This window comes from Pseudomonas sp. BAY1663 (genome assembly GCF_000582595.1).
GTDB classification, from domain to species: Bacteria; Pseudomonadota; Gammaproteobacteria; order Pseudomonadales; family Pseudomonadaceae; genus Stutzerimonas; species Stutzerimonas stutzeri_AF.
This window is the reverse complement of the sequence record NZ_AZSV01000027.1, coordinates 1-50,422: the sequence shown is the minus strand read 5'-3', so window position 1 is coordinate 50,422 and position 50,422 is coordinate 1. Positions and strand designations below refer to the sequence as shown.

The window sequence follows — 50,422 nt, the reverse complement described above, 5'->3', positions numbered from 1 at the left end:
CGAGGCTCAAAAGCATCGCCCCGAGGTCGGGGCTCCCACAGAAGCAGCCGGTGCACACCGAACCGGTGGGAGGCGCGCCCCCGCGGCGATAGCAGGCCGCAGGACTGCCCGGGGCAAAAGCATCGCCCCGAGGTCGGGGCTCCCACAAGAACAGCAAGCCCACGCCGAACCGGTGGGAGGCGCGCCCTCGCGGCGATTGCAGGCCGCAAGGCCTGCCCGGAGCAGGGGGCTCAGTAAACCCAGATCTCGACGCGCCGGTTCTTCACCCGGCCGCTGCCCTGGTCATTCGAAGCGACTGGAAGTTCTGATCCCATTCCATTGATTTCCCTAAAGAAAGCGCCGCGCTTGCTCAGCTCGCGGCGCACCGTCATGGCGCGCAGTTTGGACAGCAGGGCGGCGCGCGTGGGGTCGCTCTTGGTGTCGCCGAAGCCGATCAAGGCCGCACTGCCGACGAGCTTGCCGTGGGCGCGCAGGTAATCCGCCACCCGGTCGAGATCGCGCTGGGCCTTGTTGTCCAGTTGCGCGGTGCCTTCCTCGAAACGGAAGTTGACCGTCAACCGCTGGGCCTCGCTGGCCAGACGCTGGTAGAACGCGGGCATGTCCGCCTGGGGCGCCTGCCTGACCACGTCGACGTGCTGCGCCACGTAGCCGGACTGCTCGACGATCTGCTGGCCGGCGCTGCTGTGGATGAACTCGATGTAGGCCTGGTCCATGGGGTCTGGCCGCTCGGGCGCGCATAGAGGAACAGGCGACGGGACAACGGGTAGTCCTCGGTGGCGACCAGCGCGTTGAGCGGCAGCATCGGCTGCGACTTGCCATCGGCGATGGCCAGTGCCTTGGCCTTGCCCAGCGAGGCCAGCCCGGTGAAACCGATGGCGCCGCGATTCAGCGTCACCGCGCGCGACAGGGCGTCGTTGGATTCGTAGCGCCTGGCGCTATCGGAGAGGGTCTTGCCCTGGCGCGCCAGGACCAGCTCGTTGAACGTGTCCCAGGTGCCCGAGCGGTTGTCGCGGGCATGCAGCTGAACCGCCAGGTCCGGCCCGCCCAGCTCGCGCCAGTTGCGAATCTCGCCGGCGAACAGCTCGGCCAGCTGGCCGGTGGTCAGCGATTGCACCGGGTTGTCCGGGTGGACCACGATGGCCAGGCCATCGATGGCGATCACCTGTTCCGCCTGGGCGCTGCGCATGTCGCCCAGTGCCACCAGCTCGGCGCGCTCGGCGGCCTTGATCGGGCGGGAAGCGGCGGCCAGGTCGCCATAGCCGTCCTTCAATCCGGCAAAACCGGTGCCGGTGCCGTGCGCGGCCACCGTGGCGTAGACGGGGCGACCTTCCGGGGTGCGGGCGCTGATGCGCTGCTCGTTTTCCACCTCGGTGGGCTGGGTGCGTACCTCCTGCAGGCCCTGGGCCTCGAACAGCCCGGCGATGAGCATCGGCGCGAGCTTGGCCCCCACGGTATTGGAGCCGTGAATGCGCAGCACCGGCGTGTCGTCGGCAGGTAGTGGGAGTGCGGCGAAGACCTGCGCGGGGATGCTGCAACCAGCCAAGCCGAGCAACAGCAGGCTCAGAACCCGGGCCCGGAACCTCTCTACGGTGATACGTGGCGACATCTCGCGACCTCCCTGTTGAAGGCCGCGAGATTAAGACGATTCGGTTACCGAAATATGACGGCGCGCCGTGCCCGTTGGTTATCGCGCCAGAATGCAAACTGGCGCAAGTTCGGCACGGGGATCAGGCCAGTTCGATCCACACCGGGCAATGATCGGACGGCTTCTCCATCGCACGGATATCGTAGTCGACGCCGCAATCGGTGACCCGTTCGTGCAGCGCCGCGGTGGTCAGGATGTAGTCGATGCGCAGGCCCCGGCGCGGTTCGTCCTCGAAGCCGCGGCTGCGGTAGTCGAACCAGCTGAAGCGGTCGACGACTTCCGGATTGAGGGTGCGAAAGCTGTCCTGCAGGCCCCAGCCCTTGAGCCTGCCGAGCCATTCGCGCTCTTCCGGCAGGAAGCTGCACTTGCCGGTGCGCAGCCAGCGCTTGGCGTTCGCCTCGCCGATGCCGATGTCGCAATCTTCCGGCGAGATGTTGAAATCGCCCATCACCGCCAGCGCCAGGTCCGGGCTGAACTGCTGTTCGAGCAGTGCCTGCAGGTCGGCGTAGAAACGGGTCTTGGCGGGGAACTTGACCGGGTGGGCGCGGCTTTCGCCTTGCGGGAAATAGCCGTTCATGACCGTCACCGGCTGGCCGTTGGCATCGGCGAAACGGCCCCAGATGAAACGCTTCTGCGACTCCTCGCCGTCGCTGGGGAAGCCCTTGTGGATTTCCAGCGGTGCCTGGCGCGAAAGCAGGGCGACGCCGTAGTGCCCCTTCTGGCCGTGGTAATGCACGTGGTAGCCGAGCGCCTCGATTTCCGCCTGGGGGAACTGCTCGTCGGCCACCTTGGTTTCCTGCAGGCCGATGATGTCCGGCTGGTGTTTTTCTATCAGCGCAGAAAGCTGATGAGGTCTTGCGCGCAAGCCATTGATGTTGAAGGAAACGATTTTCATAGGATATCCATGCGTGTTGCCTGGGGGCGACGCTTGCAGGTGACGGTCCACCCGGGGCGTCAACCACTGCGCCGGCCTGCGGCGCCGGGGGTGGGCGAAAGCCGTGATTCTAGTGACTCGCCGCCGTGCATACCAAGCGCGTTTCCGTAGCATGCTGGCTGCCGCCTGCTGCAGGGCCGCCATGCGGATGAAGAGGGCGCTCGTGGCGGGCTGGGCGGCCGGCTGCTAAGTTGCAATCATCCTTGCAAAAAACAGCCGAGAGCCGCCATGACGATACCTGCCGAGGTCCGTACGCTCGATAGCGGTTACGACCGCGAAACCCGCTCGTTGCTGTATCACGCCTATCGTCACGAACCCACCTTCGCCTACCTGTTCGAGGCGGATCGCCCTGGTTACGAACAGCGCGTGCGCGCGACCGTGCGCGAGCTGGTGAACCAGCATTTCCTGCAGCAGCAGCCGGCGCTCGGTCTGCTGCAGGAGGACCGGCTGATCGCGGTCGCGCTGATCGCGCCACCACAGCGGCGGCTGGACATCACCGAGAGCTGGGCCTGGCGCGCGCGCATGCTGCTGACCGCCGGGTTTCGCTGTACGCGGCGCTATCTGGACTATCACGATGCGGTGCTGGCCTGCTTGCCGGCCGGGGCCGTCCATCTGCTGCCGCTGCTGGGCGTGCATCCGCAGTTCCAGGGCCAGCACTACGGCGAGCAGTTGCTGGCGGCGGTGCACGACTGGTGTGCCGAGGACGAGAGCTCCGAGGGCCTGGTGATCGATACCGGCAACCCGCGTTACCTGAATTTCTACCAGCGCCAGGGCTACCAGGAGATCGGCCAGGTAGCGGTCGGGCCGGTGGTCGAGCATGTGTTCTTCCACCCGGCACCGCGGCGCTTGGAGGCGACGCGCTAGGCGCGCCGAATTTTATCGTGCCGGGCCAGTCTGAGTGGCCTGACACCCGACGATGCCAGCCCATGCCCGGACCACCGCACGAACACCCTGCCGACCGCCTCGCCGCTGCGTTCGGGCATGCCGGGTGGGGCATGCTAGCATTGCGCGCCATGTGCAAATCGAACCGACTCGGCCTGCTGGTAGCCGTACTTGTGATGTTGACCGGGATCGGTACCGGCGCCGCCGAGCTCGATGTGCGAATCGAGCCGGCGAACCGGGCGCTGCGGGAAAATATCGAAAACTACATCGGCGACCTGGGTGACCGCGACGCCCGCGAGTTGCTGCGCTACAGCCGGGTCGCGCAAAGCCAGGCGGAAAAGGCACTGCAGGCGCTGGGCTACTACCTCAGCCGGATTCGCAGCGACGTGAGCGAAGGCGAGGAGCCGACGCTGATCCTGCATGTGCGGACCGGCGAGCCGGTGCGCCTGCGCAACATCGAGGTGCGCCTGGACGGGCCGGCGGCGCAGTTCTCCGGCTTCCGGGTGGCCGAGCGCACCCTGCGCCAGGGCGACGTGCTCAACCATGGGCGCTACGAAGAAGTGAAGCAGCAGTTCCTCAACCAGGCCTCGCGCTATGGCTATTTCGATGGCCGCTTCACCCGCCAGCGGCTGGCGATCGACCCGCGCGAGAACACGGCTGACGTCGAACTGGTGTTCGACAGCGGCCCGCGCTACCGGCTGGGCGACGTGCGTTTCGAGGGCGACGCGCCGTTCGACGACGATCTGCTGATGCGCATGGTGCCGTTCAAGGCCGATACCCCCTATGACTCCGAGCTGATCGCCGAACTCAGCCAGGCGCTGCAGTCGAGCGGCTATTTCGAAGGTGTCCGGGTCGATGCCAATCCGACCACTGCCAGCGAGCAGCGCATTCCGGTGGCGGTCCGGCTGGCCACCCGCAAGCCGCGCACCTTCGGCCTGGGCCTGGGCTATTCCACCGACGTGGGGCCGCGCATCCGCCTGAACTGGACGCGCCACTGGGTCAACCCGCAGGGCCACAGCTACGGCGCCGAAACCGAGCTGTCGGCGCCACGGCAGAACGTCGGGCTCTGGTACGACATCCCGCTCGACCCGCCGCTGACCGACAAGCTGCGCTTCGTCGGCGGCTACCAGAACGAGGAAATCGCCGGCACCGACAGCCTGAGCCGCCTGCTCAAGGTCGGCCCGGAATGGCACAGCCAGTTGCCCAGCGGCTGGCAGCGGGTGCTGTCGCTGAAGTGGCAGCACGAGGAATACCGCCTCGGCGACGACTCGGGCCTGAGCACCCTGTTGATGCCCGGCGTCGCCTACAGCTACCTGCGCAGCGACAACCGCATCGACCCGAGCCAGGGCTACCGCCTGCAGTTCGAGGTGGCGGCGGCCAAGGACGGCGTGTTCTCGGACGCCGACCTGATTCATGCCAACGTGCTGCTGCGCGGGCTGACCACGCTCGGCCAGCGTCATCGCTTCCTCGGCCGCGTGCAGCTCGGCGGCAACTGGACCGACGAGTACGTCAACGTGCCGCCGTCGCTGCGCTACTTCGCCGGTGGCGACCAGAGCGTGCGCGGCTACGACTACCAGAGCCTGTCGCCGACCAATTCCGATGGCGACCGGATCGGCGGCCGCTACCAGTTCGCGGTCAGCGCCGAGTACCAGTATTCGATCGCCGAACGCTGGCGCATCGCGACCTTCGTCGACCAGGGCAATGCCTTCAATTCGCTGGAGTTCCCGACCCTCAAGAGCAGCGTCGGCGCCGGTGTGCGCTGGGTTTCGCCGGTGGGGCCGATTCGCGTCGACCTGGCGCACCCGCTCGATGGCGATGGCGGCGTGCGTCTGCACTTCTCGATGGGGCCTGAATTGTGAGGCGGGCATGGCGGGGCGTCGGCTGGACGCTGCTCGGCGCGCTCCTGCTGCTGATCGTCGCCCTGGGCGCGCTGCTCGGCACCACCGGCGGCAGCCGCTGGCTGCTGGCCCAGGTGCCGGGGCTGACAGTCGAGGCGTTCGACGGCACTCTCGGCCGGCGCTGGCAAGCCGAGCGGCTGTTGTGGGAGCAGGGCGGCAACCGGGTCGAAATCGAGCGTCCGCGGCTTGCCTGGTCGCCGGCCTGCCTGCTGAAGCGGACCCTGTGCATCGACGAACTGCTCGCCGGCGATATCGAACTGGTCTTCCCGCCCGCCGAGTCGGAGCCGGACGCCGAGCCCTTCAGCCTGCCGGACATCGACCTGCCGTTGGCGCTGCAGGTCGGCCGCATCGAGATCGGCCGCCTGCGGCTGAACGCTGCCGAACAACTGCGCAGCCTCGACCTGCAGGCGGACTGGCGCGCCGCCGGGCTGGACATCCAGCGCCTGACGCTGCGCCGCGCCGATCTCGATCTGGAAATGCGGGGGCGGCTGCAACCCCGGGGAGCCTGGCCGCTGGCGCTGCAGGGCCAGGCGGCGCTGCGCTCGCCGGACATGCAAGCCTGGGCGCTGATGATCGACCTCGAAGGCGACTTGCGCGAACAGGTCCGCCTCGCCGTACAGAGCCAGGGCTATCTCGAGGGTTCGCTCGATGGCCAGCTGCGCCCGCTCGACCCGCAGCTGCCGGCGACGCTGAAGCTCCGTGCCGACGGCTTCAAGGCCATGCCCGAGCTGCCCGATACCCTGCGCCTGGACGAACTGGAACTGGCCGCGAACGGGAACCTGGAGGACGGCTATCGTTTGCTCGGCACCGGCCTTCTGCCGGGCGAGGGCGGCAACGTGCGCCTGGCGCTGGAAGGGCTGCTCGAGGCGAACGGGGCGCGGCTCGACACCCTCGAACTGGATGCCGGCGAGCAACGCCGGGTGCGCCTGAGTGGCGATGTCGACTGGCAGCAAGGCCTGGTCGCCAATGCCGATCTGGCCTGGCGGGACTTCCCCTGGCGACGGCTCTACCCGCAGATCGACGAACCGCCGGTGGCGCTGCGCGAGCTGACGGCGCAGTTGCAGTACGACAACGGCAACTACCTCGGCCACTTCGACTCGGCCATGAGCGGGCCGGCGGGCGACTTCACCCTGGCCAGCCCGGTCAGCGGCAATCTCGAGGTGGTGCATCTGCCGCAGTTGCAGTTGCGCGCCGGGCAGGGCAGCGCCAGCGGCTCGCTCAGCGTCGGCTTCGCCGACGGCATCAGCTGGAATACCGACCTGACGCTCAGTGAACTCGATCCTTCCTACTGGCTTGCCGAGCTTCCCGGCAAGCTCGGCGGCTCGCTGAAAAGCCGTGGCGCCTTGCGCGAAACCCGGCTGCAGGCCGAGGCCGCCCTCGACATCGCCGGCCGCCTGCGCGGTCAGGCCACCAGCCTGCAGCTGCAGGCCAGCGGGGAGGACGGTCGCTGGGCGCTGCCCGGCATCGACCTGCGCATGGGCGACAACCGTATCCATGGCCAGGGCACCTGGGCGCAGACTCTGGATGGCCAGCTGCAACTGCAGCTCGGCCGCCTGGCCCAGCTGTGGCCGGACCTGCGCGGCCAGTTGAACGGGCAGGTCGGACTCGCCGGCACGCCTTCGGCGCCGCAGGGGCATGCCGAACTGAGCGGCCGCAACCTCGGCTATCAGGACAACCGGCTGCGCCGGCTCAGCCTCGACGCCCGGCTGGCCGAAGGCGAGCAGGCGCGCCTGACCTTGAGCGCCGAGCGGATCCGCGCCGGCGAAACCGATCTCGGCGCACTGCGGGTGGAAGCCGACGGTACCCGCGAGCGGCACCAGGCGAACCTGCAGCTGCAGGGGCCGCTGCTGAACCTGGCGCTGGCCTTCGACGGCGGCCTGCGCGACGGCGACTGGCGCGGCCGCCTGTTGCGCGGCAGCCTCAGCGCCGAGCAACAGGACTGGAACCTGCAACAGCCCGCGGCGCTCCGGCGCTTCGCCGATGGCCGGCTCGAGTTCGGCGCGCATTGCTGGATGTCCGGCCCCGCCAGCCTCTGTGCCGAGGACCAGCGGCTGCTGCCCGACCCGCGCATCCGCTATCGCCTGCGCGATTTCCCGTTGCAGACCTTGGCGGGTTATCTGCCCGATGATTTCGGCTGGCAGGGTGAGCTGAACGCGGACATCGAGCTGGACCTGCCGGCGCGAGGCCCCAGCGGCCGGATCAGCCTGGATGCCGGCCCCGGCGTGCTGCGCATGCGCGAAGGCGATGAATGGTACGAGTTCCCCTATGCGACCCTGGCCCTGGACAGCCGCCTGCTGCCCGAGCGCGTCGACAGCCAGTTGCGCTTCCAGGGCGGCGAGCTGGGCGAACTGGAGCTGCACGCACGCATCGATCCACGCCGCGAGATCAAGCCCCTCTCCGGCGAGTTCCGCCTGAATGGCCTGGACCTGGCCGTGGCGCGCCCGTTCGTGCCGATGGTCGAGCGTCTCAAGGGCGAACTGAACGGCAGCGGCCAGCTCTCCGGCAGCCTGCAGCACCCGCAGCTGAACGGCCAGCTGGCCCTCAGCGACGGCGAGGTTTCCGGCAGCGAATTGCCGACCACCTTCGAAGACCTGCAGGTGCGCCTGCTGATCGATGGAGAAAGCCTGCGCATCGACGGCGACTGGCGCGCGGGCGAGCAGGGCCGTGGCACGCTGGCCGGCACACTGGCTTGGGCCGAGGCGCTGGACCTGGACATGCGGGTCAGCGGCAATCGCCTGCCGGTGGTGGTCGAGCCCTATGCGGAGCTGGAAGTGGAGCCGGATCTGCGCATCGTCCTGAGCGGCCAGCAACTGGCCGTGAGCGGTCGGGTCGAGGTGCCCCGGGGCGCCATCACCGTGCGCGAACTGCCGCCCTCGACCGTGCGGATTTCGGAGGATGCGGTCATCGTCGGACGCGAGGCCGAGGAGCCGGCGACGCCGATGGCGGTGAAGATGGATATCGATGTCGAGGTCGGCCAGGATCGCCTGCGCTTTTCCGGCTTCGGCCTGACCGCCGATCTCGCCGGCTACCTGCACATCGGCGACAACCTGGACGCCCGCGGCGAACTGCAGCTCAAGAACGGCCGCTACCGTGCCTACGGCCAGCGCCTGACCATCCGCCGCGCCGAGTTGCTGTTCACCGGAGTGCTGAGCCAGCCGTTCCTGAACATCGAGGCGATCCGCCGTATCGATGCCGAGAACGTGGTGGCGGGGCTGCGCATCACCGGCAGCGCCGAGCAGCCGCGCGTCGATGTGTTCGCCGAGCCGGCCATGAGCCAGGAGCAGGCGCTTTCCTACCTGGTCCTCGGGCGGGCGCTGGGCGCCGATAGCGGCGACAGCAACCTGCTGGCGCAGGCGGCGCTCGGCCTGGGCCTGGCCGGCAGCTCGTCGATCACCGGCGGCCTGGCACAGCGCCTGGGCATCCAGGATTTCCAGCTGGATACCGAAGGCACCGGCGCCACCACCAGCGTGGTCGCCACCGGCCGCCTGAGCGAACGCCTGGCACTGCGCTACGGCGTCGGCGTGTTCGAGCCGTCCAACACCATCGGCCTGCGCTACCAGTTGACCCGGCGGATATTCCTCGAGGCCGCCAGTGGCCTGGCCAGTTCGCTGGACCTGTTCTACCGGCGCGATTTCTAGGGGCTTTTAGGGTCTGTTGACGTTTCATCGCGGCCGCGCCGGAGCCTGTTTTTGCGCGAGGCAAGGCACGAGGAGCGTAGTTTGGTCATTCCAAATCAGCGACGAGTAACGCCGCATCGCGCAAAAACAGGCCCGGCCCTTTGGGTTGCGCGGCAAATGGCGCCATGCGGCGTTGCGGGACTTGGCAAGGGAATGACCATTACCTGCGTCCCGCGCCTTGCCTGGCGCCATTTGACGCAGCAACGCGGCTCGCGATGAAACGTCAACAGCCCCTAACTCATCGTGGACCTGTAGGAGCCAGCTTGCTGGCGATCCGTGCGCAACGCCGATGATCGCCGGCAAGGACTCGGCGCCCCCGGCTCCTATGGAGTTGGTGTGTACATGCTGCCTTTTGGATGAGGGCTTCCAGGCGCGCCGCCCAGGTGCCTCCTCGGCGCGCTTTCGAGGTCATCGCACCGTTTCGAAGCGGGCACCGACTGGCGCGCGCACCAACTTGGACTACGCTCGCTTTCGTGTGGCAGCGGCTGGTGAAGCGGTGGCGCCGGGAATCCTGATCGTCCGGTCGATTTCCAGCGTCGCGCCGATCACCGAAACTGGCGCAATCGACCCGCGCGCCAGGGGGCGGGGCAGTGGTAGCATCCGCTCTCCGGATCTGTGCGGAATGCCGCTACAAGGCTCTAGCATGAGTCTTGCAGTGGTGGCTTTGAGGTTCATCGTCATTACCTTGACGATGGCTCGAAACTCGTCGTTACCAGGCCGTTGAAAAACCATCGTCACGAGCGTCATGTTTTTCAACGACCTCCATGGTGGCGCGACACTAACGCGAGCGTGACTCGCAATAAGAAAATAAGGTGCTCGAATGGAATTCCTGAACAACCTGGTCAACAGCATCAATGCCCTCGTCTGGGGCCCACCCATGCTGGTGCTGATCCTGGGGACCGGCCTGATCCTCATGATCATGCTCAAATTCATGCCACTGGCCCGCATCGGCACCGGCTTCGCCCTGATGTGGCGCGGCCGGGCCAAGGGGGATGCGGAAACCGGTGAAATCAGCCCGTTCCAGGCGCTGATGACGTCCCTGGCGGCGACCGTCGGTACCGGCAACATCGCCGGCGTCGCCACGGCGATCTTCCTCGGCGGCCCGGGGGCGCTGTTCTGGATGTGGTGTACCGCGCTGGTGGGCATGGCGACCAAGTACTGCGAAGTGGTACTGGCGGTGCACTACCGCGAGAAGGACGACCGCGGCGAGCACGTCGGCGGACCGATGTACGCGATCAAGAACGGCCTGGGCAAGAAGTGGATCTGGCTTGGCACCGCCTTCGCCATCTTCGGCGGTTTCGCCGGCTTCGGCATTGGCAACATGGTGCAGGTCAACAGCATGGCCCATGCACTGCAAACCACCTTTTCCGTGCCGCTGTGGCTGACCGGCCTGGGCACCATGGTGATCGTCGGCCTGGTGATCCTCGGCGGTATCCGCCGTATCGGCGTGGTCGCGGCGTCGCTGGTGCCGTTCATGTGCCTGGCCTACCTGATCGCTGCGGTGGTGGTGCTGGTGGTGAACGCCGAGGCGATTCCCGCCGCCTTCGGCCTGATCTTCACCCATGCCTTCACGCCGATTGCGGCCACCGGCGGCTTTGCCGGCGCGGCGGTGATGGCGGCGATCCGTTTCGGTGTGGCGCGCGGCATCTTCTCCAACGAGGCGGGCCTGGGTACCGCCGGTATCGCCCAGGCAGCCGGGACCACCACCAGCTCGGTGCGCTCGGGCATGATCGGCATGCTGGGTACGTTCATCGATACCATCATCGTCTGCTCGATGACCGGCCTGGCGATCATCTGCACCGGCGTCTGGACCAGCGGCGAGAGCGGCGCGGCACTGTCCGCGGCGGCCTTCGAGTCGGCCATGCCGGGCATCGGCGGGGCGATCCTGACCGTTGCGCTGGTGGTTTTCGCTTTCACCACCATCCTCGGCTGGAGCTACTTCGGTGAAAAGTGCTGGGAGTTTCTCGTCGGTACCAAGGCCATCTGGCCGTTCCGCCTGATCTGGGTCATCGCGGTGCCGTTCGGTGCCATCGCCCAGCTGGATTTCGCCTGGTTGCTGGCCGACACCCTCAACGGCCTGATGGCGATTCCCAACCTGATCTCGCTGCTGCTGCTGAGCCCGGTAGTGGTCAAGCTGACCAGGGAATACTTCGCACGCGGCTGACGTGCGTATCGGCAGCTACACTCGGACTGCCTTCCTGCAGGCCGTGGGGGCAAATGCCTCCACGGCCTTTTTACATCCATATCGAGGAGCGAAAACATGACTGAAGTGACTCTGCGCGGCGCCCCGATCCAGGTCGCCGGCGACTTTCCCCAGGCCGGCGACCAGGCCAGGGCGTTCCGCCTGGTCGGCACTGACCTTGCCGATGTGGAGCTGTCGGCCTTCGCCGGCAAGCGCAAGGTGCTGAACATCTTCCCGAGCGTCGATACGCCGATCTGCGCGACCTCTGTGCGCAAGTTCAATGCCCAGGCGAGCGGGCTGAGCAATACCGTCGTGCTGTGCATCTCCGCCGACCTGCCCTTCGCGCAGAAACGCTTCTGCGGCGCCGAAGGTCTGGAAAACGTCGTCAGCCTGTCCACCATGCGCGGTACACAATTCCTCGACGATTACGGCGTGGCGATCGCCAGTGGCCCGCTGGCGGGCGTCGCAGCCCGCGCGGTGGTCGTTCTCGACGAGCAGGATCGTGTGCTCTATAGCGAGCTGGTCGGCGAAATCGGTACCTAGCCGAACTACGAGGCGGCTATCGCTTCGCTGGCTTGATTCGCATAGGAAGTAGGCATTACGGCGAGCGCTCTTGAGGGCGCTCGCCGTTTCGTTTCTGACGGCGGGAAACCACCGGAAGGCTGCGCACCGCTTGTCGCTCTCAATTAGCACAACGCCGGCGCGGGCACTAGCTTCAGCCATGCCGCCCCCCACGCTGGACAGGGTGAGCAGAAGCCGGCAAGCGATGGCAAAAGATATTTTGTAAAAAAATTTTTTGGCCCCGTTGCTGTCATAAAGCTGATGCCCATTGAACGGATTCAGTTATGCCTACTTCACAGATCAAGAAAATTGGTGTTTCGGGGACGGGAATGATCGCTCACGGTTTCGTGAGGTTGATCAAGCAGCACTATCGGGACATGGAGATTTCCCGCGTGCTGACCCGCCGTCCGCTCACATCCCTCGCCGACTTTCCCCTGGCCGACGCACTCACCAACTCGCTCGATGAGCTCATCGACAATTCGGACCTGATCGTCGAGTGCAGCGGCGATGTCTTTCACGGTACCTCGGTCATCGAGCGCGCCTTCGAGGCCGGGTTGCCGGTGGTGACGGTCAATGCCGAACTGCAAGTGACCACGGGTTCCTACCTCGCGGGCAGGGGCTTCATCACCGAGGCCGAAGGCGACCAGCCGGGCTCTCTTGCGGCACTGCGCGAGGAGGCCTTGCAGATGGGCTTCCAGCCGCTGGTCTACGGCAACATGAAGGGTTACCTGAACCACGACCCATCGCTGGAAGACATGACCTACTGGGCCCAGCGCCAGGGTATCAGTGTCGACCAGACCACCTCGTTCACCGACGGCACCAAGGTGCAGATCGAGCAGGTGATCATCGGCAACGGGCTGGGCGCCACCATCACCCGGCAGGGCATGGAAGGCCTGGCCTCGACCAGCCTCGACGACAGCGCGAGCCTGCTGGCGATGATGGCCGAACGTGCAGGGCAGCCGATCGTCGACTACGTGATCCCCTCCGGCTATCCGGCCGGTGGCGTGTTCCTGGTGGGCCGGCACGACGAAAACCAGGCGCGTGCCATCGAATACTTCAAGCTCGGCCGCGGCCCGTTCTACACCCTGCTGCGGCCGTTCCACCTCTGCTCGCTGGAGGTCGGCAAGACGGTGCGGCGGGTCCTCGCCGGCGGTGGCGTGCTGCTCAACAACTCCACCGACCGACTCTGGCGTCGGTGCCATCGCCAAGCGCGCGATGAAGGCGGGCGAGCTGATCGAGCGGGGCATCGGTGGCTTCCAGTTCCGTGGCGAGGCGATCAAGCTCGCCCAGCACCCCGACCACGTGCCGATCGGCCTGCTGCGCAAGACGGCTCTAAAGCGCGCCGTGGAGCCCGGCCAGTTGATCACCTTCGACGACGTCGACATCCTCCCGAGCCGGGCGCTGGACATCGTCATGGCGCAGCGCAAGCGCTTGATCGAAGGCACGCCCGCTGCCTGGCAGACGCCTCCCAGCGCCATGGGGATGCTCGCCCTCGGCGGCTGAGCATCTTCCTGCCACACCAATCGCGCCGCGCCCGTCGCCACAACGACGGGGCGGCGACAACGCATTCGCCCGGCCAAAGCAGGAAGGCCGCTGTCGGACGACAGCGGCCCAACACCGATCGGACAGGGTTCCCGTTACGCTTGCGTGCTTTGCGTAGGACCGCTTGCGGGCTATCGGCGAAAGAGCTCGCCGGCAAGCCGGCTCCTGCGCACTTGGATGCTCAGGTCTTGCGCATCGACCAGTAGCGCGGCTTGAACAGATCGCGCTCGCCGAGCAGCGTCACCCCGATGGCGAACCCCACCAGCACCAGGCCGATGTACAGGCACAGCTCCAGCAGCCCCTGCGGCTTGGGCAGGTAGTGCAGGGCTATGGCCAGCGAGGCGGCGGTGGCCAGCCAGCGCGCCAGCACGGCCACGGCGAGCCCCTTGGGCGAGGCGCGATAGACGTACAGCCCCATGAACAGCGCCTGCAGCGCGGCGCCGCAGGAAAAGGCCATCGCCAGCCCCGCGGCACCGTAGACCCGGTAGAGCGCCGCATCGAGGCCGATGGTCATCGCCGAGCTGATCAGGGTGACGATCAGGAACAGACGGGCCTGGTGTTGGGCGAGCAGGGCGCGTCCCCAGAGCAGCGCGAGGCCCATCGCCGGCAAGCCCAGAGCATAGATGACCATCAGCGACGCGGTGGCCTGGGTTTGCGCGGGGCCGAACTGGCCGCGTTCCAGCAGCACCGAGACCACCGCCACGGGGGAGGAGCAGAGCACCACCGTCGCCGGCACCAGGAACAGCAGGGTGGCCAGCAGGCCCTTGCGGATCACGGCGGCGTGGCCGCGGTGGTCGTCGTCATTCCAACTGGCGGAAAACTGCGGGAAAAGCACCGACAGCACGGACATCGCGTACAGCGTCAGCGGAATCGTGACGATACGAAACGCGAAGGACAGCATGGTGATGCTGCCTTCTTCGAGGAACGAGGCGAACATTCGTTCGGCCAGGATGCACGCCTGCTGGGCACCAGCTGCCAGCAGCACGGGGGCGAAGGCGAGCCCGAACTGGCTGCCGTGGCCTTTCTCCAGCGGCATCGCTTCCCCGCGCAGGTAGCGGATGCGCCGATGCTGCACGACGATCAGCGCCACCTGCGGCAGCAGCATGCCGGCGAAGATCACCATCCCGCTGGGCTCGAACAGCAGGATGCCGATGATCGCGCCGGCGTTGAGCAGCAGGGTGCGAGTCATCGGCATGATGAACACGTTGTCCATGTTCAGCAGCGCGCCCTGGCAATACAGCGCGGCCTGCACGGCGATGAGCAGGGCGCCGATGCAGAACACCAGTTGGCCGTCGGCCACCTGCTCCGGCGTCCACCCCGGCGCCAGTGCGTTGAGGACCCAGTAGCTGGAAAGAACGATCAGCGCGCAGGTGGCGGCGCCCATCAACATGACGCGCCAGTACAGCCAGCGGGCCACCGACTCGAACAGGGCCTGCGACTGGCTGCGCAGTTTCTGCAGGAAGGGGATCATGGCGTCGCGCAGGGCCAGGCCGAGGAAGTTCTCGAAGAACAGCGGCAGGATCAGGGCGACGAAGATGAGGTCCGCTTCCCAACTGAGGCCGAAGGCGCGGGCGATGAACAGATCGCGAAGAAAACCGAGGAGAAAACTGGCTACGGTGAGCGCCAGGATGGCCAGCGATGCATTCATTCCTTGATCCTATGTGGGCCACCGGGGCGATGGCCGGTTTTAACGACACGACAACGTCCGATTCGACGTGCTGGCAGGACCGGGGAGCCTGCTGCGGATGCATTGCCCTGCGGCGAGCAGAACGTTGAATAGACTGAGCGCGTGGTGCATGGTTCCGGGCCGGAGCGGTCGCGTGGCGCTGCGTATAAGTGCTGATACGTAAAAATGCCGTAAAGGCACTTTGCGAGCGGTTCGCAACTGCTTAAGGTTCACGCTCCTTCCCAAGCGAACCCTGTTCATGTCCGAGGCTCATTCCACTCCCGCTCGTTCCCGCCTTCGCTGGCTGTTCCTCATCGTTGCCGTCGCGGTCGTCGCGCTGCTCATCTGGTGGCTATGGCCGAGCGCCGCGCAGACTCCGCAGCGTCCCGGCGGCCGCCCGGGTTTCGGCGCGTTCACCGGGCCGGTGCCGGTGCGCGTGGCGCAGGTCGAGCAGGGCGCGTTCGAGGTCTACAACAAGGCGCTCGGCACCGTTACCCCGCTCAATACGGTCAGCCTGCGCAGCCGCGTCGCCGGCGAGCTGGTCGAGTTGCGTTTCGAGGAGGGGCAACGGGTCAAGGCCGGCGATCTGTTGGCCGTTATCGATCCGCGGCCGTACCAGGTGGCCCTGCAGCAGGCCGAAGGCACGCTGCAGCAGAATCGTGCGCAGTTGAGGAACGCCCAGGTCGACCTGGAGCGCTATCGCGGGCTGTACGCCGAGGACAGCATCGCCAAGCAGACCCTGGATACCCAGGAGGCGCTCGTCAGCCAGTACCAGGGCACCCTGGCGGCCAACCAGGCCGCGGTCAACGAAGCGCGCCTGAACCTCGAGTTCACCCAGATCCGTTCGCCCATCGATGGCCGCCTGGGCCTGCGCCAGCTGGACCTGGGCAACCTGGTCGCAGCCAACGACACCACGCCGCTGGTGGTGATCACCCAGACCCAGCCGATGTCGATCAGCTTCACCCTGCCCGAGGGTGACCTGCTGCCGGTGCTGACCCGCTACCGGCAGGGCGACGAACTCGCCGTGCAGGCCTGGGACCGCGGCGAGAAGCTGCTCTTTGGCGAAGGCGTGCTGGAAAGCGTCGACAACCAGATCGACGCGACGACCGGCACCCTGCGGCTGAAGGCGCGCTTCGACAACGAGGCCGAACTGCTGCTGCCCAATCAGTTCGTCAACGTACGCTTGCGCGTGCAGACCCTCAGCGACGCCATCCTGATTCCTTCCGCGGCGCTGCAGTTCGGCTCGCGCGGCACCTTCGCCTATGTGGTGGGCGATGACGGCAAGGTCGAGATGCGCCTGCTCGAAGCAGGGCCGAGCAATGGCGAGACGACCGTGGTGCTCGAAGGCTTGCAGGTCGGCGAGCGGGTGGTGATGGAAGGCACCGACCGCTTGCGCGATGGCGCCGAGGTCGAAGTCGTCGACAGCCGCCGCATGGCCGAACAGGCCGCGGAGAACCCGGTGCTCGGCGGCGGCGAGGCCGAGGAGCGCGAAGCGCGATGAACATCTCCCGGCTGTTCATCCTGCGGCCGGTGGCGACCACGCTGAGCATGATCGCCATCCTCCTCGCCGGGCTCATCGCCTACCGCATGCTGCCGGTAGCCGCGCTGCCGCAGGTGGATTACCCGACCATCCGGGTGATGACGCTCTATCCCGGCGCCAGCCCCGAGGTCATGACCAGTGCGGTCACCGCGCCGCTGGAACGCCAGTTCGGGCAGATGCCGGGGCTCACCCAGATGTCCTCCACCAGCTCCGGCGGGGCCTCGGTCATCACCCTGCGGTTTTCCCTGGAGGTCGCGCTGGACGTGGCCGAACAGGAGGTCCAGGCGGCGATCAATGCGGCGGACAACCTGCTGCCCAACGACCTGCCGGCGCCGCCGGTGTACAACAAGGTCAACCCGGCCGATACGCCGGTGCTGACCCTGGCGGTGACCTCCGCCAGCCTGCCGCTGCCCCAGCTGCACGATCTGGTCGACACCCGCATGGCGCAGAAACTGGCGCAGATCAGCGGCGTCGGCATGGTCAGCCTGGCCGGCGGCCAGCGCCCGGCGGTGCGCATCCGCACCAATCCCGAGGCGCTCGCCGCCTACGGCCTGTCGTTGTCCGACGTGCGCTCGCTGATCACCAGCTCCAACGTCAACCAGCCCAAGGGCAACTTCGACGGCCCGACTCGCGTCTCCATGCTCGATGCCAACGACCAGCTGAAGACGCCCGAGGAATACGCCGAGCTGATCCTCACCTACCAGGACGGTGCCGCACTGCGCCTGAAGGATGTCGCCGAGATCGTCGACGGCGCCGAGAACGAACGCCTCGCCGCCTGGGCCAACCAGAGCCAGGCGGTGCTGCTGAACATCCAGCGCCAGCCCGGCGCCAACGTCATCGAGGTGGTCGAACGCATCCAGGCGCTGCTGCCGGAGGTGACCGCCAGCATGCCGGCGGGGCTCGACGTGGTGGTGCTCACCGACCGCACCCAGACCATCCGCGCCGCGGTGACCGACGTGCAGCACGAGCTGATGCTGGCCACCTTCCTGGTGGTGATGGTCACCTTCGTGTTCCTCAAGAAGCTTTCGGCCACCATCATTCCGTCCATCGCCGTGCCGCTGTCGCTGGTGGGCACCTTCGCAGTGATGTACCTGTGCGGCTTCTCGCTGAACAACCTGTCGCTGATGGCGCTGACCATCGCCACCGGCTTCGTGGTGGACGACGCCATCGTCATGCTGGAAAACATCGCGCGGCACCTGGAGGAGGGCGAAACGCCGCTGAACGCCGCGCTCAAGGGCGCCAGGCAGATCGGCTTCACCCTGATCTCGCTGACCTTCTCGCTGATCGCCGTGCTGATCCCGCTGCTGTTCATGCAGGATGTGGTCGGCCGGCTGTTCCGCGAGTTCGCCATCACCCTGGCGGTGGCCATCCTGATTTCGCTGGTGGTGTCGCTGACGCTGACGCCGATGATGTGCGCCAAGCTGCTCAAGGCGCAAACCGCGGCCGAGGCCAAGCCGGACTGGGTCGAGCGGCTGATCGCCGGCTATTCGCGCTGGCTGAGCTGGGTGCTCGGGCACCAGACGCTGACCCTGCTCGTCGCCGTCGCGACCCTGGGGCTCACCGTCGTGCTCTACCTGGCGGTGCCCAAGGGCTTCTTCCCGGTGCAGGACACCGGCGTGATCCAGGGCATCAGCGAGGCCCCGCAGTCGATTTCGTTCCGCGCCATGAGCGAGCGCCAGCAGGAACTGGCCCGGGTCATCCTGGCCGATCCGGCGGTGGCGAGCCTGTCGTCCTACATCGGCGTGGATGGCGACAACGTCACCCTCAACAGCGGCCGCCTGCTGATCAACCTCAAGCCCCATGGCGAGCGCGACCTGACCGCCAGCCAGGTGATCGACCGCCTGCGCCCGGAACTGGCCAGGCTGCCGGGCATCGAGCTGTACCTGCAGCCGGTGCAGGACCTGTCCATCGAGGACCGGGTCAGCCGCACGCAGTTCCAGTTCAGCCTGGAAACCCCGGACAGCGAACTGCTGCAGGAGTGGACGCCGCGGCTGGTCGAGGCGCTGCGCGAGCGGCCGGAGCTCACCGACGTCGCCAGCGACCTGCAGAGCAGCGGCCTGCAGATCTACCTGGACATCGACCGCGACGCCGCCGCGCGCCTGGGCATCCAGGTCGCGGACATCACCGATGCGCTCTACGACGCCTTCGGCCAGCGGCAGATCTCGACCATCTTCACCCAGGCCAGCCAATACCGCGTGGTGCTCGAGGTCGAGGCGGGCAACCGCCTCGGTCCGCAGGCGCTGGAGCAACTGTTCGTGCAGAGCGAGGGCGGCACGCCGGTGCGGCTGTCGAGCCTGGCGCGGCTGGAACAGCGCAACGCGCCGCTGCTGATCAACCACATCGGCCAGTTCCCGGCGGTGACCCTGTCGTTCAACCTGGCCGAAGGCGTGTCGCTGGGCAAGGCGGTGGAGGTGATCGAGGCGGTGGAGCAGCAGATCGGCCTGCCGGCCGGCATCCAGACCCGCTTCCAGGGTGCGGCCGAGGCTTTCCGCGCCTCGCTGTCCAGCACGCTGCTGCTGATCCTCGCCGCGGTGGTGACCATGTACATCGTGCTCGGCGTGCTCTACGAGAGCTACATCCACCCGGTCACCATTCTTTCCACCTTGCCGTCGGCGGCGGTCGGCGCGCTGCTGGCCTTGCTGCTGACCGGCAACGACCTCGGGCTGATCGCCATCATCGGCATCATCCTGTTGATCGGCATCGTCAAGAAGAACGCGATCATGATGATCGACTTCGCCCTGGAAGCCGAGCGGCAGCAGGGCATGAGCCCGCGGGACGCCATCTACCGCGCCGCGCTGCTGCGCTTCCGGCCGATCCTGATGACCACCCTGGCGGCGTTGTTCGGCGCCATCCCGCTGATGCTGGCGTCCGGCTCCGGTGCCGAACTGCGCCAGCCGCTGGGCCTGGTGCTGGTCGGCGGGTTGCTGCTCAGCCAGTTGCTGACGCTGTTCACCACGCCGGTGATCTATCTGTTCTTCGATCGGTTGGGCAATCGCTTCTCCCGGCGGGACGAAGTGGGGCGGGAGGTTGAAGCATGAGTGTTCAGCCAGAAGCTGGAAGCTGGAAGCTGGAAGCAGAGCAATGCGTGCATGCTGGAAAGCGCCCGATATTGGCCAAGACGGCTGGTCGCTCCGTTCGGTCGGCAGCAGGTATTGCCACGAGCCGTGCTTTTAGCTTCCGGCTTCCGGCTGCCGGCTTCCAGCGCCCCTCTGGGGCGCATCCATGAACCTTTCCGCCCCCTTCATCGCCCGCCCGGTGGCGACCATGCTGATGAGCCTGGCGATCCTGCTGCTCGGCGGGGTCAGCTTCGGCCTGCTGCCGGTATCGCCCTTGCCGAACATGGATTTCCCGGTGATCACCGTGCAGGCCAGCCTGCCGGGGGCGAGCCCGGAGATCATGGCCTCCAGCGTGGCGACGCCGCTGGAGCGCTCGCTCGGCAGCATCGCCGGGGTCAGCCAGATGACCAGCCGCAGCAGCCAGGGCTCGACGCGGATCATCATCCAGTTCGACCTGGAGCGTGACATCAATGGCGCCGCGCGCGACGTGCAGGCGGCGATCAATGCCGCGCGCAACCTGCTGCCCAGCGGCATGCGCAGCATGCCCACCTACCGCAAGATCAACCCCTCGCAGGCGCCGATCATGGTGCTCTCGCTGACCTCCGAAGTGCTCGACAAGGCCGAGCTGTACGACCTCGGCTCGACCATCCTGGCGCAGAAGCTCTCGCAGGTCCCCGGCGTCGGCGAGATCCAGGTCGGCGGCAGCTCGCTGCCGGCGGTGCGGGTCGAACTGCAGCCGCAGCAGCTCGAGCAGTACGGCGTATCGCTGGACGAGGTGCGTCAGACCATCGCCAACGGCAACGTGCGCCGGCCCAAGGGCATGGTCGAGGATGCCGACCAGCACTGGCAGGTGCGCGCCAACGACCAGCTACACCACGCCGCCGACTACACGCCGCTGATCATCCGCTACCAGGATGGCGCGACGCTGCGCCTGGGCGATATCGCCAAGGTCCGCGACTCGGTGGAAGACCGCTACAACAGCGGCTTCTTCAACAACGAGCAGGCGGTGCTGTTGATCGTCAACCGCCAGGCCGGCGCCAACATCATCGAAACCATCGAGGGCATCCGCAGCGAACTGCCGGCCCTGCAGGCGATCATGCCCGGCAGCGTCGAGCTCAACGTCGCCATGGACCGCTCGCCGGTGATCCGCGCCACGCTGCACGAGGCCGAGCGCACGCTGCTGATCGCCGTGGCCCTGGTCATCGTGCTGGTGTTCCTGTTCCTCGGCCGGCTGCGCACGGCATTGATCCCGGCGCTGGCGGTGCCGGTGTCGCTGGTCGGCACCTTCGCGGTGATGTACCTGTGCGGTTTCTCGCTCAACGTGCTGTCGTTGATGGCGCTGATCCTCGCCGCCGGGCTGGTGGTGGACGACGCCATCGTGGTGCTGGAGAACATCGCCCGGCATATCGACGATGGCGTGCCGCCGCTGCGCGCGGCCTATATCGGCACGCGCGAGGTCGGCTTCACCTTGCTGTCGATGAACCTGTCGCTGGTGGTGGTGTTCGTCTCGATCCTGTTCATGGGCGGCATCGTCGAGCGGCTGTTCCGCGAGTTCTCCATCACCCTGGCCGCGGCGATCCTGGTCTCGCTGCTGGTGTCGCTGACCTTGACGCCGATGCTTTGTGCGCGCTGGCTCAAGGCCCACGAGCCGAAAAAGGACGGCCGCCTGCAGCGCTGGAGCCACGAGGCCCACCAGTGGCTGCTGCGCCACTACGACCGTTCGCTGAGCTGGGCCCTGCGTCACCGGCGCATCACCCTGCTGAGCCTGCTGGCGACCATCGCGCTGAACGTGGTGCTCTACGTGCAGGTCCCCAAGACCTTCCTGCCGCAGCAGGATACCGGCCAGCTCACCGGCTTCATCCGTGGCGACGACGGCATGTCCTTCCAGGTCATGCAGCCGAAGATGGAGATCTTCCGCAAGGCGGTGCTGGCCGATCCGGCGGTGGAGAGCGTCGCCGGCTTCATCGGCGGGCAGGGCGGCATCAACAATGCCTTCATGATCGTGCGGCTCAAGCCGTTGAGCGAGCGCGGCATCTCGGCGCAGAAGGTCATCGAGCGTATCCGCCGGAACCAGCCCAAGGTCCCCGGTGGGCGCATGTTCCTGATGGCCGACCAGGACCTGCAATTCGGTGGCGGTCGGCAGAGCAGCTCGGCCTATGCCTACACCCTGTTGGCCAGCGACCTGACCGACCTGCGCACCTGGGTGCCGCGGGTCAACCAGGCGCTGATGGCACTGCCCGAGTTGACCAGCATCGATGCCAACGATGGCGAGGGCGCCCAGCAGATCACCCTGAAGGTCGATCGCGATGCCGCCAAGCGGCTGGGCATCGACATGAGCACGGTCACGGCGCTGCTCAACAACGCCTTCAGCCAGCGGCAGATCTCCACCATCTACGAGTCGCTCAACCAGTACCAGGTGGTGATGGAGATCGACCCGAGCTACGCGCAGTATCCCGAGGTGCTCGAGCAGGTCCATGTCGTCACCGAAGACGGCCGCCGCGTGCCGCTGGCCGCCTTCGCCCACTACGAGCGCAGCCTGGAAGAGGACCGGGTCAGCCACGACGGCCAGTTCGCCGCCGAGAACATCGATTTCGACCTGGCCCCCGGCGTCAGCCTCGACCAGGCGACGCTCGCCATCGAGCGCGCGGTCGCCGCCATCGGCCTGCCGAGCGCAGTGCAGGGCCGCCTGGGTGGCACCGGCAGCGCCTTCCTCGACACCCAGCAGGGGCAACCGCTGATGATTCTCGGCGCCTTGCTGCTGGTCTACATCGTGCTGGGCATCCTCTACGAGAGCTACATCCACCCGCTGACCATTCTCTCGACGCTGCCATCGGCGGGCGTGGGCGCCTTGCTGGCGATCATCCTCACCGGCGACCAGTTCAGCCTGATCTCGCTGCTCGGGCTGTTCCTGCTGATCGGCGTGGTGAAGAAGAACGCCATCCTGATGATCGACCTGGCGCTGCAGTTCGAGCGCAACGAGCGGCTGTCGCCGGCCGAATCGATCCGCCGCGCCTGCCTGCTGCGCTTCCGGCCGATCCTGATGACCACCATGGCCGCCATTCTCGGTGCGCTGCCGCTGCTGCTCGGCGGTGCGGAGGGCGCCGAGATGCGCCAGCCGCTGGGCCTGACCATCATCGGCGGGCTGCTGCTGAGCCAGGTCCTGACCCTCTACACCACGCCGGTGGTCTACCTGTACCTGGACCGCCTGCGTCATCGTTTCAACAGCTGGCGCGGTGTGCGCACCGATGCCGCCCTGGAAAATTCGCTATGAACCCGTTGCTTCCGAATGCCACGCTGCGCCCACTGGCCATCGCCGTCCTCGCCCTGTCGCTGGGTGCCTGTACCCTCGGCCCCGACTACCAGCGGCCGGAGCTGCCCTCGGCCGCCGAATTCAAGCAGGCCGAAGGCTGGAAGAGCGCGGCGCCGGCCGACATGCTGCAGCGCGGCGACTGGTGGCAGCTGTATGGCGATGCCGAGCTGGATGCGCTGGTGGCGCGGTTGAACGTCTCCAACCAGAACCTGGCCGCCGCCGAGGCGCAGTATCGCCAGGCCCGCGCGCTGGTCCGCGGGGCGCGTTCGCAGCTGTTCCCGATCGTCTCCTCCAGTGCCGGCGTCACCCGCTCGGCGCAGGGCGGCGGCAGCTCGGGCAGCAGTACGAGCAGTTTGAACGGCGGCGTCGGCGAGAGCTACGAGGCCGGGCTCAGCGCTTCCTGGGAGGCGGACATCTGGGGTCGGCTGCGGCGCAACCTGGAGGCCAACCGGGCCAACATGCAGGCCAGCGCCGCCGATCTCGCCGCGGTCAGGCTGAGCCTGCAGGCGGAACTGGTGCAGACCTACCTGCAATTGCGGGTGATCGACGAACACCAGCGCCTGCTGGACCAGACCGTCGAGGCCTATGCGCGCTCGCTGCGCCTGACCGAGAACCAGTATCGGGCGGGGATCGTGCCCAAGTCCGACGTCACCCAGGCGCAGACCCAGCTCAAGAGCACCCAGGCCCAGGCGATCGACCTCGAGTGGCAGCGCGCGCAGATGGAACACGCGATCGCCGTGCTGATCGGCGTCGCGCCAGCGGAGCTGGGCATCGCCGTGCGCGAGGACATTCCCCGGCTGCCCGAGGTGCCGCTGGCGCTGCCTTCGCAGTTGCTGGAGCGGCGTCCGGACATCGCCTCGGCCGAGCGCCTGGTCATGGCGGCCAACGCCAACATCGGCGTCGCCAAGGCCGCCTGGTTCCCGGACCTGACGCTGTCGGCCACCGGCGGCTACCGCAACAGCAGTTTCAGCGACCTGTTCAGCGTGCCCAACCGCTTCTGGTCGCTGGGCCCGCAGCTGGCGCTGACGCTGCTCGACTTCGGCAGCCGCCGTGCCGAACTGGAGCAGGCCGAAGCCAGCTACGACCAGACCGTGGCCAGCTACCGGCAGACGGTGCTCGACAGCTTCCGCGAAGTCGAGGATTACCTGGTGCAGTTGCGGGTGCTCGGACAGGAGGCGCTGGTGCAGCGCGAAGCGCTGGCGTCGGCGCAGGAATCGTTGCGGCTGATCGAGAACCAGTACCGCGCCGGCACCGTCGACTACCTGAGCGTGGCGACCATGCAGACCACCGCGTTGAACAACCAGCGCACCAACCTGACCCTGCTCGGCGACCGCCTGACCGCCAGCGTGCTGCTGATCGCGGCGCTGGGCGGCGGCTGGGAGATCGACCAGCTCGCTCGGGAACCGGAGCTGTCCAGCGCGCGCTGACGGGACCGGGCTCCGGCCGTCAGCGCGCGGTCATTGCAGTACCAGCTGGTCGCCGCGTTCCTGCTGCCAGTCCTCCAGGCTCGGCGCGGCTTCGTCGCCGTCCATGCGGTGGATGATGGTGAAGTAGTCCTGCTTGAAGCGGTCCTGCATGACCTCGCTGCGATTCCTTACCCGCACCGCGTAGATGCTCTGCACGTTCTGGTGGTCGAAGTCGCGCCAGTACTGTTCGCCCTTGAGCAGGCTATAGCGATGGTTCTCCAGGGCGCCGATCACCGCCTCGCTGTTCAGGCTGCCGGCCCGCTGCACGGCGGCGGCCCATTGGCGGACGATGCCGTAGGCCGAGGCGGCGGTGCTGCCGGGGTAGGCCTGGTGCAGGGCGATGTAGCGGTCGACGAAGGCCTGGCCTTCGGCGCTCTTCTCCATGGGCGGCACGCGCCAGGTCCAGGCTTCGGTGCCAATGACGTGCTCCATCACCAGCGGCCCGGCCTGTTCGACGATGCTCTGGGTGAGGTTGGGCACGATGATCTGCATGCGCTTGCCGAGCTCGAGCGAGTGCGCCAGGCGCATGGTCTGCACCAGGTCCTGGCCGAGCAGGCTGATCACCAGCATGTCCGCATCGCTGGCCGCGGCCTTCTGCAGCGCGCCCAGGTAGTCGCTGCGGCGCGCCCCGCGCGAGGGAATCTTCGAGTAGCCGTGGCGGGCGCGGTCGCGGCTGCGGGTCGCCTCGCGCAGCGCCTGTTCCATGCTGCTGCCCCAGGCATCGTCGAGGCTGATGTAGTGGTAGCGCCGGTTCGGCATGTGCCAGCTCAGGTATTCGCCCAGTACCCGGGCGCTCATCCAGGCGCTGTTGGATTCGCGAAACAGATGGCGATGGCCCTCGTGCCCGGTGACTGCGTTGGCGTAGGCGAGGGTCGGGAAGTACAGCAGGCCCAGTTCGCGGGCGCGCTGGCCGGCGGCCAGGGCTTCCTCGCTGCTGGCTCCGCCGAGGATCATGGCCGCGCCTGATCGGCGAAGCGCTCGACATTGGCCTGTGCCTTCTGCGCCCGCGCCGCCGAGTTGAGGCTGACCAGTTGCAATGGCCGGCCGAGGATGCCGCCTTGCTGATTGAGCTGATCGATGGCGAGCAGCGCACCGCGGCGCAGCTCCAGCCCTTCGGATTTGTAGTTGCCGGTGCTCGGATAGTTGAGGCCGATGCGGATGGGCTCGGCCGCCTGCAGGGCGGGCAGGGCGCAGACATACAGCACGGCAACCAGAACGGTTCGGAACATGGCTCGTATCCTTGAGAGCAGGGAGCCTTCGTTGTACGGATTCGTGGGCGGCCGATGGAATTGTCTTTTCCGGCCGATCGGCTGCGACTTCGGTGCCGGTCCGGCCTCGCATATTTGCGCAAACCCGCGCCAGCCGTGGCTTCGGGCGGGGTATTGCTACCAAGGGAGGAGGAAAATCGACACTGCGGGCAATTGTTGCAGGGGCGGGGCGAACCAAGAATCTGCAGCAGACCGGGAAAATTTCCCGGCATAACAATGAACCCGCAGAGGTAGCCGCAATGAAGCACACCGGTCTTCGCAAGCCCTTCGCCCTGACGGCGCTATGCGCCGCGGTGGCGATGACCAGCCTGTCAGCCTGGGCCGTCACCGACCAGGAAATCCTCAACGACGCCAAATCCACCGACCAGATCGTCACCAACGGCCTGGGCCTGCAAGGCCAGCGCTACAGCCCGCTGGACAAGCTGAATGCCAACAACGTCAGCCAGCTGCGGCCGGTCTGGGGCTTCTCCCTGGGTGGCGAGAAGCAGCGCGGCCAGGAAGCGCAGCCGCTGGTCAAGGACGGCGTGATGTACATCACCGGCTCCTACTCGCGGGTCTACGCGATCGATGCCCGCACCGGCAAGGAACTGTGGCAGTACGACGCCCGCCTGCCCGACGGCATCATGCCGTGCTGTGACGTGATCAACCGCGGTGTGGCGCTGTACGGCGACCTGGTGATCTTCGGCACCCTCGACGCCAAGCTGGTGGCGCTGAACAAGGATACCGGCAAGGTGGTCTGGAAGAAGACCGTGGCCGACTACAAGGCGGGCTATTCGCTGACCGCCGCACCGTTGGTGGTGAAGGGCAAGCTGATCACCGGCGTATCCGGCGGTGAGTTCGGCGTGGTCGGCAAGATCGAGGCCTACGATCCGAAGAACGGCGAACTGCTGTGGACCCGCCCGACCGTCGAGGGCCACATGGGCTACGTCTGGAAGGACGGCAAGAAGGTCGAGAGCGGTATTTCCGGCGGCGAAGCCGGCAAGAGCTGGCCGGGCGATCTGTGGAAGACCGGCGGCGCCGCGACCTGGCTGGGCGGCTACTACGACCCGGATACCGATTCGCTGCTGTTCGGCACCGGCAACCCGTCGCCGTGGAACTCGCACCTGCGCCCGGGGGACAACCTGTACTCCTCTTCGCGCCTGGCCCTCGACCCGGACGACGGCTCGATCAAGTGGCACTTCCAGTCCACCCCGCATGACGGCTGGGACTTCGATGGTGTCAACGAGCTGATTTCCTTCGACTACCAGGACGGTGGCAAGACCATCAAGGCCGCTGGTACGGCCGACCGCAACGGTTTCTTCTACGTGCTCGACCGCACCAACGGCAAGTTCATCCGCGGCTTCCCCTTCGTCGACAAGATCACCTGGGCCAAGGGCCTGGACAAGGACGGCCGTCCGCTCTACGACGAGGCCAACCGTCCCGGCGCGCCGGGTGGCGCGGACAAGGGCAAGTCGGTATTCGTCGCGCCTTCGTTCCTCGGCGGCAAGAACTGGATGCCGATGGCCTACAGCCAGGACACCGGGCTGTTCTACGTGCCGTCCAACGAATGGGGCATGGATATCTGGAACGAAGGTGTCGCCTACAAGAAGGGGGCGGCCTATCTCGGCGCCGGCTTCACCATCCATCCGCTGAACGAGGACTACATCGGCGTGCTGCGCGCCATCGATCCGAAGACCGGCAAGGAAGTCTGGCGCTACAAGAACTACGCGCCGCTGTGGGGCGGGGTACTGGCCACCAAGGGCAACCTGGTATTCACCGGCAACCCCGAGGGCTACCTGATGGCCTTCGATGCCAAGACCGGCAAGAAACTCTATGAGTTCAACACCGGCTCCGGCGTGATCGGCTCCCCGGTCACCTGGGAAATGGATGGCGAACAGTACGTCTCCGTGCTGTCCGGCTGGGGTGGCGCGGTGCCGCTGTGGGGCGGCGAAGTCGCCAAGCGCGTGAAGGAATTCAACCAGGGCGGCATGGTCTGGACCTTCAAGCTACCGAAGGACCTGGTCGCCAAGCGCTGATCGGGGGGCGACAAGAGAAGGCCGGCTAATCGCCGGCCTTTTTTGTGTGCGCCAGAGGTGGCGTATAGCGCCGTGACTGGCGCCGTCGGGTTTGCCGTGGTGGTGAAGCAGGCGATTTGGAGGTGAAAATCCTCGACACACTCGGCAAGGCAAAGTGTTAGCCGGAGGCGTGTGCGTATCAGCGCGTAGTCAGCAACAACAAGGGAGCGCCGGGCGCCAATGGCATGACGGTGCCGGCTTGGCCGGCCATGTAAAAAACAGTACATCAACGTGCTCGGACTGTACCCGTTCGCGGTGCCGGAAGAGGGCGCCTGAGGCAAGCTGCAGTCGTTGCACAACCCTGATGATGATCTCTGAGCTTAGGTGGCCGCCGGTCAGGTAGAACAGCCGGCGCCATGATCCTTTACTGGGAAACAGGGCAGCTCTTGGCGGCGGCCTGGAGCGCTTGGCGTAGTCCACGTAGGTTTCGGGGTCGTAGGGTTCGGCGGTTATGTCAAAACTCGACTCGCCGTCGTACTCGATTTCCTGCCAAACCTTCAAGATCCACTGCCTCCCTTCATGCTTGGCCAGTAAGTCAAAGACGTGGCTATTGAGGTCACTGTTCTCGCCAAGAAAGGAGCTGTAATAACTCAGGTTCTTGTACCAGTCGGGCATCGCCGTGATGGCTCGGATGGCCGCTTTCGCAAGTTGTTCATCCGCGTCACTCAAGGCATACATATCGCGAATAGTGAGCTTATTGGCTCGTTCCAGCGCCGCCACCGGTACGGGTAGTGGCTTGCGGCTGATGAGGCGTGTGCGGCCGCAGTGGAAAACCCAGAGCCCGGTCTTTACATAATCGTCGGCATAGATCACTACGCCGTTGCCCATGTCCGTCTTGTATACGCTCGTCATCATCTTGAACCCGTAGTAGCTGGCTACCAGCAGTAGCGGAGAGAGAATGGCTGTTGCGATCCAGAAGGTCTTACTTCGGTAGAAACTCAAAGTGGCCTCCCGGTACGCCAAGGGGTGTTTCGCCTGAGATCACGGGATTTATGGCGCCCATGGTCTGGTAGGTGAAATCAAGCATGTTGTTATTGCTCTCTCGCTCCTTGGCCAGCGCACGCCATTTCCTACACCATTCTTCCCCAGGCGCCGCGTCATCGCTGATCCCGCATAGCTTGCCCAACTGGCGCTCCTCGAATGAGCCCAGGTGTTCTTGTAGTCCGACCGGCGAACGAAGGCGCGCACCTTGGTCTGCAAGTGATCGGCTAGCAACTGCGCCAGGCTCTCGTTGGTTTGTGGGAAGAACTGGATGCCGTCCTCGATGGGGAAGTCCGAGCGGTTGCCCATGCCGGTCCGACAGGCGTAGCTGTCGATCCGCGCCGTGCTGGAGAACGCCAGAGGTGAAATCTTGTTGTAGCTCAGTACGTCGAGGGACATCTGAAAGTCCCCGGCGAGCTGATAACCGAAGGCGATCCGATGTGGTACGCCATGGCTGAACAGCGACAGGTGCTCGATGGGCGACTGTTGGCGGTCCTTGCCCTTATTCAGGTAGTCAATCAGCTCATTGGCGTTCGTCACGGAGACAAGCTCTGCGCCATAAGCCTTCGCAGAACTGCGGGCAGCACTGAGCATCGCATCGGTGTATGACGGGGTAAACACCACCAGTGTCCGCGCCAGGGCGGGCTTGCTGCGTTTGAATTCGGCCAATTCACGCACGGCCTGGCCGATGAACATCATCTTGTTGCCCGAGCCTTTGTCGTGCTGGCTGCCGGCAACGGCGATCAGCTCGGGCGTCAGCGGTTTCTTGGCGGCTGTTGGGGCGGAGCTCCCCGGTTGCACCAGAGCGCCGGACAGCAAGGCACGCTGTTCCAGTTGCGGATCGGCCAGCAGCTCCGCCATGAGCTGATCGTCCACCGCGCCATCCGGGCGGATGGCACCGAGCTTGGCAAAGTCCACGATGGCCTGAGTTGCCGTGCCGCCGAACTGGAAGCCACCGAAGGTGTCGGGGCTGCCCGAAACGATGCTGCCGCCATGCTGGTCGGGCTGCCCAGATACGCCAAGGGCCGGTAGTCGATGATGATGGACGGAAAGCCCGTGGTAATGACGGCGCCACAGCCGCAGACGTCGCCAACGCGCGCGGCACCCAGGAAGTTGATCTGCGTATCGGGAGAAGCGGAAGTGATGGGCGAGGTGCCGTGGCCGGGGATCGGGCAAACGTGCATATCGCCAAGTCGTGCAGCCGGGATCATGCCATTCCTTGGTGAGAGTCGACGGGTGGCCGAATGATAACCGCCCAGGACTGCACATACTGCAAACCCCTGCGCAACTAGCCTGTGTAACGCCTCGGGAACCCTCATGAGGGGCATGGCGGGAGCTTAAATACACTCCCCTGGATCGCCTGGTCCACAAGCACTGCGGCAACAGTTCACGCCGATCTTCGATTCTTTATTCTCGGACTGCAGCTACGGTGGTTGTGAAACTGCCTCCTGCTCGAATCTCTCGGAAAGAGTCCGGATCAGGTGCCGACGTTGTAGTCGATGACCAGTTCCTGTGGCTGGGCATCGGCCAGTTCGCGTACTGCGGTAGCGCTTGCCTGTGTGCGACTGCGGTATTCGCTGGGCGTGAGGCCGGAGAACTGCTTGAACACCCGGGCGAAGTACGAGGGATCGCGAAAACCCGCTTCGTAGCCGATGGTGGTGATGGGCATCTGGCTGTTGTCGAGGCGGTCCTTGGCGAATTCCATGCGCTTGCCGAGCATGTACTCCAGGTAGCAAACGCCGTACACGTCCTTGAACAGGCGGCTGAAGCGCGAGGGTGTCATGCCGCAGAGCTGCGCGAGTTCCTTCTGGTCGAGGTTTTCGCAGAAATGCCGGTCGATGTGCTGAAGGGCGCGGCCGAGCAGCTGGTGCTTCTGATGCTGGACCGTCATCCGGATACTGGGGGGCACGTCCGGGTAATGCTCGCTCAGCACGGTCCTGGCGCCTCCGCTGCTCTGGCGCAGTTCGCAAAGCCGCTGCAGCGCCTGCCGGTAGCGCTGCAACTCGCTCGGCGACAGCGGCAGCGTGAGGTATTCCCAGACCTGCGAGCGCATCGCCCATACGGCCAGCTCCTCGGAGTGCTGGACGGTGAACATGGTGATCGGGATCGACGGCGTGCTCCGCTTGACCTGCTGCAGCTGATTCAGGCCGAGCGCATCCGGATGATCGAAATGCATGCAGATCATGTCGATCCGTCGGCCCCGCGCGCTATCGGCGAGGCTGTGTCCCTGTACCAGGCGGCATTCGCTGAACCCGCTGAACTGGCTCATCAGCGCCTCGGTACTGCGGTCGTGGGTCAGGTCGACCCAGAGAAGATACGGTCCCTGCGGAGAGTTAGACATCTGCACTAGCTCTGCTCTTCTGCTTGTCCTTACAGACAGTATTGGCAATCGGCCAGCATGAGTAGGAACGGATTCTGCTAAGCAGGCGCAAGGATGGCTATTTGCCGTTATGAAACTCCGCCATAAGTACGCCAGATGCCTCGTTCGACATGGCCAGGCGCCTCGCTTCGCACGCGGAAACTGAGTCCTAGCGACGCGCAAAAGAGTCCTAACGCCGGGTCCGGTCCGCTGACTAGTGTTCACCCCGTGCGGCGCAAGGAGCGCTGCCGGCCGTTGAACAACCACTCTTGAGTGAGGTGAGCGAAATGACCATTCAAACCATCAGGACCGCGCTACTGAAGTTCGCGAAGGACGAGAACGGGCTGACCATCGTCGAGTATGCGGTGGCCGGAGGGCTGATCACGGCTGCGGTAGCGGCCATGTTCGTCACCCTGGGCGGTGAGGTGAATACCAAGATCACGGCGCTGTGTTCTGCCGTGAAAGGTGCCGACTGCTAGCTGTCGACCTCTTCCAGGGAGACGCCATGATGCCGACGGCACAGATGTCCACGCTGATCGTCCTGTTCGGGCTGCTCGGGATTGCGGTGGCGAGCGATCTTCGCCGCCACCGTATACCCAACCTGCTGATCCTGACGGGGCTGGCGCTGGGGCTGGCCGGGCAGTTCTTCATGAACGGCCTGGCGGGGCTGGGGCAGGGTGTGCTTGGTGGGCTGGTCGGTCTCGGCCTGTTCCTGCTGCTCTACGCCGTGGGCGGTATGGCGGCCGGCGACGTGAAGCTGATGGCCATGGTCGGCGCCTTCCTGACACCGCAGCAGGCACTGCTGGCGGCGATGTTCAGCCTGATGGCCGGGGGCCTCTGCGGGCTGGCGCTGGTGCTCTGGCATGGCCAGGCCCGGCAGACCCTGGGGCGCTATGGCGTGATGCTGCGGACGCACAGCTATCTGGCGCCCGGAGCCGGGGAGGTCGCCGGCAAGCCATTCCCCTACGCGATCGCGATTCTCATCGGAACCCTCGCCAGCAGCCTGTGGTTCCACTCCATCCCCTAGCGCGGGAGGCCGCCATGCATGCCATCAGCAATAGCGACGCCTACCCGAACGAGCGCGAAGCGGTACAGCGCCTGGCGCCGCAGCCGCGCACCATCGCCGAGACCGGGCTGAGCGACCAGTTGCTCGCCGACCTGCTGTGCAAGCATCTGCATGAAGGCGGAGCGCTGGACCTGTCGCGGCTGGTCGAGCGGCTGGCATTGCCCGGCACCGTGCTGGAGGAAGTGCTCGGCCTGCTGCGCAAGGATGGCCGGATCGAGGTGCTCGGCCAGCACAATGGCCAGGCCCTGCGCTATGGCCTGACCGAGCGCGGGCGCAACGCGGCGCGCGATGCGCTGGAGCGCAGCGGCTATGTCGGCGCCGCGCCGTTCCCGGCGAGCACCTACCGCTCGCTGGTCAAGGTGCAGACGATCCATCACGCACGGGTGAATGCCGAGGCCATGCGTTCGGCATTCAGCGGCGTGATCCTGCCCGGGGAGTTGCTCGAGCAGCTCGGCGTGGCGGTGAATTCCGGGCGCGCGATCATGATCTACGGCCCCGCCGGCACCGGTAAGACCTACATCAGCGTGCGCCTGGTTCGCCTGTTCAGCGAGGCGATCTGGCTGCCCTACGCCATCGCGGTCAACGACGCGGTGGTGGAGATCTACGACCCGCAGATCCACCAGCGCCTGGGCGAGAGCGACCAGCACAACAGCCTGCTGCTCAGCGAGGGCATCGACCGCCGCCTGCTGTGCTGCATGCGCCCGCTGGTGGTTTCCGGCGGCGAACTGAGCATGGAACAGCTGGACATCCGCTACGACCCCTTCAGCCGGCGCTACCTGGCCCCGCTGCAGCTGAAGGCGAGCAACGGCCTGTTCATCATCGACGACCTCGGGCGCCAGCGGATGCCGCCGGCCGAGCTGTTCAACCGCTGGATCGTGCCGATGGAGGAGAAACGCGACTTCCTCAACCTCGGCGGCGGGCGCCAGTGCGTGCTGCCGTTCGACATGATCCTGGTGTTCTCCACCAACCTCAATCCGCTGGAGCTGGCCGACGAGGCCTTCCTGCGGCGGATCGGCTACAAGCTGCGCTTCGGCTACCTCAGGCCACCGGAATACGAGCGCATCTGGCGGCAGGAAGGCGAGCGCCTGGGCATCGCCTTCGACCCGCTGCTGCTGCGCTACGTCCTGCGCGATCTCTACGAGGCCGAAGGCATGCCGCTGGTGCCGTGCCATCCGCGCGACCTGCTGGGCATGGCACTGGACCGGCAGCGCTACATGGAACGCGCCGGCCCGCTGACGCCGGACGATCTGCATTGGGCCTGGCGCAACTACTTCGTCCAGCTCGAATTTCTCGGATAAGGAGATACAGACATGGGCTCCCGTACTCTCACGCTGATCGTGCTGTCCCTGCTGCTGGGGCTCGGAGCGGTCTGGATGGCGAACAACTGGCTGAGCGCAAGGCTCGACGCCGGCCCCGACGACAACTCGCAGGGCGTGGTGGTCGCCACCACCGAAATTCCCTTCGGCAGATGGTCGAGGCGCAGCACGTGACGCTGGTGCGCATGCCCAAGGGCACCGTGCCGGACGACTCGTTCGATACCACCGAGGGCGTGATCGGCAAGATCGCCACCTTCGGCCTGCTGCGTGGCGACGTGCTGCGCGGCGCGCGCCTCGCCGAACACCTGGGCGGCAGCACCCTGGCTTCGCTGATCGCTACCGACAAGCGCGCCGTGTCGGTGCGCGTCGACGACGTGGTGGGCGTCGGTGGTTTCCTGCTACCCGGCAACCGCGTCGATGTGCTGGCCACCAAGCGCAAGGGCAATGGCGACGAGGCCGAGGCCAGGACCATCCTCGAGGACCTGCGCGTGCTCGCCGTCGACCAGACCGCCAGCACCGACAAGACCCAGCCGGTGGTGGTGCGCGCGGTGACGCTGGAGATGGGCTCCGAGGAGGCGGAAACGCTGGTCAAGGCCATGACCGAAGGGCGCCTGCAACTGGCGTTGCGCAACCCCCTGGATAACCAGAAGAAACCCGCTGCTCCGCCGCCGGCCCCGGTTGCCGTCGCGCCGAAGCCGCTGGTAAGCCGCCGTGCGCCCGCCAATGTGGGGGTGACGATCATCCGCGGGACCCAGGTCAACGTGACCAACGTCGGCCTGTAGGGCGAGCCCGCCGATCACGCGTGGCCATGGCGGCCCGACAGGCAAGGAGACGGATATGAAAAGCATGCGCAGAGTGGGGGGCTTGATCCTGGTGCTGGGCACCTTGGCGTTGCTGGCCGCAGTGGCAGCGGGCGCCGAGACGCGACCGGCGACGGTGGCCACGCCGGCGGCGAACGTCGGCGACATCCAGGTGCCGATCTACAAATCACGGGTGCTCACCACCCGCACCGCGGTCAAGCGAATCTCGGTGGGCAACCCGGCGATCGCCGACATCCTCATCACCAGCCCGACCCAGCTCTACCTGCTCGGCCGTTCGCTGGGCAGCACCAACGTGCTGCTGTGGGATGGCAACAATCGCCTGATCGACAGCCTCGATCTGGAGGTGGTGCACGATCTCGGCGGGCTGAAGGGCAAGCTGCATCAGGTCCTGCCCAACGAAGCCATCGAGGTATTCAGTGCCCAGGGCGCGCTGGTGCTGCGTGGCCAGGTCAGCAGCGCCGCGGCCATGGATAGCGCGCTCAAGCTGGCCAGGAGCTACACCGAGCAGGCCGCCGGCGAGGCCAAGGGCCCGGGCACGCCCCCGGCGGCGCAGCCCTCGCAACCCGCGCAACCGCTGGAGCTGATCAACCTGCTCAGTATCGGCGGCAGCCAGCAGGTGATGCTGGAGGTGAAGGTCGCCGAGATACAGCGCAACCTGTTCAAGAACCTCAACGTGCGCTTCAACGCCCTGGACTTCGGCTCGTCCGGGCGCTGGTCGGGCGGGGGCTTCAACAATGGCGCCGGCCTGGGCTTCGACGAGGACGGCCTGGTCAACCCGACCACCCTGTTCGGTGACGGCACCGGCATCTTCGGCCAGTTCCTTTCGGACAACTTCCTCTTCAACGTGGTGCTCGAGGCGGCCAAGGACAACGGCTCGGCCAAGGTGCTCGCCGAGCCGACGCTGACCACCCTGACCGGGCAGCAGGCGGAGTTCATTTCCGGCGGCGAGTTCCCGGTGCCGATCACCGAGGACGACGGCATCACCATCGAGTTCAAGGAATTCGGGGTCGGGGTCAAGTTCCTGCCGGTGGTGCTCGACAGCGGGCGCATCAACCTGAACCTGAACGTGTCGGTGAGCGAACTCTCCAACGCCAATTCGCTGGTACTGGATACCGGCCTGGAAAGCATCCTCGGCAACGGCGTCGCCCAGGTCATCCCGTCGCTGACCAAGCGCAGCGCCCAGTCGACCGTCGAACTCGGCAACGGCCAGACCATCGCCATCGCCGGCCTGATCAGCGAGAACACCCGCGACTTCGTCAGCCGTTTCCCCGGCCTGGGCGATGTGCCGCTGCTGGGGCAGCTGTTCCGCAGCCAGCAGTTCATTCACGGCGAGACCGAACTGGTGATCCTGGTGACCCCGCACCTGGCGCAACCGGTGGACGCCCGTGCGGTGCGGCTGCCCACCGAGCGTTTCGTCGAACCCAGCGATGCGGAGTTCTACCTGCTGGGCAAGACCAAGGGCAGCGGCTCCGGCCGCACGGTGCCGGCCAGCCTCGGCGTCAGCGAAGGCCGCTTCGGCCACGACCTCAAGTAAGCGGAGTCGCCATCATGAAAATTCTGCCCTACGCCTGCCTGTTCGCCTTGCTGGCCGGCTGCATTCCCTATCAGGAAGGCCGCGTCGGCCCGCTGGGAAGTACGGTCAATGCGACGCTCTACCAGCAGATCGCCGACAAGAACACCGCGGCCGATCCGGGCACCGCGCTATCGCCGGTCGGTGCCGATGGCCCGCTGACCGAACAGGTGCTCGACGGCTACCGCGGCATCACCGGCGACGCGCAACAGGTCGCGCAGCCGATCCAGATCAACGTGGGAAACTGAGGCCTGCACGATGAACGCCCTGCGTATGACGCGCCCGCTGCCGCATCGCCAGCGTGGCGCGGTAATGGTGCTGGTGGTCGTGGCATTGGCGACGATGCTGCTGATGGGCGCGCTGGCCCTGGACGGCAGCCACATGCTGGCGAACAAGACGCGCCTGCAGAACGCGGTGGACGCCGCGGCGCTGAGCGGGGCCAAGACCCTGCAGCAGGTCACGGGCTCGGGCAATGCCGGCAGCCTGACGCAGGACGCCGCGCGCGAGACGTTCCGGCGCAATGCCGAGGCGGCCGGCAATGGCGAACTGGCCGGCGCGCTGGGCGACGACCTGGGCAGCATCCTGCGCGTCGACCTCTCTGCCAGCGTCTACGGGCCGTTCTCCTTCCCGGGCCCGGCGGATGCTCGCTACGTGCGCGTCAGCGTGGCGGAACTGCCCCTGGTGGGGTTCCTCTGGGGCATTCTGCAGGCGTTCGGCAATGACACGAACAAGGCGGTGGCGGCGATCGCCACCGCCGGCCCCAGCCCGACCAGCCCCTGCAACATCGCGCCGCTCATGGTGTGCGGCAATCCCGGCCAGCACGATCCGGATGCCGGCATGTTCTGGGGCTATCGCTTCGGCGACCTGGAAGTGCTCAAGGGCGCAGCCGGCAACAGCCCGGCCATCGGCCCGGGCAACTTCCAGCTGATCCGCCTGGGCGACAGCGCCGGCGGCGCGGACGTTCGTGAAGCGCTGGCCGGTGGCATCGAGCAGTGCAACAGCGTCGGCGAGGCGGTGGAAACCGAGCCCGGCAATACCGTCGGCCCGGTTTCGCAGGGCTTCAATACGCGCTTCGGCCAGTATGCCGGCGCACTGTCCAACAACGCTGGCGAATACCCGCCCGATCTGGTCACCGACTACAGCTCGCCGGCCATCAGCTACAACAACGCCACGGCGCAGGCCGAGTATCAGGGCCAGGCGGTGAGCTCGAACGCCGGCAACCTTTCGACCGCGAGCGCGGCGCTGCTCGACTACAACGACTGGCGCCAGCGCGTGGCCGACTGCCCCAATGGCTGCCGGGCGGACGGGGTATTCGAACGGCGCATGCTAAAGATCGTGCTGGGCGATTGCAGTGGCAGCTCCGGGGGCCAGACCTCGGTGCCGGTACTGGGCTTCGGCTGTTTCTTCCTGGTGCAGCCGCTGCCCACCGGCACCGGCAACGAGGCCCAGATCTTCGGCCAGTTCGTCAGCGAATGCGAGGGCGACAACGTGCCCGATAGCGACCCGGTGAACGACGGCGGCCCGCAGATCATCCAGCTGTTCAAGACCTATATCGACAACAACCGGACGCCGAGCAGCGACTCGTAGGAGGCGGCCATGGCAACCCAGGGATTTCGCGCACGGACACAACGCGGTGTCGCGATGGTCGAGCTGGCCATCGCGCTGCCGCTGTTGTTGCTGTTGCTGCTGGCGATCGGCGAGGTAGGGCGGTTGCTGTTCCAGTACAACAGCCTGCTGCAGGCCAGCCGCGATGCCAGCCGTTTCGTCGCCGGCCAGGCCTGGAATCGCACCCTGGGCCGCATGGAACTGACGACGGCCTTGCAGGAGCAGGCCCGCTCGCTGGCGGTGTACGGCATGCCGGTCGCGCAGGCCGGCAGCCAGCCGCTGGTGCGCGGCCTGAGCCCCGCGCACGTGGCGGTCAGCGTGCAGGGCAGCGATCACGTCCAGGTCAGCATCACCTATCCGTTCCAGCCGGTTATCGGGAGCGGCCTGCCGGACTTCGGCGCCGGCCGGGTCCCGCTGGCATTCCCGCTGGTGGCCACCACCGTGATGAGGGCGCTGTGATGAACGCGAAACGCATGCGTGGCGTGTACGTGGTGGAGTTCGCCATCGTCGGGCTGCTGCTGTTCGTCCTGCTGTTCGGCGTGCTGGAGATGGGCCGGCTGTTCTTCACCGTCAACGCGCTCAATGAAACGGTTCGCCGTGGCGCGCGCCTGGCCGCGGTGTGCGAGATCCACGAACCGCGCATCCTGCGCCGGGCGATCTTCAACGCCGCCGAGGATGCCGGCGCCAGCAGCCTGATCGCCAGCCTGGAGACCGCCGACCTGACCCTGGTCTACCTGGACGGCAACGGTGCGGCGATCGCCACGCCGGGCGCTGCCGGCTTCGGTGCCATCCGCTATGTCCAGCTGCGCGTGGACAACTTCACCTTCGACCTGCTGATTCCTGCATGCAGGGCCTGTTCACCCTGCCGCCGTTCCTGTCGACGCTGCCGCGCGAAAGCCTCGGGCGCCATGCCGAGCCCGGTGTTTCTCCGGAGATCACCCCATGCTGAATACCGCCGAAGTCTCCACCCCCACGGCCAGCCGCCAGGCGCTGCGGATGCTGATCAGCAGCCGCGATGCCGCCGCGCTGGCGCGCCTGAAGGCGATGATCCAGCCACTGGCCGGTTTGCAGGTCAGCACGCGGCTGGTGAGCAACGGCCACACCGACCCGCTGTACGGGCTGGAACAGCGGCCGGACATGCTGTTGCTGCACGTCAGCCAGCTGTGGCGCGAGGAACTGGGCGCGCTGCAGCAGCACCCGGCCCAGCAGCGCCCGCCGCTGCTGGTCTGTGGCCCGCTGGAGAACCGCGATTGCATGCGCCTGGCGATGCAGGCCGGCGCGCGGGACTTCCTGCCGGAGCCGGTGGTGGCGCATGAGCTGCTCGCCGCGATTGGCCGGATCTCGCTGGAAGCGCGGGACGGCCAGGCGGGCGGCGGCAAGCTGATCGCGATCATGAACGCCAAGGGCGGCTCCGGCGCGACGATGCTGGCCTGCAACCTGGCCCACACGCTGAGCGCCCATGGCCGGCGCACGCTGCTGCTGGATCTGGACCTGCAGTTCGGCAGCGTCGCCCATTGCCTGGACGTGCACCCCGCGCACAGCCATATGGAGGTCCTGCAGCGGATCGACGACCTGGACGGCGTCGCGCTGCACGGCTTCTGCAGCCACTTCAGCCCGACGCTCGATGTGCTGGGCGGGCGCGCCGGCGAGCTGTGCCTGACCCAGGACGTACAGCTGGAACAGCTCGAGGGGCTGCTGGCCCTGGCACGGACCACGTACGACTGGGTGGTGATCGATCTGCCGCGGCAGATCGATCACCTCACCGGCATCAGCCTGGAGCAGGCCGACCAGGTCTACGTGGTGCTGCAGCAGTCGCTCAGCCATCTCAAGGATGCCGCGCGCCTGGTGCGGATCATGCGCGAGGACCTCGGCATTCACGGCGACCGTCTGCAGGTCGTGGTCAATCGCTACGACAAGTCGGCGCCGGTCAGCCTCAAGGACATCACCGACGCCCTGCATTGCGGCGAGCCCCAGCGGCTGCCGAACGACTATGCGGTGATCAATGAAAGCCAGAACACCGGTGTGCCGCTGGGCCTGCATGCGCCGCGCGCGGCGCTGGCCCAGGGCATCCGTCAGCTGAGCCTGGGCCTGATCGGTCACGAAGCCGCCGAGTCGGGCCTGCTCAAGCGTACTTTCGGCCGACTATTCAGGGGATGACCATGCTCAGCGAATTGCGCAACCGCCTGCAGGCAGGCAAGCGAACCCCGGCCAGGCAGCCGGAACCCAGTGCCGAGCCCATGCGGGCCGATACCGCCATGGCCTGGGAAAGCGTGGCGGCCGAACCGCCGTACGAGACCCGCAGCCAGCTCAATCCGACCGATGCCGAATGGCGGGAAAGGATCTACCAGCAACTGCTCAAGGTCATGGACCTGTCGCTGCTCGACTCCCTCGAACCAGCCGACGCGGTGTGGCAGATTCGCGAGATCTGCCAGCGCCTGCTCGACGAGCATGCCGCGCCGGTCAGCGCCGCAGGCCGGCAGCAGATCATCAAGCAGATCACCGACGAGGTGCTCGGCCTGGGCCCGCTGGAGCCGCTGCTGGCCGACGGCACGGTATCGGACATCCTGGTCAACGGTCATGCCTCGGTCTATGTCGAGCGCCACGGCAAGCTGCAGCGTACCGACGTGCGCTTTCGCGACGACCGCCACCTGCTCAACATCATCGACCGCATCGTTTCCACGCTGGGCCGGCGCATCGACGAATCCTCGCCGCTGGTGGATGCGCGGCTGAAGGATGGGTCACGCGTCAACGCGATCATCCCGCCGCTGGCCATCGACGGCCCGAGCCTGTCGATCCGCCGCTTCGCGGTGGACCTGCTGAACGCCGAGAGCCTGATCCAGATGGGCACCCTGACCCCGGCCATCGCCTGGTGCTCAAGGCCATCGTGCGCGGCCGGCTCAACGTGCTGGTATCCGGCGGCACCGGCACCGGCAAGACCACCATGCTCAACGTGCTGTCGAGCTTCATCCCGCACAACGAACGCATCGTCACCATCGAGGATTCGGCCGAGCTGCAATTGCAGCAACCCCATGTGGTGCGGCTGGAAACGCGTCCGGCCAATATCGAGGGGCGGGGCGAGGTCAACCAGCGCGAGCTGGTGCGCAACAGCCTGCGCATGCGCCCGGATCGCATCGTCATCGGCGAGGTGCGCGGCCCGGAGGCGCTGGACATGCTGGCGGCGATGAACACCGGCCACGACGGCTCGATCACCACCATCCACGCCAATACCGCGCGCGATGCCCTGAGCCGCATCGAGAACATGGTGTCGATGAGCGGCGCGACCTTCCCGACCAAGGCCCTGCGCCAGCAGATCGCCTCGGCCATCGACCTGGTGATCCAGCTCGAACGCCAGGAGGACGGCAAGCGCCGGCTGGTCAGCGTCCAGGAGATCAATGGCATGGAAGGCGAGGTGATCACCATGACCGAGATCTTCGCCTTCGAACGCCACGGCATCGGCGAGCATGGCGCAGTGCTCGGCGACTACCGGCCGACCGGCATGGTGCCGGGTTTCCGCGACGTGCTGGCCAAGCGCGGCATCGAGCTGCCGCTGGAACTGTTCCGCCCGGACTGGATGGAGGCCCTGCAGCCATGAGCCAGATTCCCAGCGAATTCCTTCTGATTTTCCTCGGCATGGTCTTCGTCGCGGTGTTCCTGCTCAGCCAGGGCCTGACGGTGCCGGTATTCGGCGAGGCGGGGCGGGTGCGCAAGCGCATCCGGGCACGCCTGCATCTTCTCGAACAGGCCAGCGAGCTGCCGAACATGCAGGTGCTGCTGCGCCAGAAGTACCTCAAGCGCCTGTCTCCGCTGGACGCGGCGCTGGAGCAATTGCCGCTGATGGACAGGCTGGCGCAGCTGATCGAGCAGAGCGGGCACCACTACCGTGCCCATCGCGTCGTGCTGCTCGGTGTGCTGCTGACCATGCTGGTGGCCGTGACCGGCTGGCTGCTGACGCATCTGTGGTGGCTGGCGCTGCCGCTGGGGTTCCTGGCGTTCTGGCTGCCGATCCTGAAGATCGGCCGCGAGCGTGGCCGGCGTTTCGCCGCGTTCGAGGAGGGCCTGGCCGATGCGCTGGATGCCATGTGCCGGGCCCTGCGCGCAGGCCATCCGTTCAACGAGACGCTGCGCCTGGTGGCCGAGGAGCAGAAGGGTGCGGTGGCCGAGGAGTTCGGCCTGACCTTCGCCGACATCAACTACGGCAACGACGTGCGCCGCGCCATGCTCGGCCTGCTCGAACGGGTGCCCAGCATGACGGTGATGATGCTGGTGACCAGCATCCTCATCCATCGCGAAACCGGCGGTAACCTGACCGAGGTGCTGGAGCGCCTGAGCCGGCTGATCCGTGGCCGCTTCCGTTTCCAGCGCAAGGTCAGGACGCTGTCGGCCGAGGGACGCATGTCGGCCTGGGTGCTGATTTCCGTGCCCTTCGTGCTGGCCGCCGGGATCATGCTGACCACGCCGGAGTACCTGCCGCTGCTGATCAACGAGCCGATCGGGCAGAAACTCAGCATGGCGGCGTTCGGCGCCATGCTGGTGGGCATCTTCTGGATTCGCCGGATCATCCGCATCCAGGTTTGAGCGAGGGCGCGATCATGGACTATCTGTACGGTCTGGTTGCAAGCGTGGTCGGCGACGAACAACTGGTGCGCCTGGTCTTCCTGCTGACGGTCGCCTTGAGCGTGGCGCTGGCGGTGGGCACCATGGCCGTGCTGGTGATGGGGCTGCAGGACCCGGTACGGCGGCGCCTGGCGGTGATCAAGCGCGGTGGCGAGCGGGGCGCCGGCGAAGCGCCGCAGGGCCATCTGCAACTGCTGCTGGAGCAACTGGGGCAGCGCTTCGTCAGCCCCGACGACAAGCAGGTGTCCGGCACCCGGACGTTGCTGCAGCACGCCGGTTACCGCTCGCCCTCGGCGGTGCAGATGTACTGGGCGATCCGCCTGTTGCTGCCGCTGGTGCTGCTGGTCGCGACCCTGCTGGGGCTGCCGGTGGTGACCAATCCCACTCTGCTGCACGGGCTGCTGGCCGCCGGGCTGGCGGTCGGCCTGGGCTGGCTGGCACCGGCGCTGTTCGTCGAGAAGCGCAAGGTTGCACGGCAGACGCGCCTGCGCGGGGCCTTCCCCGATGCCCTCGATCTGATGGTGGTCTGCGTGGAGTCGGGCCTGGCATTGCCGCAGGCCATCGAGCGGGTCGCCGAGGAGCTGGCGGTGAGCCAGGCCGAGCTGGCCGAGGAGCTGGCGATGGTGAATGCCGAGATTCGCGCCGGCATCCCCAGTGCGATGGCACTGGCGCATCTGGCCGAGCGTACCGGCCTGGAAGATGTGCGCGGGCTGGTCAGCCTGCTGGCACAGAGCATCCGCTTCGGGACCAGCGTCGCCGACACCCTGCGCGTCTATGCCGAGGAGTTTCGCGACCGGCGGACCCAGGCGGCCGAGGAACGGGCTGCCAAGATCGGTACCAAGCTGGTGTTCCCGCTGATTTTCTGCCTGTGGCCGAGCTTTTTCCTGGTCGCCATCGGCCCCGCCATGATCGGCGTTCTCAAAGCTTCGGGAGATTGTGAGATGAGAAGAATCAGTCTGCTGCTGACCCTGACGGCCGTGCTTGCCGGCTGCCAGTCCATGGGGCCGGAGCCTAGCGAACGTTCCATCTACTCCGGCAACAATTCGGTGCTGTACCGGGCCCGCCAGCAGGCCGGCTCGCTGGAGCAGGCGTTGCAGCTTGCCGACCTGGCCTATCGGGCGGGCGACCTGGATCAGGCGCTGTTCCAGTACCTGCGCGCGCTGGAGCTCGATCCCAAGCGCCACTCCGCGCTGGTCTGGGTGGGGCGGATCCATCGTGAGCGCGGCAATATCCAGCTCGCCGAGCTGGCCTTCGACGAGGTGCTGCGCAGTTCGCCCGACGATCTCGAGGCGCTGGCCGAGATGGGCATGCTGCAGCTGGCCAAGCGCGACCAGGAGAAGGCCCGCGCGCTGCTCTACAGGGCGCTGCTGCTCGACCAGCGGCGACTCGCCGGCGAACTCCCGGCCGGGCTGCCGGCGCCGGATGCGCTCGTGGTGGACCGGCAGTCGCCCGTACGCCTGTACAACGCGCTCGGCGTGCTGGCCGACCTGACCAACGATTTCCCCCTGGCCGAGCGCTATTACCGGCTGGCCCTGCAGGTCGAGCCGCGTTCGCTGCTGGTACACAACAGCCTCGGCTATTCCTACTACATGGCCGGTCGCTGGCAGGAGGCCGAGCGCACCTACAGCCGTGCCCTCGACCACGGCAGCGACTACGCGCCGCTGTGGCGCAACTACGGTCTGCTGATGGCCCGCACGGCGCGCTATGAAGAGGCGTTATCGGCCTTCGAGCAGATCGGCTCGCGGGCGCAGGCCAGCAACGACGTGGGCTATGTCTGCCTCGTCGAAGGCAAGCTGAACGAGGCCGAGCAGTTCTTCCGCAGTGCGCTGGAGCAGTCGCCGTCGCACTACGCCACGGCCTGGGAGAACCTGGAGCGCGTGCGCCAGCTACGCAAGATCCGCCAGCTCGGGCTGGGCATGGCCGATCCGACATAGCCGTGGCGGCTGACGGCGTCAGCCCCGCTGGGCCTGCAACAAGCGGCGCGCCAGCCAGGGCCCCTGGCGCAGCAGCGCCGCATGGACCTGCACCAGTTGCGCCCCGGCATTCAGGCGGGCATCCAGGTGTTGCGCGGTCTGGATGCCGCCGACCGACAACAACGCCAGCTCTGGCCCGCAGAAGCGGCGCAGGTGTTCGATCTGGCGACAGGCCTGGGCCTGCCGCGGCTCGTGCTGCCAGTCGCGGTAGCGCTGGCGTGTCGCGGGCGGCCCGGGGTCGTGGGCGGCGAGCAGGCCGTCGAACCCCAGCTCCAGCAGCAGCCCGACGAGGGAAAAGGGGATCTGCCCGGGCAGACAGCGCAGCTTCGCCAGCAGCGGTACCCGGCGTGCGCCCGAATGGTTCAGCTGCTGTTGCTGCTCGCGCAGCGCGGCGAGCAACTGGCGCAAGCGCGCATCCTGTTGCAGCAACGGCACACTGGCGGGGCCGATCAGGTTGAGCACCAGGTAGTCGCCATGCGCCCAGGCGTCACGCAGCAGGGCACAGCTTTGCGCCGCCGAGCGCCTGGCGTCCAGGGTCAGGTTGATGCCCAGGCGCGCCTCGCCGGGGGCTGCCGGCCTGAGCCTGGCGACCCCCTCGGCGGTCAGGCTGCCGATCTCGTTGAAGCCCATGCCCAGCGCCGCGACCCGCCGGGCGAGGCGGCCGTCGCGGTCGAAGCCGGCGGCGATGCCCAGGGGGGAGGGGAAATGCAGGCCCATCACGCTGAGCGGCCGGCTGGGCGCCGGGCCCGGCATACGGCACGCGAGGCTGACGAGGTCCAGCGCGAGCCGCTGTGCCAGCCGGCTGCGCAGGGCCGCAAAGCTGCTTCGCTCAGCCATGGAGACGCTCGAAATCGTTCATGAACGCCGTCAGGCGCTCCACGCCGGCCAGCGGCATGGCGTTATAGAGGCTGGCGCGCACGCCGCCGATGGCGCCGTGGCCACGCAGGTTCAACAGGCCATCGTCTGCCGCCCGGGCAAGGAACGTCTCGAGCAGGCGCGCATCGGCCAGCTGAAAGCACACGTTGATCGTCGAGCGGTCCGCGGGCTGCTGTGGGCATCGGTAGAACTCGCTGGTGTCGATGCGCCGATACAGCCGTCGACTTCTCTCCCGGGCGGCCGTGGCCATTGCGGCAAGCCCGCCGCGACGGGCGATCCAGCGCAGCATCAGCCCGGCGACGTACAGGGCGAAGGTCGGCGGGGTATTGAAACGGCTGTCCTGCTCGGCCTGCACGGCATAGCTGAACGCCGCGGGCAAACCGCGTGGCGGAGCCCGCAGCAGGTCGTCGCGGACGATCACCAGGCACAGGCCGGCCACGCCGAGGTTCTTCTGGGCGCTGGCATAGATCAGCCCGAAGCGCTCGACGGGCACCGGGCGGGTGAGGAAATCCGAGGTCATGTCCGCCACCAGCGGCACCGCCAGGTCGGGGAAGTCGTGCACCTGCAGGCCGTTGCCGGTTTCGTTGCTGGTGATGTGGCAGTAGCCGGCATCCGGGGCCAGCTGCCAGCGCTCGAACGGGGGCAGGGCGGTGAACGCCTCGGCTGCACCGCTGGCGACGATGTTCACCGGCGCGTGCCGGCGCGCCTCGGCGATGGCCTTGCGCGCCCAGTGGCCGCTGTCCAGGTAATCGGCGCATTGCCCGGTTCGCAGCAGGTTGAGCGGCAGCAGGCCGAACTGTGCGCTGGCGCCGCCCTGCAGGAAGAGCACCCGGTAGTTGGGCGGAATCGCCAGCAGTGCACGCAGCTGCTGCTCGATCTCGGCCATCAGCTGCTTGAAGCGGTGCCGGTAAAGGGTTGTTCCAGTATGGACAGCGCGCTGCCTTGCCAGTCCGGCAGTTCCTCGCGAATCTGCGCCAGCACCTCGGCCGGCAGCATCGCCGGGCCGGCGGCGAAGTTGTAGCGCCCGGGCCGCTCAGAAGAGATGCAGACCATGACCGCCGGCCGCCATCAGAAACAGCAGAGGGAAGGACAGGATGGTGTTGCTGCGCGAGGAGAGGAAGGTGATCCGCGAGCAGCGCACCCGTTCCTCCAGCGTCGCCGGGACGAAGCCGAGCAGCTTCTTCTGGTGTGGCCAGAGCACCAGCCAGAGGTTGAGCAGCATCGCCGTGCCGATCCAGGCGCCGAGGCCGATCACCGCCAGCGGGCCTTGCAGCAACAGGGCATCGGGCAGCCAGCCGCGTTGCCAGAGCAGCGTCATGCCGGATGCCCAGACTACCAGCGAGGCATAGCGGAAGATGCCGTGCTCGCGTTTCATCCGGGCTTCCAGGTCGCGGTTCAGCGTGGCGACGTCGATGCCGTTCTGCAAGGGCACGAAGCGCGGGTTCTGCACGAAGTTGGCATAGTTGTGGCCGACCCAGACCAGTGCGAACAGCAGGTGCGCGTAGCGGGCCAGCAGGTCGAGCAGGGGCAGTTGCATGGCGCCTCCTGGGAGCCGTTGGTGATTCAAACCGAGGGGCTGTCGCCGGCAAGGACTCGGCGTCCCCCCGGGCTCCTACACCAGCCAGCGCAGCAGCAGGTAGCAGCCGAGCGTCAGGGCGACGCCGGCGCCGATGGTGCCGGCGAAGGAGTCATGGGGCAGTTTCAAGGTCCACCCCCGGGCTGGCATGGCGGGCGATCAGCTGGCCTTGTGGCCGCGTCGCATCCTGCGCCAGTTCGACGGCCTGGCGGATCAGCTGGTGATGCGGCGACTTGCTGCACGCCGGATCGGTATTGGCACCGTTGCCGGTCAGCAGCAGCGCCTGGCAGCGGCAGCCACCGAAATCCTTTTCCTTCTCGTCGCAGCTGCGGCAGGGCTCGGGCATCCAGGCGTCGCCGCGGTAGAGGTCGAACACCGGCGAGTCGTGCCAGATCCGTTCCAGCCGCTGCTGGCGCACGTTGGGGAAGGTGAGGTCCTTGAAGTTGCTGGCCTGCGAGCAGGGCAGCACGTTGCCGTTGGGCGCGATGGTCACGTGGATGGCGCCCCAGCCGTTCATGCAGGCCTTGGGCCGGCCCTCGTAATAGTCGGGGATGACGAAGAAGATGGTCAGGCGGTCGCCGTAGCGCTCGCGGGCCTTGCGCACCGCGGCCTCGGCGCGCTGCAGCTCGGCGTGGGTCGGCATCAGCTGGTCACGGTTGAGCAGCGCCCAGTTGTAGTACTGCACGTTGGCCAGTTCGACGTACTCGATGCCCAGCTCGACGGCGAACGCGATGATTTCCGGCACCTGGCCGATGTTCTGCCGGGTGATCGGCACGTTGAGCACCATGGGGAAGTCCATGGCCTTGATCAGCCGCGCCATGCCGAGCTTGCGCTTCCAGGCATCGACGCCGGCGAGCTGGCGCGCCACGCTGCGGTCGGTGGACTGGAAGCCGAGCTGGATGTGCCGCAGCCCGGCCGCCTTCAGGGCGCGCAGGCGGGCCTCGGTCAAACCGATGCCGGAGGTGATCAGGTTGGTGTAGTAGCCCATGCGGTCGGCTTCGGCGACCAGCGTTTCGAGGTCCTTGCGCAGGGTCGGTTCGCCGCCGGAGAAACCGATCTGCATCGCGCCCATGGCACGCGCCTGGGCCATCACGTCGATCCATTCGGCGGTGCTCAGCTCGTCCTGGCGGTAATCGGCGAAGTTGCGCGGGTTGCTGCAGAACACGCACTGCAGCGGGCACTGATAGGTCAGCTCCAGCAGCAACCAGACCGGGTTGCCATGGCCATCAAGCCTTGGCGCGGATCCAGCCCTTGGCATGGGACACCTCCAGGAAATTCAGGACGCTGGCACGGATCGCGCCGTCAGCGGATGCGTGGTAGACGCGGCTCAGTTGCTCGATCAGCTCGGCGACGCTGGTCTGGCCGTCGCAGCGCTGCAGTATTTCGCCACCGGTGGCGTTCAGCTTGACGATGCCTTCGGGGTAGAGCAGCACATGGGCCTGTTGCGACGCCTCCCAGCGAAACAGGAAGGGCGGGCGGATTTCATAGCAGCTGGCTGGCGATATGTGTGTCGTTGTCATATGCAATTCCTCGCTCGGCCGGCGTGGCGGCGGGGCGCCACGCCGGCCGGGGGCTCAGCGTACGTAGACGTACGCGGTGACTTCGAAGCCCAGACGCAGGTCGCAGAACTGCGGATCGATCCACTGCATGGCGTATCTCCTTAAGCAAGGGTTGGTTCAGGGGAAGCGTTGTCGCAGTTCGAAGCTAAGGCGCTTCGCGGGGGCGACTAATAGGACTTTCGCAGCGGTTTTCCGGGTATTTGGTCGTGTTTTTTCGGCGTCGGAGAAATATTTGCATTGCCCTGCAACGCCCTTGTCCATGGTCATTTCCGTGTGTCCGGAACGGCCTAAACTGGCTTGTTTTTTTACAAGGAAAGCGTCTCCGCCGCCGGGCCTGGCGGCACCTCGACGCCGCGCCCAGCGCCGTTGGCATCTACTACCAAATGAGGAGTCCTCCGCTGCCATGGGGGCATACCGGAGGCCGGAGGGCACTGCCTAAGATCGGTCCATGCCCTGCGCACGTTCCGACGCAGGCTCTGACAAGCAGAGAAAGAGAGGCCCATCATGATCTACGCCCAACCCGGTACCGCAGGCGCCGTCGTTTCCTTCAAGCCACGCTACGGCAACTACATCGGTGGTGAATTCGTACCGCCGGTCAAAGGCGAGTATTTCGTCAACACCTCGCCGGTCAACGGCGAAGTGATCGCCGAGTTTCCGCGTTCGGGCGCCGAAGACGTCGAGAAGGCTCTGGACGCCGCCCATGCGGCAGCCGATGCCTGGGGCCGCACCTCAGTGCAGGATCGCGCCAACATCCTGCTGAAGATCGCCGATCGCATCGAAGCCAACCTGGAAAAGCTCGCCGTCGCCGAAACCTGGGACAACGGCAAGGCCGTGCGCGAGACGCTCAACGCCGACGTGCCGCTGGCCGCCGACCACTTCCGCTACTTCGCCGGCTGCATCCGCGCCCAGGAAGGCAGCGCCGCCGAGATCAACGAACACACCGCGGCCTACCACTTCCACGAGCCGCTGGGCGTGGTCGGGCAGATCATCCCGTGGAACTTCCCGCTGCTGATGGCCGCCTGGAAGCTGGCCCCGGCCCTGGCGGCCGGTAACTGCGTGGTGCTCAAGCCCGCCGAGCAGACGCCGCTGTCGATCATGGTTTTCGCCGAGGTGATCGGCGACCTGCTGCCGCCGGGTGTGCTGAACATCGTCCAGGGCTTCGGCAAGGAAGCGGGCCAGGCGCTGGCCACCAGCACCCGTATCGCCAAGATCGCCTTCACCGGCTCCACCCCGGTGGGCGCGCACATCATGCGTTGCGCGGCCGAGAACATCATCCCCAGCACCGTGGAGCTGGGTGGCAAGAGCCCGAACATCTTCTTCGAGGACATCATGCAGGCCGAACCGGCCTTCATCGAGAAGGCTGCCGAAGGCCTGGTGCTGGCGTTCTTCAACCAGGGCGAGGTGTGCACCTGCCCGTCGCGCGCACTGATCCAGGAATCGATCTTCGAACCGTTCATGAACGAGGTGATGAAGAAGGTCAAGCAGATCAAGCGCGGCAACCCGCTGGATACCGACACCATGGTCGGCGCCCAGGCGTCCGAGCAGCAGTTCGACAAGATCCTCTCCTACCTGGACATCGCCCAGCAGGAGGGCGCCCAGGTGCTCACCGGCGGCGCCGCGGAAAACTCGAGGGCGGCCTGGCAAGCGGTTACTACATCCAGCCGACCCTGCTCAAGGGGCACAACCAGATGCGCGTGTTCCAGGAGGAAATCTTCGGGCCGGTGGTCGGCGTCACCACCTTCAAGGACGAGGCCGAGGCGCTGGCCATCGCCAACGACACCGAATTCGGCCTCGGCGCCGGCGTCTGGACCCGCGACATCAACCGCGCCTACCGCATGGGCCGCGGCATCAAGCCGGCCGGGTGTGGACCAACTGCTACCATCTGTATCCGGCGCATGCCGCATTCGGTGGCTACAAGAAGTCCGGCGTCGGTCGCGAGACCCACAAGATGATGCTCGACCACTACCAGCAGACCAAGAACCTGCTGGTCAGCTACGACGTCAATCCGCTCGGCTTCTTCTGATGAGGGCCCCGGCACGCGTGCTCCCGCGTGCCGGTTCATTTGCTGCGCACTTCATTGTGCGGGACCTGTTCCGCTTCAGCTGTATCCCCCTTCCCGGACGGACGGTCCATCGCAACGCGGCTTCGGCCGCGTTTTTTTAGGTTCATCGTGCTTTCTTGGGGAAGCAAGGATTGACACCGGACTGGCAAGATTAGGTGTTGCTGCCATTTGGTTTGGGCTTGCGCTTGGTGATCAGGGCGCTTACCGAGTGTGCTGACACTTCTGGTTTCGGCCCCCCGGCCGAGTCACTTGACTCGCTTCGCTCGCCCTTCGGGCCAGCCTGCGGCTGTTACTCCGCTACGCTCCGTATCTCGTTGCTCGCCGAGAAAGTAAGCAAAGAAGAAGGGCACCCGACATCCGGGT

At 66.6% G+C, this 50,422-nt stretch carries 32 protein-coding genes and 9 pseudogenes; 26 read left to right on the top strand and 15 right to left on the bottom strand.

Annotated features, from left to right (window positions below; translation table 11 throughout):
- Nucleotides 1-230: 230 nt before the first annotated feature.
- Nucleotides 231-1,606 (bottom strand): annotated as a pseudogene (locus tag BAY1663_RS10065) (phosphate ABC transporter substrate-binding/OmpA family protein).
- Nucleotides 1,607-1,727: 121 nt separating this feature from the next.
- The gene (xthA, locus tag BAY1663_RS10060; protein WP_037040122.1) at nt 1,728-2,540 is read right to left on the bottom strand and encodes an exodeoxyribonuclease III; all 813 of its coding nucleotides are present in this window, start codon (nt 2,538-2,540) and stop codon (nt 1,728-1,730) included.
- Nucleotides 2,541-2,807: 267 nt separating this feature from the next.
- On the opposite strand from xthA, the gene BAY1663_RS10055 reads away from it, so the two are divergent.
- The 3 genes from BAY1663_RS10055 (at nt 2,808) to BAY1663_RS10045 (ending at nt 8,997) form a co-directional block, all read left to right on the top strand.
- The gene (locus BAY1663_RS10055; RefSeq protein ID WP_037040120.1) at nt 2,808-3,443 is read left to right on the top strand and encodes an N-acetyltransferase; all 636 of its coding nucleotides are present in this window, start codon (nt 2,808-2,810) and stop codon (nt 3,441-3,443) included.
- 194 nt (nt 3,444-3,637) lie between these two features.
- Nucleotides 3,638-5,320: an autotransporter assembly complex family protein gene (locus tag BAY1663_RS10050; protein WP_256206652.1), complete on the top strand. Its 1,683-nt coding sequence runs from the start codon at nt 3,638-3,640 to the stop codon at nt 5,318-5,320.
- Nucleotides 5,317-8,997 carry a translocation/assembly module TamB domain-containing protein gene (locus tag BAY1663_RS10045; protein ID WP_037040117.1) on the top strand — a complete coding sequence of 1,227 codons (3,681 nt, stop codon included), beginning with the start codon at nt 5,317-5,319 and terminating at the stop codon, nt 8,995-8,997. The genes BAY1663_RS10050 and BAY1663_RS10045 overlap by 4 nt, the downstream gene beginning before the upstream one ends.
- Before the next feature lie 498 nt (nt 8,998-9,495).
- Here the strand turns inward: BAY1663_RS10045 and BAY1663_RS23610 are convergent, their stop codons facing one another.
- Nucleotides 9,496-9,792: a hypothetical protein gene (locus BAY1663_RS23610; protein WP_128576196.1), complete on the bottom strand. Its 297-nt coding sequence runs from the start codon at nt 9,790-9,792 to the stop codon at nt 9,496-9,498.
- 64 nt (nt 9,793-9,856) lie between these two features.
- On the opposite strand from BAY1663_RS23610, the gene BAY1663_RS10040 reads away from it, so the two are divergent.
- From BAY1663_RS10040 to BAY1663_RS10030, 3 genes and pseudogenes are all read left to right on the top strand, one after another.
- On the top strand, nt 9,857-11,200 hold the full coding sequence (locus BAY1663_RS10040) for a sodium:alanine symporter family protein (RefSeq protein ID WP_037040116.1): 1,344 nt from the start codon (nt 9,857-9,859) through the stop codon (nt 11,198-11,200).
- Nucleotides 11,201-11,296: 96 nt separating this feature from the next.
- Nucleotides 11,297-11,761, top strand: coding sequence for a thiol peroxidase (gene tpx / locus BAY1663_RS10035; RefSeq protein ID WP_037040134.1), 465 nt, complete (start codon nt 11,297-11,299; stop codon nt 11,759-11,761).
- 347 nt (nt 11,762-12,108) lie between these two features.
- Nucleotides 12,109-13,282: pseudogene (locus BAY1663_RS10030) on the top strand (NAD(P)-dependent oxidoreductase).
- A 220-nt stretch (nt 13,283-13,502) separates the two neighbouring features.
- Here BAY1663_RS10030 and murJ read toward each other — a convergent pair.
- A complete protein-coding gene (murJ, locus tag BAY1663_RS10025; protein ID WP_037040114.1) occupies nt 13,503-14,969 on the bottom strand; it encodes a murein biosynthesis integral membrane protein MurJ in 1,467 nt (488 codons plus the stop codon).
- Nucleotides 14,970-15,246: 277 nt separating this feature from the next.
- Here murJ and BAY1663_RS10020 point away from each other — a divergent pair, with 277 nt between their 5' ends.
- The 4 genes from BAY1663_RS10020 (at nt 15,247) to BAY1663_RS10005 (ending at nt 24,320) form a co-directional block, all read left to right on the top strand.
- Nucleotides 15,247-16,488: an MdtA/MuxA family multidrug efflux RND transporter periplasmic adaptor subunit gene (locus BAY1663_RS10020; RefSeq protein WP_037040113.1), complete on the top strand. Its 1,242-nt coding sequence runs from the start codon at nt 15,247-15,249 to the stop codon at nt 16,486-16,488.
- A complete protein-coding gene (locus tag BAY1663_RS10015; RefSeq protein ID WP_037040111.1) occupies nt 16,485-19,565 on the top strand; it encodes an MdtB/MuxB family multidrug efflux RND transporter permease subunit in 3,081 nt (1,026 codons plus the stop codon). The genes BAY1663_RS10020 and BAY1663_RS10015 overlap by 4 nt, the downstream gene beginning before the upstream one ends.
- A 184-nt stretch (nt 19,566-19,749) precedes the next feature.
- Entirely contained in the window at nt 19,750-22,854 is a 3,105-nt protein-coding gene (locus BAY1663_RS10010; RefSeq protein WP_037040109.1) for an efflux RND transporter permease subunit, read from the top strand.
- Entirely contained in the window at nt 22,851-24,320 is a 1,470-nt protein-coding gene (locus BAY1663_RS10005; RefSeq protein WP_037040107.1) for an efflux transporter outer membrane subunit, read from the top strand. Before BAY1663_RS10010 ends, BAY1663_RS10005 begins: the two co-directional genes overlap by 4 nt.
- A gap of 30 nt (nt 24,321-24,350) precedes the next feature.
- Here the strand turns inward: BAY1663_RS10005 and BAY1663_RS10000 are convergent.
- Nucleotides 24,351-25,588 (bottom strand): annotated as a pseudogene (locus tag BAY1663_RS10000) (ABC transporter substrate-binding protein).
- 278 nt (nt 25,589-25,866) lie between these two features.
- On the opposite strand from BAY1663_RS10000, the gene BAY1663_RS09995 reads away from it, so the two are divergent.
- The gene (locus BAY1663_RS09995; RefSeq protein WP_037040105.1) at nt 25,867-27,642 is read left to right on the top strand and encodes a PQQ-dependent methanol/ethanol family dehydrogenase; all 1,776 of its coding nucleotides are present in this window, start codon (nt 25,867-25,869) and stop codon (nt 27,640-27,642) included.
- A 189-nt stretch (nt 27,643-27,831) separates the two neighbouring features.
- Here BAY1663_RS09995 and BAY1663_RS09990 read toward each other — a convergent pair whose 3' ends face one another.
- The 4 genes from BAY1663_RS09990 to BAY1663_RS09980 form a co-directional block, all read right to left on the bottom strand.
- Nucleotides 27,832-28,623, bottom strand: coding sequence for a hypothetical protein (locus BAY1663_RS09990; protein ID WP_128576194.1), 792 nt, complete (start codon nt 28,621-28,623; stop codon nt 27,832-27,834).
- A 48-nt stretch (nt 28,624-28,671) separates the two neighbouring features.
- Nucleotides 28,672-29,523 carry a hypothetical protein gene (locus BAY1663_RS09985; protein WP_371257605.1) on the bottom strand — a complete coding sequence of 284 codons (852 nt, stop codon included), beginning with the start codon at nt 29,521-29,523 and terminating at the stop codon, nt 28,672-28,674.
- Nucleotides 29,418-29,846, bottom strand: a complete 429-nt coding sequence (locus BAY1663_RS25915) for a PAAR domain-containing protein (protein WP_371257607.1) — start codon at nt 29,844-29,846, stop codon at nt 29,418-29,420. The genes BAY1663_RS09985 and BAY1663_RS25915 overlap by 106 nt, the downstream gene beginning before the upstream one ends.
- A 293-nt stretch (nt 29,847-30,139) precedes the next feature.
- Nucleotides 30,140-31,003: an AraC family transcriptional regulator gene (locus tag BAY1663_RS09980; RefSeq protein ID WP_037040101.1), complete on the bottom strand. Its 864-nt coding sequence runs from the start codon at nt 31,001-31,003 to the stop codon at nt 30,140-30,142.
- A 305-nt stretch (nt 31,004-31,308) separates the two neighbouring features.
- On the opposite strand from BAY1663_RS09980, the gene BAY1663_RS09975 reads away from it, so the two are divergent.
- The 14 genes and pseudogenes from BAY1663_RS09975 to BAY1663_RS09910 all read left to right on the top strand — a co-directional run bounded on the left by BAY1663_RS09975 (nt 31,309) and on the right by BAY1663_RS09910 (nt 43,947).
- On the top strand, nt 31,309-31,500 hold the full coding sequence (locus BAY1663_RS09975) for a Flp family type IVb pilin (protein WP_037040132.1): 192 nt from the start codon (nt 31,309-31,311) through the stop codon (nt 31,498-31,500).
- A gap of 29 nt (nt 31,501-31,529) precedes the next feature.
- Nucleotides 31,530-32,048 (top strand): prepilin peptidase, encoded by a 519-nt coding sequence (locus tag BAY1663_RS09970; RefSeq protein ID WP_037040130.1) that lies wholly within the window; start codon nt 31,530-31,532, stop codon nt 32,046-32,048.
- A 14-nt stretch (nt 32,049-32,062) separates the two neighbouring features.
- Complete coding sequence (locus BAY1663_RS09965; protein ID WP_037040098.1) at nt 32,063-33,385, top strand: hypothetical protein; 1,323 nt, start codon at nt 32,063-32,065, stop codon at nt 33,383-33,385.
- A gap of 12 nt (nt 33,386-33,397) precedes the next feature.
- A pseudogene (cpaB, locus tag BAY1663_RS09960) lies at nt 33,398-34,185 on the top strand (Flp pilus assembly protein CpaB).
- Nucleotides 34,186-34,240: 55 nt separating this feature from the next.
- The gene (locus tag BAY1663_RS09955; RefSeq protein ID WP_037040096.1) at nt 34,241-35,758 is read left to right on the top strand and encodes a type II and III secretion system protein family protein; all 1,518 of its coding nucleotides are present in this window, start codon (nt 34,241-34,243) and stop codon (nt 35,756-35,758) included.
- Nucleotides 35,759-35,772: 14 nt separating this feature from the next.
- The gene (locus BAY1663_RS09950; protein ID WP_037040094.1) at nt 35,773-36,042 is read left to right on the top strand and encodes a hypothetical protein; all 270 of its coding nucleotides are present in this window, start codon (nt 35,773-35,775) and stop codon (nt 36,040-36,042) included.
- Nucleotides 36,043-36,052: 10 nt separating this feature from the next.
- The gene (locus tag BAY1663_RS09945; protein ID WP_037040091.1) at nt 36,053-37,381 is read left to right on the top strand and encodes a pilus assembly protein TadG-related protein; all 1,329 of its coding nucleotides are present in this window, start codon (nt 36,053-36,055) and stop codon (nt 37,379-37,381) included.
- 9 nt (nt 37,382-37,390) lie between these two features.
- On the top strand, nt 37,391-37,858 hold the full coding sequence (locus BAY1663_RS09940) for a TadE/TadG family type IV pilus assembly protein (protein WP_037040089.1): 468 nt from the start codon (nt 37,391-37,393) through the stop codon (nt 37,856-37,858).
- A pseudogene (locus tag BAY1663_RS09935) lies at nt 37,858-38,348 on the top strand (TadE/TadG family type IV pilus assembly protein). Before BAY1663_RS09940 ends, BAY1663_RS09935 begins: the two are co-directional and overlap by 1 nt.
- A complete protein-coding gene (locus tag BAY1663_RS09930) occupies nt 38,342-39,556 on the top strand; it encodes an AAA family ATPase (RefSeq protein ID WP_037040086.1) in 1,215 nt (404 codons plus the stop codon). Before BAY1663_RS09935 ends, BAY1663_RS09930 begins: the two are co-directional and overlap by 7 nt.
- A gap of 2 nt (nt 39,557-39,558) precedes the next feature.
- Nucleotides 39,559-40,991 (top strand): annotated as a pseudogene (locus tag BAY1663_RS09925) (CpaF family protein).
- Nucleotides 40,988-41,974, top strand: coding sequence for a type II secretion system F family protein (locus BAY1663_RS09920; RefSeq protein ID WP_037040084.1), 987 nt, complete (start codon nt 40,988-40,990; stop codon nt 41,972-41,974). The pseudogene BAY1663_RS09925 and the gene BAY1663_RS09920 overlap by 4 nt, the downstream one beginning before the upstream one ends.
- Before the next feature lie 14 nt (nt 41,975-41,988).
- Nucleotides 41,989-42,945 (top strand): annotated as a pseudogene (locus BAY1663_RS09915) (type II secretion system F family protein); the annotation flags it as partial.
- Complete coding sequence (locus BAY1663_RS09910) at nt 42,919-43,947, top strand: tetratricopeptide repeat protein (RefSeq protein WP_371257606.1); 1,029 nt, start codon at nt 42,919-42,921, stop codon at nt 43,945-43,947. The pseudogene BAY1663_RS09915 and the gene BAY1663_RS09910, both read left to right, overlap by 27 nt.
- Before the next feature lie 18 nt (nt 43,948-43,965).
- Here the strand turns inward: BAY1663_RS09910 and BAY1663_RS09905 are convergent, their stop codons facing one another.
- The 6 genes and pseudogenes from BAY1663_RS09905 to pqqA form a co-directional block, all read right to left on the bottom strand.
- Nucleotides 43,966-44,823: a phosphoserine aminotransferase gene (locus tag BAY1663_RS09905; protein WP_037040082.1), complete on the bottom strand. Its 858-nt coding sequence runs from the start codon at nt 44,821-44,823 to the stop codon at nt 43,966-43,968.
- A pseudogene (gene serC, locus BAY1663_RS09900) lies at nt 44,816-45,915 on the bottom strand (3-phosphoserine/phosphohydroxythreonine transaminase). Before serC ends, BAY1663_RS09905 begins: the two are co-directional and overlap by 8 nt.
- Nucleotides 45,896-46,399 carry a urate hydroxylase PuuD gene (locus BAY1663_RS09895; RefSeq protein WP_037040076.1) on the bottom strand — a complete coding sequence of 168 codons (504 nt, stop codon included), beginning with the start codon at nt 46,397-46,399 and terminating at the stop codon, nt 45,896-45,898. Before BAY1663_RS09895 ends, serC begins: the two are co-directional and overlap by 20 nt.
- 151 nt (nt 46,400-46,550) lie before the next feature.
- Nucleotides 46,551-47,696, bottom strand: coding sequence for a pyrroloquinoline quinone biosynthesis protein PqqE (gene pqqE / locus BAY1663_RS09890; RefSeq protein WP_037040074.1), 1,146 nt, complete (start codon nt 47,694-47,696; stop codon nt 46,551-46,553).
- On the bottom strand, nt 47,665-47,958 hold the full coding sequence (gene pqqD / locus BAY1663_RS09885; RefSeq protein ID WP_037040071.1) for a pyrroloquinoline quinone biosynthesis peptide chaperone PqqD: 294 nt from the start codon (nt 47,956-47,958) through the stop codon (nt 47,665-47,667). Before pqqD ends, pqqE begins: the two co-directional genes overlap by 32 nt.
- A gap of 54 nt (nt 47,959-48,012) precedes the next feature.
- Nucleotides 48,013-48,087 carry a pyrroloquinoline quinone precursor peptide PqqA gene (gene pqqA, locus BAY1663_RS25910; RefSeq protein WP_102895324.1) on the bottom strand — a complete coding sequence of 25 codons (75 nt, stop codon included), beginning with the start codon at nt 48,085-48,087 and terminating at the stop codon, nt 48,013-48,015.
- Between the two features lie 414 nt (nt 48,088-48,501).
- On the opposite strand from pqqA, the pseudogene BAY1663_RS09880 reads away from it, so the two are divergent.
- Nucleotides 48,502-50,020 (top strand): annotated as a pseudogene (locus BAY1663_RS09880) (aldehyde dehydrogenase family protein).
- Nucleotides 50,021-50,422: the final 402 nt, after the last annotated feature.

Excerpts from the sequence above, each read along its gene's own strand:
- xthA (WP_037040122.1), bottom strand. The coding sequence starts at position 2,540 with ATGAAAATCGTTTCCTTCAACATCAATGGCTTGCGCGCAAGACCTCAT.
- BAY1663_RS10055 (WP_037040120.1), top strand. The coding sequence starts at position 2,808 with ATGACGATACCTGCCGAGGTCCGTACGCTCGATAGCGGTTACGACCGC.
- BAY1663_RS10050 (WP_256206652.1), top strand. The coding sequence starts at position 3,638 with ATGTTGACCGGGATCGGTACCGGCGCCGCCGAGCTCGATGTGCGAATC.
- BAY1663_RS10040 (WP_037040116.1), top strand. The coding sequence starts at position 9,857 with ATGGAATTCCTGAACAACCTGGTCAACAGCATCAATGCCCTCGTCTGG.
- tpx (WP_037040134.1), top strand. The coding sequence starts at position 11,297 with ATGACTGAAGTGACTCTGCGCGGCGCCCCGATCCAGGTCGCCGGCGAC.
- murJ (WP_037040114.1), bottom strand. The coding sequence starts at position 14,969 with ATGAATGCATCGCTGGCCATCCTGGCGCTCACCGTAGCCAGTTTTCTC.
- BAY1663_RS10020 (WP_037040113.1), top strand. The coding sequence starts at position 15,247 with ATGTCCGAGGCTCATTCCACTCCCGCTCGTTCCCGCCTTCGCTGGCTG.
- BAY1663_RS10015 (WP_037040111.1), top strand. The coding sequence starts at position 16,485 with ATGAACATCTCCCGGCTGTTCATCCTGCGGCCGGTGGCGACCACGCTG.
- BAY1663_RS10010 (WP_037040109.1), top strand. The coding sequence starts at position 19,750 with ATGAACCTTTCCGCCCCCTTCATCGCCCGCCCGGTGGCGACCATGCTG.
- BAY1663_RS10005 (WP_037040107.1), top strand. The coding sequence starts at position 22,851 with ATGAACCCGTTGCTTCCGAATGCCACGCTGCGCCCACTGGCCATCGCC.
- BAY1663_RS09995 (WP_037040105.1), top strand. The coding sequence starts at position 25,867 with ATGAAGCACACCGGTCTTCGCAAGCCCTTCGCCCTGACGGCGCTATGC.
- BAY1663_RS09985 (WP_371257605.1), bottom strand. The coding sequence starts at position 29,523 with ATGGCGGAGCTGCTGGCCGATCCGCAACTGGAACAGCGTGCCTTGCTG.
- BAY1663_RS25915 (WP_371257607.1), bottom strand. The coding sequence starts at position 29,846 with ATGCACGTTTGCCCGATCCCCGGCCACGGCACCTCGCCCATCACTTCC.
- BAY1663_RS09980 (WP_037040101.1), bottom strand. The coding sequence starts at position 31,003 with ATGTCTAACTCTCCGCAGGGACCGTATCTTCTCTGGGTCGACCTGACC.
- BAY1663_RS09975 (WP_037040132.1), top strand. The coding sequence starts at position 31,309 with ATGACCATTCAAACCATCAGGACCGCGCTACTGAAGTTCGCGAAGGAC.
- BAY1663_RS09970 (WP_037040130.1), top strand. The coding sequence starts at position 31,530 with ATGCCGACGGCACAGATGTCCACGCTGATCGTCCTGTTCGGGCTGCTC.
- BAY1663_RS09965 (WP_037040098.1), top strand. The coding sequence starts at position 32,063 with ATGCATGCCATCAGCAATAGCGACGCCTACCCGAACGAGCGCGAAGCG.
- BAY1663_RS09955 (WP_037040096.1), top strand. The coding sequence starts at position 34,241 with ATGAAAAGCATGCGCAGAGTGGGGGGCTTGATCCTGGTGCTGGGCACC.
- BAY1663_RS09950 (WP_037040094.1), top strand. The coding sequence starts at position 35,773 with ATGAAAATTCTGCCCTACGCCTGCCTGTTCGCCTTGCTGGCCGGCTGC.
- BAY1663_RS09945 (WP_037040091.1), top strand. The coding sequence starts at position 36,053 with ATGAACGCCCTGCGTATGACGCGCCCGCTGCCGCATCGCCAGCGTGGC.
- BAY1663_RS09940 (WP_037040089.1), top strand. The coding sequence starts at position 37,391 with ATGGCAACCCAGGGATTTCGCGCACGGACACAACGCGGTGTCGCGATG.
- BAY1663_RS09930 (WP_037040086.1), top strand. The coding sequence starts at position 38,342 with ATGCTGAATACCGCCGAAGTCTCCACCCCCACGGCCAGCCGCCAGGCG.
- BAY1663_RS09920 (WP_037040084.1), top strand. The coding sequence starts at position 40,988 with ATGAGCCAGATTCCCAGCGAATTCCTTCTGATTTTCCTCGGCATGGTC.
- BAY1663_RS09910 (WP_371257606.1), top strand. The coding sequence starts at position 42,919 with ATGATCGGCGTTCTCAAAGCTTCGGGAGATTGTGAGATGAGAAGAATC.
- BAY1663_RS09905 (WP_037040082.1), bottom strand. The coding sequence starts at position 44,823 with ATGGCTGAGCGAAGCAGCTTTGCGGCCCTGCGCAGCCGGCTGGCACAG.
- BAY1663_RS09895 (WP_037040076.1), bottom strand. The coding sequence starts at position 46,399 with ATGCAACTGCCCCTGCTCGACCTGCTGGCCCGCTACGCGCACCTGCTG.
- pqqE (WP_037040074.1), bottom strand. The coding sequence starts at position 47,696 with ATGCCAAGGGCTGGATCCGCGCCAAGGCTTGATGGCCATGGCAACCCG.
- pqqD (WP_037040071.1), bottom strand. The coding sequence starts at position 47,958 with ATGACAACGACACACATATCGCCAGCCAGCTGCTATGAAATCCGCCCG.